This window comes from Dechloromonas denitrificans, assembly GCF_020510685.1.
Classification (GTDB): Bacteria; Pseudomonadota; Gammaproteobacteria; order Burkholderiales; family Rhodocyclaceae; genus Azonexus; species Azonexus denitrificans_A.
This window is the reverse complement of sequence record NZ_CP075185.1, coordinates 1,760,510-1,816,083: the sequence shown is the minus strand read 5'-3', so window position 1 is coordinate 1,816,083 and position 55,574 is coordinate 1,760,510. Positions and strand designations below refer to the sequence as shown.

Here is a 55,574-nt window from a genome sequence, read left to right as displayed (position 1 = left end):
AGCCATCGCGCGACTGCCCTGACGGAGATGAACTTGAAGCACACCCTTGGCGCCCTGCTGCTCGCCGCCCTTGCCGGACTGACCGGTGCCGCGCCCAACACCGACGATTTCGCCAGCGATCCGGCGGTCATCGCTTTTGCCCGTGATCTCGAACAACGCCATGCCTTCAATGCCGACCAATTGTTGTCCCAGTTTGCCCAAGCCCGACCGAATGCCAAGGTGCTGCAACTGATCGCGCCACCGGTATCGCCGCAGCAACGCTCGTGGGAGCGCTACCGCCCGCGCTTTCTCAATGACCGGCGAATCGATGGCGGTGTCCGCTTCTGGCAGGAGAATGAGCTGACTCTGGCGCGCGCCCGGGCACTTTATGGTGTTCCGGAGGAAATCATCGTCGCCATCATCGGCGTCGAAACCGAATATGGTCGCAACACCGGCGGTTTCCGTGTCCTCGAAGCCTTGGCCACGCTCGCTTTCCACTATCCGCGGCGAGCCGAATTTTTCCGTACCGAACTGGAGCAATTTCTGCTGCTGGCCCGCGAGAACAATCTCGAGCCACTCAGCGTCAAAGGCTCGTTCGCTGGTGCCATCGGCATTCCGCAGTTCATGCCGGGTAGTCAGCGACGCTACGCAGTGGATTTTGATGGCGACAATCGCGTCGATCTCGCCGGCAGCACCAATGATGCGATCGGCAGCGTCGCCCACTTTCTCGAACAACATGGCTGGCAGGCCGGCCAACCGATCGCCGTTGCCGCCCGCAGCGCCGGAGAGCCGGAGCGCAGCCTGCTCGAAGCCGGCCTCCAGCCGAGCCTGAAAGTTGCTGACCTGATCGAGAAGGGCATCTTTGCCGCAGTCGATCCGAGCAGCACGGTCGCCTTGATCGACCTTGTCTCGCCGGGCCGGGAAACGGAATACTGGCTCGGCTTCGACAACTTCTATGTGATCACCCGCTACAACCGTTCGAGCTTCTATGCGATGTCGGTTTTCCAGCTGGCGGAACAGATCCGCAGCCGCATGCCGGCTCCCGGGGGAACGTCCTACGGAGCGCGGTAGACATCGACTACCAGATCTTTTACCAGCCCAGCCATTTCAATAGAAACAGCCAGCAACCGGCTACAACAGCGAATCCCGTGAAATATTGCCGCGCTTGATGATCTTGCGCAGACGGTCGAGACCTTCCATCTGGATCTGACGCACCCTTTCGCGAGTCAGACCGAGGTCCGTGGCAATGACATCGAGCGTGGCGACGTCTGCCCCGCTCAAGCCATAGCGCCGCTCGATGACCGAGCGCTGCCGCTCGGAAAGCTGCGCCAGCCAGTCATCCAGCAAGGAACCCACTTCGCTCGACTGGAGCAGGGATTCGGGATCGCCACCAGTCTCGTCGGCAATCACTTCGGCCATCGTGTGATTGGGGTCGATTTCAAGCGGCGCGTCGAGCGAGGCAATGTGCTCGTTCAACGAAAGAATGCGGCGAACCTCTTCCTCACTCTTGTCGAGCAGCATGGCTATGCGTTCGACGGTCGAATCCCGGCGGTCGGCCGACTCGAGATGGCGAATGGCACGCAAGACCAGATTGATTTCCTTGACGACATGGACCGGCAGACGGATGGTCCGCGACTGGTTCATGATGCCGCGCTCGATGCTTTGCCGTATCCACCAAGTGGCATAAGTGGAAAAACGGAAGCCGCGCTCCGGATCGAATTTTTCCAGCGCATGAATCAGACCGAGGTTGCCTTCTTCGATCAGATCGAGCAAAGGAATGCCGCGATTCAGGTAATGCTTGGCAATATTCACCACCAGCCGAAGATTGTGCTCGATCATCTTCTGCCGCGCTGAAAAATCCCCGGCCCTCAGCAGGCGCGAGGTCGCCAGCTCTTCAGCCGGCGTCAGCAGCGGCTTGGCGCCAATCTCGTTCAGGTAAAGCTGGGTGACATCCTCAAGCAACTCAAGTTCGGGAGCGACAGCTTCCGGCTCGGGAACCACGGCAGCTTCGTCCGATCGAGCGTCGAACTCTCCCTCATCGAGATGTTCGTCCAGATCGCTCATCTTTTGGGCAAATATTGCGCTGGATCGACCGGCTTGCCCTGTTTACGTATTTCAAAGTGCAACTTCACCGAATCGGCATCGGTATTGCCCATTTCGGCAATTTTCTGGCCCCGACTTACCTGCTGGCCTTCCTTGACCAGGATTTTGCGGTTATGGGCGTACGCCGAGAGGAATGTCGCGTTGTGTTTGACGATCACCAATTCACCGTAACCACGCAATCCGGCGCCGGCATAAACCACCTTGCCATCGCCGGCAGCCAACACCGGATCGCCAGCCTTGCCGGCAAAATCGAGCCCCTTGTTACCCGCCTCACTGTAGGGCGCCACCAGTTTTCCGGCCGTCGGCCACAACCATGGCACATCATCCGGACCAGCCGCGACTGGCGGCGCGACAGCAGCCGGGTCAGGCTTGGCTTCGACACGGGTTTCTGCCGGCTTGGCGGCGACTTCGCCGGTTGAACTCAGGCGGGCATAGGCCTCGTCGGAATAAGGTTCCTTGCCGACACGCGGCTCACGTTTGATGCTCCCGCCATGGCTAATTACGGGCGACGATGCAGCCGGCTGATCAAGCGACCGGGATTCGATCCCGGCACCGGAATCAATCGGCTTGGCGACCACCGATCCACCATTTTCCACCGGTCCCGGCGGTGCAATGCGCAGAACCTGCCCTTCCCTGATCGACGAAGGATTCACAATATTGTTCCAGGCGGCAATATCCGTGTAAGCCTGCCCGTTATCCAGCGCAATACGATACAAGGTGTCGCCACGCTTGACCGTGTAATAACCGGGCCCGGATGGCTGAGCAGCCGTAGCCGCTCTCGATTGGGCGGTCGAATTACGGTCGACCGCTGGCACCGGTTGTTGCGAAAAACAGCCGGCAAGCAGCAGACTGGGTAAAACAAGGGCTAAAACTCGAATCATTGCGTTCCTGCAAGAAGCGGGACAAACCGGACGGCATCAAGCCGGGTTTCGATGTATCCCTGAGTCGTTCGTTCAATGAAGCTAAGATACTGCTCCGTTGTCCCGACTGGCAAGACCAACCGACCGCCGAGGGCCAACTGCTCAAGCAGCGCCTGTGGCACCTTCGTCCCGGCGGCAGCGACTATGATACTGTCAAACGGCCCAGCTTCGGGCAAGCCGAACTGGCCATCTGCGTGCTTCAGGCGCACATTGAATTGCTGCAAGGCGCGCATGTGTGCCTTTGCCTTCTCGAGCAGCGGACCGAGTCGCTCGACAGCAAAAACCTCATTGGTCAGTTGAGCCAGCACCGCAGCCTGGTAGCCGCAGCCAGCCCCGACCTCCAGTGTCTTGCCCAGTGTCGCACGACCGTTCAGCAAGAGCTCGATCATCCGCGCCACGACATAAGGCTGGGAAATGGTCTGCCCCATACCGAGGGGCAAGGCGGTATCCTCATAAGCCCGGGAAGCCAATGCCTCCTCAATGAAGACATGCCTGGGTACCGCCGCCATGGCGTTCAACACCGCTTCGTTGCGGATACCCTTTTCACGCAGGCGCTCAATCATGCGTGTCCGCGTGCGCTGCGAAGTCATTCCAATACCGTTCAACACGTTGACAATCACTTAATCCAATGGCGAACGGCAGGTAACTGCGCCGTATGTGTCAGGTCAATCTGCAAAGGCGTAATGGAGACGCAGCCCCGCTCCACTGCGTTGAAGTCGGTCCCTGGCCCCGCATCCGCCGCCGCACCGGCTGCGCCGACCCAATACACCGTCTCGCTGCGCGGCGAAACCATTCTGACGACCGGTTCAGCCTTATGACGACGCCCGAGACGAGTAACCTCCATCCCCTTCAATTCGGCATACGGGATATCCGGCACGTTGACATTCAACAAGACGGCTTCCTTCATCGGGTCACGAATAAAACGCTCGACCAATTCTCTGGCAACACGACCTGCCGATTCGAAGTTCTTCCCTTCAAAGCTGGTCAACGAGATCGCAATTGACGGAATGCCCAACAAAAAACCTTCGGTCGCCGCTGCCACCGTACCGGAGTAAATCGTATCGTCGCCCATATTGGCACCGGTGTTTATCCCGGAAACAATAATGTCCGGCAACCGATCGAGCATGCCGGTAACAGCCAAATGAACGCAATCAGTGGGAGTTCCATTCACAAAATGGAAGCCATTGGCCGCTTTTTTCAAAAACAACGGTCGATCCAGTGTCAGCGAATTGCTCGCACCACTGCGATTCTGCTCCGGAGCAACAACCACGATATCACCAAGCCCGGCCAGAGCCTGGGCCAATTCCGCAAGCCCTGGCGCAAAATATCCATCGTCATTACTCAGCAGAATATTCATAATTCAAACAAGCAAGTTATCGAGACTACCGCCATTCGCCACCCAGGCTTCAACCCATTTCGGCTTGCGGCCGCGCCCTGTCCATTCAAGTTCGACATTCTCCGGATGGCGGTATTTGACTTTAACCTTATTGCCAGATGAAACCTTGACCTTGGCATCCTTGCCAATCAAATCCTCAATGGCATAACCGCGTGCTTTGGCAAAGGCACGAACTTCATTAAGAATGTTTATTTTTTCCTGAGCCTCACGACGCTTCAATTCGGCTGGAATTTGTTGCTGCAAATCGCGCAACTGCGAGACGGACAAAGTGGACAGATCCATGACTACCTCGAAAGTTAATAGGGTGCCAACAATTTAATTTGTCTCAGCCTAATTATCAACAATAAAAATTAAAAAGCCGGCAAAAGCCGGTTAATAACTGCTCTCGAAGGATAAAAATCTGAACTCAAGACGCTTTGCCCTTCGGAAATACGAAGCGAGACTTCGCTCGCCCCGTCTTAAAATAACAATCTATTAGTTTGTTTACAAAACAGTTTATTAAGCTTGAACTGCCTTAATTCGAGTCGCAGCATATTACCCTCCCACTCCCACCACCTCAGAGCACCCGTATCCTAATTCAATTGCCTTGCTCGACGCTTCAACCAGAAGATGATTTCATCCAGATCATCATCGTCGCCAAATCGGGAAGCAAAGTCTTCGCAAGCAGACTTGTTAACAAGGATCGTCTCAGTAAGTTTCAGATACTCAGCCAACTCCGTCGGTCGATGCAGCTTCTTCACCGCAACCCTGAAGGCCTGCCGGCAAGGCACGCAATACCAAATATCATAATAAAGATCGACGAGTCCGTGGCAAGGAATAACCAGCAATAGCGCGGAAAGCGATTCAATAAATTCAGGCTCGGGTCGATAAGCGATGAGGTTATTCAACTCACTCCGAACATCAGCAGATTGAATATCCAACCAAGCAGCTATCGCAACGGAGATTTCCAGTCTTGTTTTCTTTCCGTCGAACACGAAGACACCTTGGGACAAATAAGACTTTGCTGAGAATTTTAGAGAGGGCACAAGCTTGAACCACTTCAAAATCGCTTCCAAACCCACTAAAAAGCAAAAAGGCCAATCCGTAGATTGGCCTAACTGCTTTTTCTATAACTATTTCTTGGTCGGGGCGGCGGGATTCGAACTCGCGACCCCTTGCACCCCATGCAAGTGCGCTACCAGGCTGCGCTACGCCCCGACAAGCCGGCTATTATACCTGAAAACCTCAAGATTCAAAGGCGCAACAGCTCGATAATTGAATTCAATTCACCGCGCAGACTACCAGCCATTTTCGATGCATCCGGCCGGTCGACTACAGCAGCCTCAAGAGGACCACCTTCATCCAGCCGATTACGCGCGCCACTGATCGTAAACCCTTGATTATAAAGAAGCTCACGAATTCGACGCACCAATAGCACTTCATGATGCTGGTAATAACGACGGTTACCACGGCGTTTGACCGGCTTAAGCTGGTTGAATTCCTGCTCCCAGTAACGCAAAACGTGCGGCTTGACGCCGCACAACTCGCTGACCTCACCGATGGTGAAGTAGCGCTTGGCGGGGATGGGCGGCAGTTCGTCGCCGGTAAAGGATTTAAGCCGCGGTTCCATCGAATGCGAGCTCGACATCTGACTTCAGCTTCTGACTGGCATGAAAAGTCACCACGCGGCGTGCCGTAATGGGGATTTCCTGGCCGGTTTTTGGGTTACGCCCTGGACGCTGCGGCTTGTCTCGAAGTTGAAAGTTACCGAAACCGGACAGCTTTACGCCATCACCAATTTCCAGAGCATTACGAATTTCTTCGAAAAAAGCCTCGACCATGTCCTTGGCCTCACGCTTGTTGAGACCAACCCTCTCAAACAAGAGATCGGCGAGTTCGGCTTTGGTGAGCGTCATCGTTATTTTTTCCATCAGGCACGCAGTTGAGCACCGAACGCCTGTTCGAGACAGGACACCAGTTGCTGCATAGCAGCATCAACTTCCGAATCTAGCAAAGTGCGTTGAGTATCTTGCATAACTATACGAAACGCAAGACTTTTCTTGTTTTCAGCAACCCCTTTACCGGCATAAATATCGAACAGTTGAACGTCCTTTACCAGCTCGGGTAACTGCTTGTTCAACCCATCCAACAAGGTCTGCAGAGAAAGTCCTTGATCAACCACAATGGCCATATCGCGGATCACTGACGGAAATTTTGACACCTCGCAATAAGCCGGGACCTTGGCTGCCGTAACCGCAGCGAAATCAACCTCAAAGACAACTGGCGCCTGCGGGAGATCGTATTTCTGCCCCCATTCCGGATGCAACTCGCCGATACAGCCGATCACCTGACCGTCAAGCAAAACTGTCGCGGCACGCCCCGGATGCAATGCCGGATGTACGAGCTTCTCAAAACGTAATTGCGCAGGTGCAAGGAGCGCCTCAAGATCGCCTTTCAGGTCATAAAAATCGACCTTGCGCACCCCACTACCCCAGCCATCAGGCAAGGCACCGCCATAGGCCAGACCACCAAGCTTCCATGGCTGGTAAAAACCTTCGACCGGCGAACCCTGGACATCGCGATGGAAGGTACGCCCCGTTTCGAAGAGACGCACCCGACTCTGCTTGCGCTTGAGATTGGTCACCAAGTTTGAAATCAGCCCGCCGATCAGCGTCGAGCGCATCACGGCCATCTGGCTGGCGATCGGATTGGCTAGGCGAATCGGATCGCTATTGGCAGCAAAATCCTTTTCCCAAGCTTCTTCGACGAAAGCGTAATTGACCACCTCCTGATAACCACGATCAACCAACAACTGGCGAATGCGCGCCTGTGGCCGCTGCGCCTCGGGTTGGATCATCATTTCCAGATTGCCGCGCGGCGCCGGGGCTGGAATATTGTCGTAACCATGCAGACGAGCGATTTCCTCGATCAGGTCTTCCTCGATTTGGATATCGAAGCGCCAAGTTGGAGGCGTTACCAGAAAATCCCCACCCTCACGAACAAATGGCAACCCCAGACCCGAGAACAAGGCAGCGATCTGCTCGGCTGTGAAAACCATGCCGATGACCTTCGAAGCACGCGCCGTGCGCAAGCGAACCGGCTGACGAGCCGGCATTTCCGCTCTCGCTTCGACAACAGAACCGGCTGCACCACCGCAGATATCGAGGATCAGGCGGGTTGCACGCTCAATAGCACGGCGCGTACCGCCGAAATCGACCCCGCGTTCGAAGCGATGCGAGGCGTCCGAAGCAAAGCCGTAACGTCGAGCGCGGCCAGCAATGGCTTTCGGAGCAAAATATGCCGACTCGAGGAAAAGCTCGCTGGTTTCCAGCGTGATGCCACTTTCCTCCCCTCCCATGATACCGGCCATAGCCAGCGCCGAAGACTCGTCGGCGATGACCAGTATGTCGCTATCGATATCGATAGTCTGCTCATTGAGCAACAACAGTTTTTCAGCCGGCTGCGCCATGCGGGCACGAACGGTGCCGTTGAGCTTTGTGTTGTCGAAGGCATGCAGCGGCTGGCCGAGTTCAAGCATCACATAGTTGGTCACATCGACCAAGGCCGAAATCGAACGAATACCACTACGCTCGAGACGGCGCTTCATCCATTCCGGGGTCGGCGCCTTGGCATCGACCCCCTTGATGATGCGACCACAATAGAGCGGGCAGGCAGTCGGAGCGTCAAGCACGACGTCACGCCGGTCGGCAATAGTTGCGGCGACTTCGGGTACCTCGACAAATTTGACCTGAGCCCCAGCGATAGCTGCCACCTCGCGCGCCACGCCGCTTAATGAGAGACAGTCGGAACGGTTCGGTGTCAGCTTCAGCGTAAACAACTGGTCATCGAGATCAAGGTATTGGCGGATCGACAGCCCAATCGGCGCATCCCCCGGCAAAACGAGCAGCCCGGAAGCCTCTTCGGCAATACCAAGCTCCTTGGCGGAACAGAGCATGCCGGAAGACTCGATGCCGCGGACCTTGGCGATCTTGATGGTGAAATCGCCAGGCAATTTGGCGCCAGGCAGCGCACAGGGGACACGCAGGCCAACGGCGACATTAGGAGCTCCGCAGACAATGGTCGTCGGTTCGCCGCGGCCGGTGTCGACCTTGCATACGTTCAAACGATCGGCATCCGGATGCTTGACGACTTCCTGCACCAGAGCAACAACGACATCATTGAATTGCGGGGCGACCGGCTCCAGTTCCTCGACTTCGAGGCCGGCCATGGTCAGCAAATGGGAAAGTTCCTCGCTCGACAACTTGGTGTCGACAAGGGTACGCAACCACGATTCGGAGAATTTCATGCGAATTGCCTCAGGAAACGGAGGTCGCCTTCAAAGAACAGGCGCAGGTCATTAACGCCATAACGCAGCATGGTCAGCCGGTCCGGCCCCATGCCGAAGGCGAAACCGGTGTATTTTTCCGGATCGATACCGGCTATGCGCAAAACATCAGGATGCACCATGCCGCAACCGGCAATTTCCAGCCAGCGACCTTCAAGCGGCCCGCTCATGAAGGCGACATCGATCTCGGCGGACGGCTCGGTAAACGGGAAAAAAGACGGACGGAAGCGGACCTTGAGGTCGTCGCTCTCGAAAAAGCTGCGCAGAAAATCGGCGATCACGCCCTTCAGATCGGCAAAGGAAACGCCCTCGCCAACCCACAGGCCTTCAACCTGATGAAACATCGGCGAGTGCGTCGCATCGGAATCGACACGATAGACGCGCCCCGGCGCGATGATGCGAATTTCGGGCATGCTTTCCAAATGACGATACTTGGCGACATGCGCCTGCATGTAGCGCGCCTGGACAGGACTGGTATGAGTGCGCAGCAGTACCTTGTCGGCAACCGTGCCGTCCGGATTCTGCAGGTAAAAAGTATCGTGCATCGAACGCGCCGGGTGATCCTCGGGCGTATTCAAGGCCGTGAAATTAAAAAAGTCCTCCTCGATCTCGGGACCATCGGCCACTTCGAAACCAATGGAGCGAAACAGGGACTCGATGCGTTCCAGCGTCCGCGTCACCGGATGCAAGCCCCCGCGCGCTTCAGCGCGACCAGGCAGGGTAACATCCAACGCCTCTTCAGCCAGACGGGCGTCGAGCGCCGCCTTGCGGATCGCCTCCCGGCGCTCGTTAAGCGCATTTTCAACGGCGGTCTTGGCGACGTTGATCGCAGCACCGGCAGCTTTCTTCTCATCCGGCGGTAACTTGCCCAAGCCCTTGAGAAGTTCGGTGATCTGCCCGCTTTTGCCGAGGAAACGGGCTTTTACCTGTTCCAGTGCATCCGGGTCAGCAATGGCAGCGAACGCCGTCCGGGCTTCGCTAACGATTTGATCGAGATTATCCATAAACGTCCACCAACAAAACCACCAACAAAAAAGGAGGCTTACGCCTCCTTTTTTTAATTACGCTTTCGCTCAGGCGCCGAGCTGTGCCTTGGCCTTATTGGCCAGAGCAGCAAAAGCCGGCTGATCGAAAACAGCCAGATCGGCCAGAACCTTGCGGTCGACTTCGATGTTGGCCTTCTTCAGGCCGTTCATGAAGGTGCTGTACTTCATGCCCAGCTCACGAGCTGCGGCGTTGATACGGGCAATCCACAATGCGCGGAACTGGCGTTTGCGTTGGCGACGGTCACGGTACTGGTATTGACCGGCCTTCATCACCGCCTGTTTGGCAACGCGATAGACGTTCTTGCGACGACCGCGGTAACCCTTGGCCTGAACCAGAATCTTCTTGTGACGGGCGCGAGCTGTTACACCACGTTTAACTCTAGGCATCTTCTATCTCCTTACGCGTAGGGCAACATGGCACGAACGGAAGCTGTATCGCGCTCGTGAACAGCAACTGCACCGCGCAGATGACGTTTGACCTTGGTGGTCTTCTTGGTCAGGATGTGACGCTTGAAAGCTTGGCCGCGCTTGATGCTACCGCCTGCGCGAACCGAAAAGCGCTTTTTAGCACCGCTCTTGGTCTTCATTTTGGGCATTTTCTGCTCCTTAATGACATGCCGTCAGGTGGTTCCCGGCGGGAACACTTTCACTACCCGAAAGCACTTATAAAAACTGGGTATTACGGTTGTTTCTTCTTCGCCGGCGCGATGATCATGATCATCTGACGGCCTTCCATCTTCGGCATCTGCTCGACCTGGCCAACGGCTTCGAGGTCGGTCTTGATCCGTTCCAACTGGCGCATACCAAACTCCTGGTGCGCCATTTCACGCCCCCGGAAGCGCAGGGTCACTTTGACCTTGTCTTCTTCTTCCAGGAAACGCGTCATGTTCCTGAGCTTGATCTGGTAATCGTTTTCGTCAGTACCGGGGCGCAGTTTCACTTCCTTGACCTGCACCTGCTTCTGCTTCAACTTGGCCTCATGAGCGCGCTTTTGCTCTTGGTACTTGAACTTGCCGTAGTCCATGACCCGGCAGACAGGTGGCTTGGCCAGCGGCGCGATCTCAACCAGATCGACCCCTGCTTCTTCAGCCAACTGCAGTGCAGCACGGATGCTCATCACACCCAACTGTTCACCTTCCAAACCCTGGAGACGAATCTCCGGCACCGTGATTTCTTCGTTGAGGCGATGCGCCTTGTTCTGAGCTATGGTAAAACCCCCGAAAACGTCAATAATTAAGCCGTGCCACTACGCGCCGCAACTTCGCCTTGAAGTTGCCCGATCAGTTCATCCACGGACATCTGTCCGAGATCCTGACCACCGCGAGTACGCACGGCCACCAGTCCGTCCGCCTTTTCCTTATCACCCACAACGAGCTGATAAGGCAGCCGGTTCAAGCTATGTTCGCGGATTTTATAGGTAATTTTCTCGTTGCGCAAATCCGCCTCCGCCCGAAAGCCCGCCTGATGTAGCCTTTGCGCCACTTCAGCCGCGTAATCCGCCTGTTTTTCGGAAATATTCAGGACAGCGATCTGCGTCGGCGCCAGCCACAAAGGCAGTGCGCCAGCGAAGTTCTCAATCAGTATCCCGATAAATCGCTCCAACGAACCGAGAATGGCACGGTGCAGCATGACCGGCACCTTACGCTCGTCGTTGCCGTCAACGTATTCGGCACCGAGACGCCCCGGCATCGAGAAGTCGACCTGCATCGTGCCGCACTGCCAAGAGCGACCAATGGCGTCCTTGATGTGAAATTCGATCTTCGGACCATAAAAAGCCCCTTCGCCCGGCAGCTCTGTCCACGCTAGGCCGGACGCGCGCAATCCGCCGCGCAATGCATCTTCGGCCTTATCCCAGACATCATCAGAGCCAACACGACTATCGGGACGCAGCGCCAACTTGACGGCCACATCGTTGAAGCCGAAATCGGCGTAGACTTTTTTAACCAGCGCATTGAAGGCGGTCACCTCGGCTTCGATCTGGTCTTCGGTACAGAAGATGTGACCATCATCCTGCACAAAGCCGCGCACGCGCATCAGACCATGCAGCGCACCGGCCGGCTCGTTACGATGGCAAGAGCCGAATTCGCCATAGCGCAACGGCAGTTCGCGATACGAGCGCAAACCAGCATTGAACACCTGAACGTGCCCCGGACAATTCATCGGCTTGACCGCGTAGTCGCGATTTTCCGAGGCCGTCGTGAACATGTTGTCCTTGTAGTGCTCCCAGTGACCGGACTTTTCCCACAGCGATTTGTCGAGAATCTGCGGACAACGCACTTCCTGATAGCCGTTATTACGATAGACGGCGCGCATGTAGCTTTCGATTTCCTGCCAGATCGCCCAACCCTTCGGGTGCCAGAAAACCAGACCCGGTGCTTCGTCCTGCATATGGAACAAATCAAACTGCTTACCCAGACGACGATGGTCGCGCTTTTCAGCCTCTTCCAGCATGTGCAGGTAGGCGTCGAGATCTTCCTTCTTGGCCCAGGCCGTGCCGTAGATACGCTGCAACTGTTCGTTGCGATGATCGCCACGCCAGTAAGCCCCAGCCACCTTCATCAGCTTGAAGACTTTCAGCTTGGCCGTGGTCGGCACGTGGGGACCACGGCAAAGGTCGATGAAATCACCTTCGCGATACAGCGAAACCTGCTGATCGGCCGGAATGGCACCAATCAGCTCGGCTTTGTACTTTTCACCCTGACCCAGGAAAAACTTTACGGCGTCGTCACGCGCCCAGACCTCGCGGCTAATCGGGATATCCTGCTTGGCCAATTCGGCCATGCGCTTCTCGATGGCCGCCAGATCTTCCGGCGTGAATGGCCGCTTGTAGGCAAAGTCGTAATAAAAGCCGTTTTCGATGGTCGGCCCAATGGTGACCTGCGCCTCCGGAAACAAGGACTTCACCGCATAAGCCAGCAAGTGAGCCGTCGAGTGACGAATGACCTCCAAACCATCAGGATCACGCTCGGTGACAATGGCAAGATCGGCGTCCTGCTCAATCCTGAACGAGGTATCAACCAGCCGACCATCGACCTTGCCGGCCAATGCGGCACGCGCCAGCCCGGCGCCTATACTGGCCGCAACTTCGGCAATGGTAACCGGTTGCGCAAAGGAACGAATGGAACCATCAGGCAGTTTGATATCAGGCATGGCGGATCTCTGGGCAAAAAAAAAGTGCGGGCTGAGCCGCACTTTTTTAGTTCAAACGAAAGCTGACTCGACTAGGATTTCTGAACTGTAGTGCGAGTTCGGAAAATCATCAATTCAGCTCCGTTAGGAATTTGGTAGGCGGTATTGGAATCGAACCAACGACCTCCACGATGTCAACGTGGCGCTCTAACCAACTGAGCTAACCGCCTAAAGAAGGCCGCATTATAGACTCTGGAAGAAAGCTGTCAAGGGATTTTTAGAAAAACTGCTGACGATGACCGCAAACAGGGCATCTACAGATACAAAGCCGAAGGCCGGTGCGTCAGGACAGGCACCGACATACAAAGTAAGATTCGTGCTTGCACGGAGGAAACAAGGATGAGTGATGGATGGATTGCTTTCGGGATCATTGTGATCTTCATGGTTGGAGCAGCGCTTCCGCTGCTGCGCAAAAATCACCCTTCGAATACCCCGCCACCAACGCCGAAGGAAACGCTCCGCGACTGGCGAAACGAAAAATAAAAGGATGAACACAGTGGAATCACGCCTGACCGATATTGAAATCAAAATCAGCTACACCGAAGACATGGTGGATGAACTGAATCGCACCATTTTCCGCCAGCAACAACAGATAGACCGGCTGATCACCGAATTCCGTGCTTTGCGCGAGCAGGTGCAGAGCGCCGCGCCGACCGAGCAACGCAGCCTGCGCGACGACCTGCCGCCACATTACTGAAAGCAGGATCAGCCAATGCCCTCGGTTACCGTTCTTTATCACGCGGACTGCATTGACGGCTTCGGCTCAGCCTATGCGGCGTGGCGGCAATTTGGCGCAAAGGCGAGCTACCGTCCGTTGCATCATGGCGAAGACTGGGACATCGACGCGATTGCTGGTCACAAGGTATTCATCCTCGATTTTTCCTTTGCCCCGGACACCCTCGAAGCGATGGCCGCCACGGCCGAGTCAGTGACTCAAATCGACCACCACGCCTCAGCCCGCCAAGCCTGGGGCGACCGCCTGCCAGACGAAACATCGGGCCTCGTTACCTACCACCACCCGAAGCTGCCACTGACCGTCATTTTCGATCTGCAAAAATCGGGAGCCAGACTCACTTGGGAGCACTTTCACCCGAGCCAGCCAGTACCGCTGGCGCTGCAGCACATCGAGGATCAGGACCTGTGGCGCTTTGCACTACCCGGCACCCGTCCTTTTTGCCGCGCCCTGCGCCTGTTGCCTTTCGATTTTTCGGCCTGGAACGAACTGATTGGTCAAACGCGAACCGCGGAAACAAAACGCTACGGCGAAATGCTGGCCAACGGCCAAGCCATCGAAGTATTTTTTCAGAACGAAATCGAACGACTGGCCAACAGCGACTTGCGCATGCCGGCCCGCTTGCGCGGCGAGCCGGTCGATGCGCTGCAAGCACAGCGCCATGGTCAGACCGTCATCGCTGACGGCGATCTGGTCTGGCTGGCGGCCAACGGTATCGCAATCAACGGCAACGTCCTGTTTGCCTCGGAACTGGGCAATCGACTGGCCGAGCAAAGCACCAGCTTCGGCCTGGTCTGGCAGTTGGCCGCCAATGGCGAAGTCAAAGCCTCGCTACGCTCGAAGGGAAACTTTGATGTGGCGGCAATAGCAGTCCGCTACGGTGGCGGCGGTCACCCGAACGCAGCAGGCTTCCGGATGGCGCACGAAAAGTTCATGCGGGAAGTGCTCGGGCTGAACTGAGCAGAACCAGGCGCCCGACAGACTTAATCCTACGAAGCAGACTAGAACCGGTTTGGTTCCTTGCCTTCATGGATGGCCCAATAAACCAATATGGCCCAACCAAGCAACGGAATGAAATAGAGCAACTGCAGCCATCCACTCTTGTCGATATCGTGCAGTCGTCGCGCCCCTACGGCCAGTCCCGGCAGCATCACCGCCAGTGAAAAAAGTGCAGACAGCTTGTCGCTAACGATACCGGTAGCCACCGTCGCCAAAAACACGAACAGAACCCACCACCAGTATTCCGACCGCGAGGCGCGTCCCGAAAAATCCGCATATTTCGAGAAGCAGGTCTGGATAGATTGGCCGAACGTCATTGGCAACCCCTAGTAGCCGTCACGTACACGATCGAACACTTCGGCTGCCTGATCGAGCAGATAGTCGTTGGTGTTTGTCGCCTTGGCGACTGACCCGAAATATTTTTCGAACTCGGCAGCCGAAATCTCCGCTTCGGCGGCAGTAGGCAACCGGCGCTCCGCATGCCGACGCCGTTCGATACCCCCCCTCGGCGGGCCTGAGTCACGCTGCCGACGATCCGACGGTGTTCTACGCTCGATGCTCATGATTAGCTTTCCATTGGTTATGACCGAAACATAGACCGTGACAGGAAAACTTGCAATATAACCAAGAGGATATTCGCGCAATCCGGATTGCGCAGACAGTGGAAGGCCGGCTTACTGGAGAAGCCTTTTGCTCCCCCGCCGTCGCCTGCCTAGCCGCCCGATTTCACCTTCCGCCAGCCCCTGGCCTCCATGCAGGCGTGCATCTTCCGGACATTCGCATTGGTCACCATGCCATCGGCGCCCGAGTAGGCCTGCAACTTGCAGTATTTTTCGTCAACGTCGTAGTCGCCACCCGGCTTTTCCCAATGCCAGGAAGCACAGCCGGCAGTCAAGCCGGCAAGGAGGATGAGTGCGTATTTCATCGGGCGGATTTTACGATGCAATCGATTGATACATGCTCAACATGACGCATCCAAGCGCCGGAGGGGGCCCGCCGAGCTGATATGGCAGGAAACGGAAGCCAAAAACGAAAAAGGCTTTCATCGCTGAAAGCCTTGTCTGTATTTGATGGTGCCCAGGAAGGGACTCGAACCCCCACACCTTTCGGCGCCAGAACCTAAATCTGGTGCGTCTACCAATTTCGCCACCTGGGCAGGCGGCGCGCATTCTACCACTCTCCGCGCATCCCCCCTATACTTGCCGCCCCATGCCCGTCGACCACTACGAAAACTTTCCGGTTGCCTCCCTGCTCGTGCCGTCCAGACTGCGCCGGCCGATCGAGGTCATCTACCATTTTGCACGCAGCGCCGACGACATTGCCGACGAAGGCGATGCCACACCGGATGAGCGCCTGACCGGCCTGGCCGCCTACCAGGCGGAACTCGACCGGATCGCGGCCGGCAGCACGCCGCAAACGCCACTTTTTGCCGAGCTGGCCGAGGTTGTTCGCCAGCATGCCCTGCCGATCCAGCTGCTGCGCGACCTGCTCGATGCCTTTGCCCAGGATGTGGTCAAGAAGCGCTACGCCGATTACCCGGAACTGCTCGACTACTGCCGTCGTTCGGCCAACCCGGTCGGCCGACTGGTGTTGCACCTGTTCGGCCGCACCGAGCAGGAACATCTGGAGCAGTCGGACTGCATCTGCACGGCGCTGCAACTGATCAATTTCTGGCAGGATGTTGCAGTCGACTGGCAAAAAGACCGGGTTTACATCCCGCAGACTGATTTCCCGCACTTCAGGATCAGCGAGGCCGACATCGCCGCTGGCCGCTGCTCGGACAACTGGGCGGCTCTGATGGATTTTGAAATGGACCGGGCGCTGGCCCTGATGCGGCGCGGCGCCCCGCTCGTGCACGCCCTGCCCGGCCGGCTCGGCTGGGAAATCCGCCTGACCATCCAGGGCGGCCTGCGCATCCTTGAACGCCTGCGTCAGGTGCGCGGCGATGTTTTCGAGCGCCGCCCCAAACTCGGCAAATGGGACTGGCTGGTTCTCGCCGGCCGTTCCCTTACAATGTGACCCCATGAATCCCGACCAATACTGCCAGGAGAAGTGCGCCGCCAGCGGCTCCTCCTTCTATTACAGCTTCCTTTTCCTGCCGGCCGAGCGCCGGCGCGCCATCATGGCCCTCTACGCCTTCTGTCGCGAGGTCGATGACGTGGTCGACGAATGCCACGACGTGTCGCTGGCCTCGACCAAACTGACCTGGTGGCGTCAGGAGATTGAACGAGTTGCCGAAGGCCAGCCGCAGCACCCGGTCGGCCTGGCGTTGAAAGGCGTCAGCGGCCAGTTCAACCTGCCGAAAGAACAGTTGCTGGAAATCATCGACGGCATGGAGATGGACCTGCAACAGTCGCGCTATCTCGACTTCAAGGGACTGTCGCTCTACTGCTACCGGGTGGCCAGTGTCGTCGGCCTGCTCGCCGCCGAAATCTTCGGCTTCCAGGACCGGCAGACGCAGAAATACGCGCACGATCTGGGCATGGCCTTCCAGCTCACCAACATCATTCGCGACATCGGTGAAGATGCCCGGCGTGGCCGCATCTACATCCCAATGGACGAGCTGAAACAGTTCAACGTGCCGGCCGCCGACATTCTGAATGCCAAGTATTCGGACAACTTCACGGCACTGATGAAGTTCCAGACCGAGCGCGCCGAGAAATATTACGCGCAGGCTTTTGCCCAGTTGCCGGCCGTCGACCGCAAGAGCCAGCGCCCCGGGCTGATCATGGCGGCGATCTACCGGACGCTGCTCGATGAGATCAAGCGCGAGAATTTCCAGGTTCTGCACCAGCGCATCGCACTGACGCCGGTCCGCAAAATCTGGATTGCCTGGAAAACCTGGGCTTTCGCGTGAAAGTTGCCGTCATCGGCGGCGGCTGGGCGGGGATCGCCGCCGCCGTTGAACTGACGGCAGCCGGCGCCCAAACCACCCTGTTCGAAGCCGGCCGCGTTCTCGGTGGTCGCGCCCGGACAATCAGCGTCGACGACCGTCGGCTGGATAACGGCCAGCACATCCTGCTCGGCGCCTACAGCCAGACATTGGCCCTGATGCGCCGGCTCGGCGCCGACCCCGCGCAGCTCTTCGACCGCCGTCCGCTACAGATCGTCGACAACACCGGTTTCCGCCTTGCACTACCCAAGCTGCCGGCGCCGCTCAATGTCGCCTGGGGGTTGCTGAGCGCCAATGGCGTCGGTCTAGGCGAAAAGCTGAAGACCGCGTTGTGGATGGATGGCATCAAGCGTCAGGGCTTTCAGCTAGCGGCCGACACCACGGTCGCCAACTGGCTCGACGCCGCCGGCCAGACTGGCCGCTTGCGCCGCCACCTCTGGGAGCCGCTCTGCCTGGCCGCCCTGAACGTTCCGGCCGAACGCGCCTCGGCGCAATTGTTTGCCAACGTGTTGCGCGACAGCCTGGGCAGTTCGCAGCGGGAAGCTACCGACCTGTTGTTGCCACGCGTCGATTTGGGCCGCTTGCTACCGGAACCGGCGGCACACTGGCTGACCGGGCAAGGCGCCGAGCTGCGCATGGGCCGCCGGGTAAGGAAACTCGCCGCCGACGAAAACGGCATCGCCATCGATGGCGAGCACTTCGCGGCGGCCATTCTCGCCACCGCCCCCCAACACGCCACGCAGTTGTGGCCGGCATTGCAACTTGCTTACGCCTACGAGCCGATTGCGACGGTGTATCTCCAGTTCGCGGCAACCACCAGCCAATCTTTTCCGCTACGCAATCTCCTTGGCCAACATGGCCAGTGGGTGGTCGACCGTGGCGACGGCCTGCTCGCCTGCGTATTGAGCGGGCATGGCGAGTGGGAAAAGTTCAGCGATGCGGAACTGGCGGCAACCCTCGAAGCCGAACTCGGTTACGCCGAGAAAGCCATATGGCGCCAGGTCGTCCGGGAAAAACGCGCAACCTTCTCGGCAGCTCCCGGCCTTAGCCGCCCGGGCTGCACCACCGCCCAACCACAGCTTTTTCTGGCCGGCGATTACACCTGGGCCGACTATCCGGCAACGCTCGAAGGTGCGGTGCGCAGCGGCCTGCGCGCCGCCCGCCTGGCTTACACCAGGCGCCCGGAATGAATGCGCAGCGTCCGCCCGCAGCGCGCGGCAATGGCCTCGTCGTGGGTAACCAGAACCAGCGTCGTGCCCTGCCTGGCGTTCAGGTCGAACATCAGGTCGATAATCTGCTGACCGGTCGCCGCGTCGAGATTGCCGGTCGGCTCGTCGGCCAGCACCAGCCGCGGCGCGGGCGCGAACGCCCGGGCCAGCGCCACGCGCTGCTGTTCGCCTCCGGACAGGTACTTCGGGTAGTGCTTCAGACGATGCTCAAGGCCAACCCGCTCCAGCCAGCCACGAGCCGTCGCCAGCGCAGTTTTCTGCCCGGCCAGTTCGAGCGGCAGCATGACGTTTTCCAGCGCATTGAGCGACGGCAGTAACTGAAAGGACTGAAAAACGAACCCCAGCAATTTGCCGCGCTGCCTGGCCCGGTCATCTTCGTCGAGGGCAGCCAGCGATACGCCATCCAGGCGGATTTCGCCGGCGCTCGGCACATCCAGCCCGGCTAGCAAGCCAAGTAGCGTAGACTTGCCGGACCCCGAGGCACCAACGATGGCTACCGTTTCGCCCGGCATCACCGAAAACGAAATATCCTGCAAAATTGTCAGCGGCTCGCCGCCGCTATCAACGGTTTTACCCAGATTAATGACATCAACGACCGGTTTCTCTGCCATGCGGCTTGCTCTCTTCCTGTTTGCCCTGCTCTTTTCCAGCGCCCCGGTTTTTGCCGCCAAGACCATCCTGGTCATGGGCGATTCGCTCTCGGCCGGCTACGGCATTCGCCCGGAGCAGGCCTGGCCGGCGCTGCTGGCCAAGCGGCTGCACGATAAGCGCTTTGATTATAGCGTTGCCAACCTCTCGATTTCCGGCGAAACCTCGGCCGGCGGACGTTCGCGCCTCACGCCGGCGCTGCGCCAGCACAAGCCGGCCATCGTTGTCATTGCCCTTGGCAGCAACGACGGCCTGCGCGGCCTGCCGCTGCCGCAGATGCGCGACAACCTGAACGCCATGATCGATGCGGCACGCGCCAGCGGCGCTAAGGTCTTGCTCGCCGGCATGCGCCTGCCCCCGAACTACGGCCCGTATGCGACGGAATTCTTCGCCAGTTTTGCCGACATCGCCCGCAACAAGAAAACGAGCTTGCTCGAATTTCTGCTCGAACCGGTCGCCACCCAGCCCGAATTCTTTCAAGCCGACACCCTGCATCCGACCGCCGAAGCGCAGCCGCTGATTCTCGATCACCTCTGGCCATCGCTGGCCCCGCTACTGAAATAAGCCGATGAAACAACACCGCCCGACCATTGCCGACCTTGCCGCCTACGATGAAATCATCGATGTCCGCTCGCCCGCCGAATTCGCCGAAGACCATATCCCCGGCGCCATCAACTGCCCGGTGCTCGACGATGCCCAGCGAGCCGAAGTCGGAACCATCTATAAACAGGTTTCACCCTTCGAAGCGAAAAAAATCGGCGCGGCGCTGGTTGCCGAGAACATCGCCCGCCATCTGCGTGAACGCTTCCTCGGCCGTCCGAAGACCTGGAAACCGCTGATCTACTGCTGGCGCGGCGGCGACCGCAGCGGTTCGATGGTGACTATTTTCCGCGCTATCGGCTGGCAAGCCGGGCAACTGGATGGCGGCTACAAGGCTTGGCGGACGCACGTCATGGCTCGCCTGCAGGAACTGCCGCCGCAGTTCCGCTTCAGGGTTGTTTCCGGCCCCACCGGCAGCGCCAAGACCCGCATCCTGCAAGGCATCGAGGAATTAGGCGAGCAGGTGCTCGATCTCGAAACGCTGGCCAGCCACAAGGGATCGGTTCTCGGCGTACTACCCGGGCAGCCGCAGCCGAGCCAGAAAGGCTTCGAAACGATGCTGCTCGGCAAGATGCAGACCTTCACGCCGGACCGCCCGATCTACGTTGAAGCGGAGAGCCGCAAGATCGGCAACCTGCACGTACCGGATGCCCTGATCGAGCGCATCCGCAATGGCGAATGTCTGAACGTGGATGCCAGCCTCGATGCCCGCGTCGACTTCCTGCTCAAGGACTACGACTACTTCCTGACCCTGCCGGAATTCCTGATGAGCCGGCTCGATGCCCTGCGCAGCGTGCAAAGCCGCGAAACCCTGGGGCGCTGGCAGCAACTGATTGATGGCCAGCAGTGGCCGACCCTGGTCCGCGAACTGCTCGAACAGCATTACGACCCTCTGTACCGCCGTTCCCAGAACGCCAACTACAGCGGCATGGCGAAGCTGCAGAATTTCACGACCGATGACCTGACACCGACCGGCATCGCCCGACTGGCCAGCGCCATCGCTCAGTCGCGGACGGCGCAGATGGCCTGACGCATGGCCGGCTTCGGGCTGGCCGTGTAGCCTTCCGCAAAGGCAATTTCGCGCAGACCGGCAGTCGCCGCAAGGGCGCGCAACTCGCCGGGCTGCAGCAGAAAATCCGGATTGGACGGCTTGCCGTAGGCCTCGTTGCCGCGCATGAAGGTTTCGTAAATCAACACCCCGCCGGGCGCCAGCAAGGCAAGCAGTTCAGCCAGACGCGGCCGCCACAGGTAATTGGTGACAACCACCCCGGCGAAACGCTGGCCGGCCAGCGGCCAGTGCTCGCCTTCGAGATCAAGGCAGGCGGTCACGATGCCGGGAATGCCCTGCAGCCGAGAAAGCGCTTCCGCATCACGATCCACCGCAAGAACCGAGCGCCCCCGGGCGGCGAGCAGGCGCGCGTGACGACCGCTGCCACAGGCCAGATCGAGAACCGTCCCGCCTTCCCGAATGTCTTCGATATGACACTTCACCCATGGCGAAGGGGGTATCATTTGGATCATTTCGTTCATGGAACCAGTTATGTCGGGCATCGTCGTCGTAATGGAAAATGGTAAGGGAAGATACCAGCAGGAAGTCATTGCCGGCCAGCATCATCTGCTCGCCGACGAACCGGCAAGCGTCGGTGGCGCCGATGCCGGACCGGCGCCCTTCGACTTGTTGATGGCCGCTCTCGGTAGTTGCACCTCGATGACCTTGCGCATGTATGCCGAGCGCAAAGAACTGCCGGTGCGCAGGATCAGCGTGACCCTGAGCCATGAAAAACTGGAAATCGACGGCAGCCTGCGCGACCGGATCAACCGGACCATCACGCTGGAGGGCGACCTGAGCGCCGAGCAACGCCAGCGGATGCTCGACATCGCCAACAAATGCCCTATTCATCGCGCTCTCAGCCAGCCCTTGCTGATCGCCAGCCAGCTCGCCGGACAGCCTTAACCCTACGATTTTCAAGGCTAATATTTGGCGCTTTATGTTAGAATTGTGCACTGCACAATAACATTGTAATAGAGGCTCGACATGTTGGAACAGCACTATCTAACCTCGCTTTTCGAACCGAAATCGGTTGCTGTGATCGGCGCCTCCGACCGCGAAAACTCGGTCGGCAACATCATTTTCAAGAACATCCTCAGCTCGGGCTACAAGGGCCGACTGTACGCCATCAATCCCAAGCACGAGACGATTCAGGGCCAGCCGGCCTACAAGTCGATCGAGGAAATCGGTGCCCGCGTCGAAATGGCGGTGATTGCCACCCGCCCGCAGACCGTGCCGCAGTTGATCGAGCAATGCGGCCGGAGCGGCGTGCGCAACGTCATCGTCATTTCCGCCGGCTTTTCCGAAGCCGGCCATATCGGCGCCGCGCTCGAGCGCAAGGTGCTGGAAATCGCCCGCTCCTACAACGTGCGCATCCTCGGCCCCAATTGCCTCGGCATCATCCGCCCGGAACTGGGCCTGAACGCGACGTTCACCAAAACGACCGCCGCCCCGGGCAATCTCGCCCTCGTCTCGCAGTCCGGCGCGATGTGTTCGGCCGTACTCGACTGGGCCAAGTCGAATCAGGTGGGCTTCTCGTCGGTCATTTCGATCGGCATGACGGCCGACGTCGATTTCGGCGAAATCCTCGACTACCTGATTTACGACAGCCGTACCCACTACATCCTGATGTACGTCGAAGGCATTCGCAACGCCCGCCGCTTCATGAGCGCCCTGCGTTCCGCCGCGCGCATCAAGCCGATCATTCTGCTCAAGGCCGGCCGCCACGAAGCGGGCGCCATGGCCACCGCGACGCACTCCGGCATGGCCGCTGTCTCCGACACCGTCTTTGATGCCGCCGTGCGGCGGGCCGGCGTCGTCCGCGTCCAGAACGTCGGCCAGCTGTTCTATGCGGCTAAAGCGCTCGCTTCCAAGTTCCGCCCGCTCGGCAACCGTCTGGCCATCATCACCAACGGCGGCGGACCGGGCGCCATGGCGGCCGACCGGGCCGGCGATCTGGGCATCCCGCTGGCCGAGCTGTCGAATGAGACGATGGCCGTACTCAACAAGACGATGCCGACCAGCTGGTCGCACAGCAACCCCATCGACATTGGCGGGGATGCCACGCCGGAGCGCTACCGCGACGCCATCCTGGCCGTCACCCACGATCCGAACGTCGACAGCACGCTGGTGATGCTTTCACCGCAGGCGATGACCGACCCGATGGGCGTCGCCCAGGCGATCATCGAAGTGGCCGACAAACTGAACCGCTCGATCATCTGTTGCTGGATGGGCGAAGAACAGGTCGCCAGTTCGCGCAAGCTGCTCGAAGATGCCGGCATCCCGGCCTTCCGCATGCCGGAAACCGCGATCGAGCTGTTCCACCATATCTCCAAGTACTACCGCAACCAGAAGCTGCTGCTGCAAACGCCGGAACCGACCCGCCAGCACGGCCGGCCGGAAGCCGAAGGGGCCAAGATGCTGATCGAGGCCCTGCTCGCCGAACGGCGCAAGGTGCTCTCCGAGATGGAATCGAAGGCTATCCTGCGCGCCTTCAAGGTGCCGGTCGCCCAGACCATGGTCGCCCGCACGGCAACCGAAGCGCTGCTGCTGGCCGAACAGATCGGTTTCCCGGTGGCGATGAAAGTCGACTCGCCAGAACTCCAGCACAAGTCCGATGCCGGCGGTGTCCGGCTGAATATCGGCAACGCGCCGGCCGTCCGTAATGCCTATCACGACATTATCGAGACCGTGCAGAAGCGCCATCCGAACATCAAGATCAACGGCGTCTCGATCGAACCCTTCCTGTCGCATCCGAATGGTCGCGAGCTGATGATCGGCGTCTTCCGCGACCCCATTTTCGGGCCGGTGATCACCTTTGGTGCCGGTGGCTTCGATGTCGAAATCTTCAGCGACCGCTCGGTTGCCCTGCCGCCGCTCAACAAGTTCCTGGCCAAGGACCTGATCGACTCGACGCGCGCCTCGAAGATTCTCGATCAATTCCACAACATGCCGCCGGTCGACCGCGAGGCGATCAAGGAAGTCCTGCTCTGCATCTCCGAAATGGTCTGCGAACTGCCGTGGATCATGGAAATGGACCTCAACCCGCTGATCGTGGACGAAAACGGCGCAATCGCCGCCGACGCCCGGATCGTCATCGACCATGCGGCCAATGCCAGTGGCGACCGCTACGCCCATATGGCCATCTATCCCTACCCGGTGCATCTGATCCAGGAATGGCAGATGAACGATGGCAAGGTCGTCACCATCCGCCCGATCCGTCCGGAAGATGCCGATCTGGAGCAGGAATTCGTCAAGAACATGTCCGACGAATCACGCTACTACCGCTTCATGGATACGCTGCGCGAACTGACCCAGACCATGCTGGTCCGCTTCACCCAGATCGACTACGACCGCGAAATGGCGCTGGTCGCCACGATGACCAACGATGAAGGCAAGGAAACCCAGATCGGCGTCGCGCGTTATGTCGGCAATCCGGATGGCGAATCGGTCGAGTTTGCGCTGGCCGTCGGCGACAACTTCCAGAAGTCCGGCGTCGGCCGCAAGCTGATGACGGCACTGATCGAGTGCGCCCGGATGAAAGGCTATCGCGCCGTGGTCGGCGACGTCTTGTCGACCAACAGCAAGATGTTCCGCCTGATGACCAGCCTTGGCTTCACCATCCATCCGCACCCGGAAGACACCGCCGTCAAACGCGTCGTCAAGCCGCTGACCGGTACCTGAGCAGGGTTTTCGCCAGGCCCGGCCTGGCGAAGGCAAGAAAAAAGCCGATCAACATGATCGGCTTTTTTATCGGGTTGGAATCCGTTTGGCGATTATTCGCCGAAGAAATTCACGTCGTACGGGTACGGCTTCTGCGCCACCTTGGACTCGGCATTGCGCTGGCTGCTATCGACATCCTGCTTCTTGTCCCACCACAGGGCGCGACCGACTTTCTGATCTTCGACCCAGGCCGGGTTCTTTTCCAGTTGTTCGTTGATCCACTTCGTGTGATCCGACACGTAGCTCGTATTTACGTCACCCATTTGGCTGTTTTCCCAAGGCTAATCAAGACAATGCCGCGATTCTAGCACGTCAGTGGATGACGATGGGCCGGGCGGCATCGGTGCAATAGGCGTCGAGGAAGGCGTCGATACTTTCGTCGTCGCGCTCATTTTCCGGAATCGCTTCCATCGCATGCCGGAAGTGCCAGGCCGAGGCTCCTTGCAGAAAGAGCGTGCGCATATATTCCTTGTCGAGCAACTCGAACCCCTGTTGCGCAGGGTAGGCGAGGACCCAGAAGTGATCGCTGCTGTAGATGACGTTCATCGCACACCTCCAAAAGTAACTGCTTGCAAGTATGTTTACGGCCTGCCCGGGGCTTACTTGAGGCGGCGGCAACTGGCCTAATGCCGGTCGACGGTGTAAGTTACGCGAAGGTGACGCTGCCAACCGGCCATCAGCCGCGCCAAGACGAGCAGCGACCCGACGGAGGGAAGGAGCGCCCGCAGGATCACGGCCACGATTGCAGGGCTGTCATCCATTTTCATTTCATCTGAATTGGCGATCCGCGAAACATTCCTGCCATGCCCCCCAGTGCTCCGTCCCTTGCTGCCCATTTGCCTCTCGAACAACCACCGGGAGCGACGCCGGCCCCACCGGCCATTCCCGATTATCTGCAGGACGTTTACTGGTGGGCTTATCTGCACCCCAACGGCGTCCGCCTCTTTGAGCGCCAGTGGCTGGTCAACCTGATTCTGTGGGGCAATTTCAGTCGCCTGCGTGATGCGGTGCTGGCCGAATTCGGCACCGCGATCAATCAGCGCATCCTGCAGATCGCTTGCGTCTATGGCGACTTCACCCAGCGCATTGCCGCCCGCCTCGGCGCGCAAGGCAGGCTCGACGTCGTCGATGTCGCGCCGATCCAGCTCGCCAACCTGCGCCGCAAACTGCCGCCCGACCCGCGCATCCACCTGCATCAGCAGGACGCCAGCGCCCTGCACTTTGCCGATGCAAGCTTTGACGCAACACTGCTGTTCTTTCTGCTGCACGAGCAACCGGCAGCGGTGCGCCGGGCAACGCTGGCCGAAGCGCTGCGCGTTACCCGGCCGGGCGGCAAGATCGTCATTGTCGATTACCACAAGCCGAGCCCCGGCAACCCGCTGCGTTATCTGATGACCGGCGTATTGAAAGCCCTTGAGCCATTCGCACTGGATCTCTGGGAACAGGAAATCGCGACTTACCTGCCCACCGACTCAGCGCTCGTTGCGCTAGCCAAATCCACGTCGTTTGGCGGGCTGTACCAGAAAGTCGTCATCAGCCTCTGAAGGCGAGACCCTAGCTTTTCGCGGAAAAAGCAGGAAGGCGGCTCGGCTGTCCATCGCGTTCTCCGCTCAGCCGCCCAGGCTCATCAAGCTCGCATTGCCACCAGCCGCCGTCGTATTCACACTGACAACGCGTTCGCTCAACATCCGGAATAACGGGTACCGCTGACGATCGTCCGCCCGATAGACGGCAATCAGCGCCCCCGGCTGACTTGCCAAACGCTGGCGCAAGCCGCTTTCATCGGGCCCCGTTCCAGCCAACAACACCCCCGCGATGCCACGAAAATCGCCGGGCTGGCGCCACCGAATATCCTTGGCGAGTGCAGCCGGCAAACCGGCCAGCAGCTTTCGGCAATAAGCCGTGTCCAGCACGCCAACCGTGTTGCCGGTAGCCTGCACCGCGGCGATCTGGCCGAGCAAGGCTTGTTCCTGATCGGCCAGGCACAACAACACGCCGCGCGGCGCGAAATGCAGCGTGTTCCGCTCCCCGGTCGGGCCGGGCAAGTCAAGCCGGGTGTGGCGCAGCGTCAAGGCGGCGTATTCGGCGCACCGCGAAGCCAACTCGGGATGACCGGCCACCATCAGCCATTCGCTCAGGCAATCGAGCGCCGCATCGCCAACGACGGAACGGCCGCCGATTTCGGCCGGGGCGACCTGCAGACTGCCCGCCAGCCGATGCAGATAGAGCGGCCCGCCGGCCTTCGGCCCGGTACCCGACAAGCCCTCGCCGCCGAAAGGCTGGACGCCGACCACCGCCCCGACCATGTTGCGATTGACGTAGATGTTGCCGACCCTGGACTGGATGCCGATCGACTGCACCGCCGCGTCGATACGGCTATGCACGCCGAGCGTCAGCCCATAGCCGCTGGCATTGATCGCGTCAAGCAGGGCATCGAGTTGCTGGCCGGCAAAACGCAGCACATGGACGACCGGCCCGAAGACTTCGCCGGGCAGATCGGCCAGCGAATCGATCTCGATCAACGTCGGCGACACGAAGCTGCCAGCGAGGCAGTCGGCCGGCAGCGGCAAGTCGAAGACCGGTCGGCCGATACTGCGCATCCGGGCGATGTGGCTGAGCAAGGCCCGCCGTGCCGGATCATCGATAACCGGCCCGATATCGGTGGCCAGATGCAGCGGATTGCCAATCGTGAGCTGCTGCATGGCGGCCTGCAGTTGGCCCATTACGCGCCCGGCGATATCGTGCTGCAGGCACAGGACGCGTAGCGCCGAACAGCGCTGGCCGGCGCTGTCGAAGCCGGAGACCAGGACATCCTGGACGACCTGCTCGGGCAGCGCCGAGGAATCGACGATCATCGCATTCAGGCCGCCGGTCTCGGCAATCAGCCGAACGCCGGGGCGGTTGGCGATGCTCTGGTTGATCAAGCGCGCCACCTCGGTTGACCCGGTAAAGACCACCGAACGGACCCGTTGGTCGGCGGTCAGTATCGCCCCGACCGTTTCGCCCCGGCCAGGCAGAAACTGCAGCACGTCGAGCGGAATGCCCGCCTGATGCAGCAGTTCGATGGCGAAGCCGGCAATCAGCGGCGTCTGCTCGGCCGGCTTGGCGAGAACCGAGCTACCGGCAGCCAGGGCGGCACTGACTTCGCCGACAAAAATGGTCAACGGAAAATTCCACGGGCTGATGCAAACCGCCGGGCCGGGCGGCTCGCCGGCCACCGAAAAATGGCCCGCCAGCAACTGTTGGCCGTAGTAACGACAGAAATCGACGGCCTCGCGCACCTCGGCCAGGGCATTACCCCAGGTTTTGCCGGCTTCGCGGATGGCCAGGCTGATCAAGGGCACGCGATTGGCCTCGAACAGATCGGCGGCGCGCCACAGCGCTGCGGCACGCGCGGCGGGCGGCGTCTGCGCCCAGCGCGGGGCAGCGACCGCGGCATTGGACAAGGCCTGCTCGACGGTTGCCGCATCGGCCTCGATCACGTGACCGACGACATCGTGGCGATCCGCCGGGTTGCGCACCGGCAGATCGGCACACGCCTGGCTGCTGCTTGCGCCAGTGACCAGCGGCGCAGCCGACCAGCGTTTGTCGGCAAGCGCGGCCAGGGCCTTTGCCAGCCCGGCGATGCTTGCTTCATCGGCCAGATCGACGCCGGCCGAATTGACCCGACCGTTCCCATACAGCTCGGCCGGCAGCGGAATCTTCGGGTGACGCGTCGGGCCGGTGCGGCGAACTTGCTGCAACGGGTCTTCGATCAGGTCCTCGATCGACACCGCCGGGTCGACGAGGCGATGGACGAAGGAACTGTTCGCCCCGTTCTCGAGCAACCGGCGCACCAGATAGGGCAACAGCGTCCGGTGACTGCCGACCGGCGCATAGATGCGGCAACGCCGGCCCAGTCCGGCTGGCCCCACCACCATGTCGTACAAGGGTTCGCCCATGCCGTGCAGACATTGGAACTCGTAGTCCTCGACGCCGCGGTCACCAGCCATCAACACGATGCTGGCCAGCGTCTGGGCATTGTGCGTGGCGAATTGCGGATAGACCGCATCCGGCGCAGCGAGCAGGCGGCGGGCGCACACCAGATAGGCCAGGTCGGTATGGGCCTTGCGCGTATAAACCGGGTAATCGGCCAGACCGTCGACTTGGGCACGCTTGATCTCACTGTCCCAATAGGCCCCCTTGACCAGGCGTACCATCAGTCGGCGGCTGCTGCGCCGGGCCAGATCGACCAGCCAGTCAATGACGAAGGGACAGCGTTTCTGATAGGCCTGAACGACGAAGCCGAGGCCAGGCCAGCCGGCCAGCTCGGGATCGGCGGCCAGTTCTTCGAGCAGATCGAGGGAAAGCTCCAGTCGCTCGGCCTCTTCAGCATCGATGTTGAAACCGATGCCATAGTGCCGGGCGAGCAGCATCAAGCCCTTCAGACGCGGCAGCAGTTCGGCCATCACCCGCTGACGCTGACTGCGTCCATAGCGCGGATGCAGCGCCGACAACTTGACCGAAATCCCCGGCCCGGCGTGCACGCCCCGCCCGCCGCTGGCCTGACCGATGGCTTCGATCGCCGTCTGATAGGCGCGGCAGTAATTTTCGGCATCGTCCGCGGTCAGCGCCGCTTCGCCGAGCATGTCGAAGGAATGGGTATAGCCGCGCCGCTCGTTGTCGATACTGCGCTGCAGCGCCGCGGCAATGCTTTCGCCGAGCACGAACTGCTGACCGAGCAGACGCATGGCGAAATTGATGCTTTTCCGGATCAGCGGCTCGCCGCCCCGCCGCAACAAGCGGCTCAGCACCTCGCCCAGTTCGCCATGCGGCTGACTGGCGAGCAACTGGCCGGTGAGCAGCATGCCCCAGGTCGCGGCATTGACGAACAGCGACGAACTGCCGCCCAGGTGCGATCGCCAGTCGCCATGACTTATCTTGTCGCGGATCAGGCGGTCCACCGTCGCACTATCCGGAATACGCAACAACGCTTCTGCCAGACACATCAAGGCGACGCCTTCCTGACTCGACAGCGCGAATTCCTGCATCAGGTGGTCGACCCCGCTCGCCCGGCTGCGCTGCTGGCGCACCGCTTCGACCAGTTGGCGGGCCAGCGCCTGAACGGCCGGCTGATCGCCGGGAATCTTCTCCAGCTCATCGACCAGAGCGGCGACGCAGAGCGCTTCGTCGCGCCGACAGACTTGCCGGATTGCTTCGCGAAGATTCGTTGCCATGATCTTGCCTCGCCGCAGTTTGCCAGACCTCAAGAATATGCCTCGGCCGCGAAAAGGCGGCAAGCTTGCCCGCTCCGCCGCCATCGACTAGCGTGCCGTCATCGCTTCGGTTTATGCTGGCCGCCACGCAGCTAGCTGCGTGATCGAACAATCAAACGGAGAGACAACGTGCCCGCCCTGCTACCCCAACCCGATCCCCAAGGCCTGCTCGAATACTCGGTGGTCTATACCGACCGCGCCCTGAATCACATGTCGCAACGCTTTCAGGGGGTGATGACCGACATCTCGCGGATCCTGAAAAAAGTCTATAACGCCAGGTCGGCGGTGATCGTGCCCGGCAGCGGCACTTTCGGCATGGAGGCGGTGGCCCGCCAGTTCGCGACTGGCAAGAAAGTCCTGGTCATCCGCAACGGCTGGTTCAGCTTCCGCTGGACGCAAATTTTCGAGGTCGGCCAGATTCCCTCGGAGAGCATCGTCCTCAAAGCCCGCCAGATCTCCACGGGCGCCCAGGCCCCCTTCGCTCCGATGCCGATCGAGGAAGTGGTCGCCGCCATCCACGCCCACAAGCCGGACGTCGTCTTTGCCCCGCATGTCGAAACCGCCTCCGGCATGATCTTGCCCGACGACTATCTGCGCGCCGTCGGTGCCGCCGTGCAGGCGGTGGATGGCCTGTTCGTACTCGATTGCGTGGCCTCCGGCACGATCTGGGTCGATATGGCGGCCAACCATGTCGATCTGCTGATCAGCGCCCCGCAAAAAGGCTGGAGCGCCCCACCTTGCGCGGCACTGATCGCGCTCGGCGAACGCGCCCGGGCGCACATCGACGCGACGACCAGCAGCAGTTTTGCCTGCGACTTGAAAAAGTGGCTGTCGATCATGGAGGCCTTCGAGAACGGCAGCCACGCTTACCACGCAACCATGCCGACCGATGCCTTGGCGACCTTGCGCGACATCATGCTGGAAACCGAAGCCTACGGTTTCGCCAAGGTCTGCCAGGAACAATGGGAACTCGGCCGCCGCATCCGCCAGCTGCTCGTCGCCAAGGGCTTCCCCAGCGTCGCCGCCGAAGGCTTCCAAGCCCCTGGCGTGGTGGTCAGCTACACCACCGATCCGGACATCCAGTCGGGCAAGAAATTCCTCGCCGCCGGCCTGCAGACGGCCGCCGGCGTTCCGTTGCAATGCGACGAGCCGGACACTTTCCGGACCTTCCGGGTCGGCCTGTTCGGTCTGGACAAACTGCATAACCCGGAGCGCACCGTGAACAATTTCGCCGAGGCGCTGGCGACCGTGCCCAGCCAAGCCTGAACCGGCGAAAAGACGGGCGGCAAAGCGGCGCCGCCCGATTCGATGTCCGTGCTGGTCTTCCTGGCGCATCGGCCTATACTGAAACGACGCCGCATTTGTCGACGCACCAAGGAGCAAGATCATGGGCAAGACCAAACACAGCACCAAGGAAGTGAAGAAACAGCCGGCGTTGACCCCGAAGGAAAAGAAAGCAGTCAAGCAGGTCAAGAAACACGCCAGCGAAGCCGTTCATCCGCTGATTACCCGCTAACCCTGCTCTCCCCGTCGCCACCCCGCACCAGCGGGCATGGCGATGCGTCATCATTGCTTGGTCAGCGTCATCAGGATGTCGGCGTACCAGGCGCAGTTCAGGCCAAGCGCCTCGTCGAGCTTGAGGTCGCGCGTACCGACATCGAGGCGTGACGAATGGATGCCGAGCAGCATCCACGGCAGATCGCCATGGACGTTCGGATCGCTGCCGGGAACGCGCATGACGACCGGCGCCCCGCTGGTTCCCCGGTGCGTTCGCGCATCGGTCAGGAAATAGCCCTCGCCCTGGAAACGCAAGCCGAATGACGAGGCCAGCACGGCATGTCGAACGACCGGCATATGGTGCAGCGTGTCGTGAAAGCCGAGCGGAAAACCGACGACCAGCAAGGACGAACCGATCTCGACCTGATCGTTCGGACCGATCAGATGCTGCGGCGTGAAAGCCCGGTAAACGGCGGTCGGCGGCAACGCCGAGCGTTCGATCTCGATCACCGCCACATCGATCTCGCCGGACGTGTCGAGTCCCTGGCGCCAAATGCCTTTGCCGTTGCGATACAGCGGAATCGAGAAACCGATCGACTTGGCCATATTGTCGGGGTCGATATGCAGCTCGACCTCGATGCGGTCGGGAAAATGCTTGCTCGGCTTGTCATACATCACGTGGCGGCTGGTCACCACAAACAGGCGTCCATCACGCTCGAAGAACAGGCCACTAGCGTTGGTGAGCAGTCGTTGTCGCTCGAACGTGCAGACACGCGCGGCAGAGAGCAGTAGGGGTTCGATCATCGGAAGGCAACCGGAAAAAGTGGAAGGGTTTCCTCCTGAGCGTTACTCAAGCGGCCCTGACACACTACAGCAAAAGCCCGGCGGATGTCGGTACGCGACAACACACTCGTTGGCCAGACGATCGGCCTATGCCGGCTTTAACCATTTTTTCTCGCCGGCCGGGACGGCAAACGGCAACCAGTTCTCGGGTGGTGGCAGCGGGCAGGTGGCGAAGGGCGTAAAAGCGCAGGGCGGGTTGTAGGCGCGATTGAAATCGAGGGTGATTTGGCCGCTGGTCGCCACCGGCACCTTTAGAAAGCGCCCGGCCCCGTAGGTTTCCCGGCCACTGCTGCGATCGCGAAAGACAAAGAACACCTCCTGGTCACTAACCGCCATCGGCAACAAGCTGACCATCTGGCCGGCCAGCTCGAAAACGGCGCGATGTGCCACGCTGACCGTTTTCAGCTCGCCGCTGACGTTCGGCACCTCCATGGTCAGCGGCGGATCGATCGCCTGCCATGTCGCGACGATCTGCCAGCGATGGTCGAACGGAAAATAGTCGAGCCCAGCGAAAGGCGTTTTGGCGGCCCAGTTGCGGTCCCTGAGGCGCACGGCCAACTGACCATCACGATCGACGACGAAAAAAGACAGATTTTCAAAGTCGACTATTGTCGGCGCGCCATGCCGATCGGTCGCCAACGCCACTTCCGGGCCATCAGCAGGCTGCCAGACGATACGCCCGTCCGCCCAGGACAAATCGCCGAGCAGTTCGGGGCCGTGGGGCAAGACAACCGTTGCCGTCGCCGCGCTGCCGACCGGATTGCGGCCCGGCTGTAGCCAGAACAAGCCGACCAGCCCAAGCCAACTGCCCGGCGAGCTCAACTCGGCATGGCGCTCGCTTTGCCAACGTTTCAGGTCATCCGACATTTTTTAGATTCCGATAGGGTTGATTCGAACGATAATCCGCTATTCATGCACGAGGTGATTCACCTGCACGTTTTTTTCGAGGAAATTGCGAATGAAAAAACTTCTTCTGGCTGCGCTTTTTGCCGCTTCGCCGCTATTTGCCCACGCCGTCGATATCAATGTCGATATCGGCAGTGTTCGTGTCCAGACCCCAGGCGCCACCATCACCTTCGGCAGCCGCAACGACCGCGGCTATTACTGGGACGGCTACGACTGGCGCGATCAAGACTACTGGCGACAGCATAACGGCCCACGCGGTGAAAAGTACTACACCGGCCGGGGCAACAAGGGTGTCCCCCATCAGGGTGGCGGTCACTGCCCGCCGGGCCAGGCCAAGAAGGGCAACTGCTAAGCTCTTTCGGCCAAAGAAATGGCGGAACCCGGCGGTTCCGCCATTTTCATTTCAACGCCAGGCGATCAAGCCTTGCTGAAACGCATGATGCCGTTTTCGCAGGCAACGCGTATCGTGTCCTTGGCGGCAAACTTCCCTTCGAGGATGGCCTTGGCCAGCGGATTCTCGATCTGCTGCTGGATCGCCCGCTTCAACGGCCGCGCCCCGAACACCGGGTCGAAGCCAGCCTGGGCCAGTTCGACCAGCGCGCTGTCGTCGACGACAATGCCTATGTCGAGCTGAGCCAGCCGCTTTTCGAGATAACCAAGCTGGATCTTCGCGATGCCGGCGATGTGCTTTTCGTCGAGGGCATGGAAGACCACCACTTCATCGATCCGGTTGATGAATTCCGGCCGGAAGTAGCTCTTGACCTCGCCCATCACCGACATCTTGATCACCCCGTAGTCGTCGCCGGCCATCTGCTGGATCATCTGGCTACCGAGGTTGGAGGTCATGACGATCACCGTGTTCTTGAAATCCACGGTACGCCCCTGGCCGTCGGTCATCCGGCCGTCGTCCAGGACCTGCAGCAGCACGTTGAAGACATCCGGGTGCGCCTTTTCGACCTCGTCGAGCAGAATCACGCTGTACGGCTTGCGGCGCACCGCTTCGGTCAGGTAACCGCCCTCTTCGTAGCCGACGTAGCCCGGCGGCGCGCCGATCAGGCGGGCGACCGAGTGCTTCTCCATGAACTCGCTCATGTCGATGCGGATCAGGTGATCCTCGGCATCGAACATGAACTCGGCCAGCGCCTTGCACAGTTCGGTCTTGCCGACGCCGGTCGGGCCGAGGAAGAGGAAGGAGCCATACGGCCGGTTCGGATCGGACAGACCGGCCCGTGAGCGACGAATGGCGTCGCCGACCAGCCGGACAGCCTCGTCCTGGCCGACCACCCGCTTGTGCAGCCGTTCTTCCATATGCAGCAGTTTTTCGCGTTCGCCCTGCATCATCTTGCTGACCGGGATGCCGGTAGCGCGGGAGACGACCTCAGCGATTTCCTCGGCCCCGACCTGGGTGCGCAGCAGCTTGTTCTTTTTTTGCTCGCCGTCGCCGGCCTTCTCGGCCGCCTTTAACTGGGCTTCGAGCTGCGGCAGCTTGCCGTATTGCAGTTCGGCCACCTTGTCGAGTTTGCCTTCGCGCTGCAGTTTGGCGAGATCGGCCTTGAGCTTGTCGATTTCTTCCTTGATATGGGCGGAACCCTGAACCTGGGCCTTTTCGGCCTTCCAGACTTCTTCCAGATCGGAATAATCCTTCGATAGCTTGGCGATTTCGTCCTCGATCAGCCCGAAACGCTTCTTCGACGCTTCGTCCTTTTCCTTCTTGACCGCTTCGCGCTCGATCTTCAGCTGGATGATGCGACGGTCGAGCTTGTCCATCGATTCCGGCTTGGAGTCGATTTCCATCTTGATCTTGGCGGCGGCTTCGTCGATCAGGTCGATCGCCTTGTCCGGCAGGAAACGGTCGGTGATGTAGCGATGGCTCAACTCGGCGGCCGCGACGATGGCCGGGTCGGTGATATCGACGCCGTGGTGCAGTTCGTACTTCTCCTGCAGACCGCGCAGGATGGCAATGGTGCTTTCGACGCTCGGCTCCTCGACCAGCACTTTCTGGAAACGGCGTTCGAGCGCCGCATCCTTCTCGATGTACTTGCGGTATTCATTGAGCGTCGTCGCGCCGATGCAGTGCAGTTCGCCGCGCGCCAGAGCCGGCTTCAGCATGTTGCCGGCGTCGATGGCGCCCTCGGCCTTGCCGGCCCCGACCATGGTATGCAATTCGTCGATGAACAGGATGATCCGGCCTTCGTCTTGCGAGACTTCCTTGAGCACCGCCTTCAGGCGTTCCTCGAATTCGCCGCGGTACTTGGCGCCGGCCAGCAGGCCGGCCATGTCGAGGACCAGAACCTTCTTGCCCTTCAGGGTTTCCGGTACTTCATCATTGATGATGCGCTGGGCCAGACCTTCGACGATCGCCGTCTTGCCGACCCCCGGCTCGCCGATCAGCACCGGGTTGTTCTTGGTCCGCCGTTGCAGGATCTGGATGGCCCGGCGGATCTCGTCGTCGCGGCCGATTACCGGGTCGAGCTTGCCTTGGGCGGCGCGCTCGGTCAGGTCGATGCAGTATTTCTTCAAGGCTTCGCGCTGTCCTTCGGCTTCCTGCGAATCGACGCCCTGCCCGCCGCGGACGGCCATGATCGCCGCCTCCAGCGCTTTGCGACTGACGCCGTGCTGCTTAGCCAGGCGACCGGTTTCGTTCTTGTCTTCACACAGGGCGAGCAGGAACATTTCGCTGGCGATGAACTCGTCGCCGCGCTTTTGCGCTTCCTTGTCGGTCAGATTGAGCAGATTGGTCAGATCGCGGCCGATCGACACCTCGCCACCATGGCCGGAAACCTGCGGCAGACGCTTCAGCGCACCTTCCAGATCGTTGCGCAAGGCCGGGACATTGACGCCGGCGCGGGCCAGCAACGAGGTCGTGCCGCCATCGTCCTGATTGATCAGGGCGAGCAGCAGATGCTGCGGTTCAATGAACTGCTGGTCGCCGCCGATGGCCAGACTCTGGGCATCGGACAACGCCTGCTGGAATTTGGTAGTTAATTTATCGAGTCGCATCTGACTGTCCTCCTGGGCAAATTTTGATACCCGGTAGATGAGGACGGATCGGAAATTTTCAACCGCGACCGGATGTCGATTCAAACACTCGAAACAGCTTGTGGAAAAAATAGTATTCTTGAAAAGTGGCAAGAGCTATAAATATCCACTTTAGCGATACTGCATTTCTGGGGGCAAGACAATGAATACCGAAGGATTTACCTTGCGCGGCAAACTTGTCGCCATGACGACGGCAACAATCGTGGCACTGATCGTGCTGTTTGCCGTTCTCCTGATCAACGGCAAGAGCCAGATGCTGGGCGACCGCAAGGACAAGGTCCGCAATCTCGTCGAGGTTGCCCAAACGACGGTCGGCCACTTCGAGAAAGAAGCACGCGAAGGTCGAATCAGCGTCGAAGATGCGAAAAAAGCCGCCCTGGATGCCGTCAGGGCGATGCGCTACGACAAGAACGAGTACTTCTGGATCAACGACATGAATGACCTGATGGTCATGCATCCGATCAAGCCGGACCTCGACGGCAAAAAACTGGATCAATTGAAAGACAAGAACGGAAAATTCTTCTTTCTGGAATTCAATGCGATGGTCAAGTCGCAAGGCTCGGGCTTCGTGGACTATCTCTGGCCCAAACCGGGTTCCGACGAAGGCGTCCCGAAGATTTCCTTCGTATCCGGCTTCCAGCCATGGGGCTGGGTAATCGGCTCGGGCATCTATATCGATGACGTCGATGCCAAGTTCCGCACCGATGCCATCACCTTGTTGCTCTGGGGGCTGGGCATCGGCGGCTTCATCTCGATTTCCCTGCTGCTGCTGTCGCGCAATATCATCAAGACGCTGGGTGGCGACCCGGTTGTCGCATCCAGCATCACCCAACGCATCGCCAGCGGCGATCTGGCGACTCCGATCAATTGTGAACCAGGCGACACCACCAGCCTGCTGGCCAATATCAGTACGATGCAAGACACGCTGCGCAGCATGATTGGCACCATCACCGGCAACGCCGAGCAGGTGGCCAGCGCTGCCAGCCAGTTGCTGCATGCCTCCGAGTCGGTGGCCGACCGGGCCCGCCAGCAAAGTGATGCAGCCTCCTCGATGGCCGCCTCGGTCGAGGAAATGTCGGTCAGCATCGATCAGGTGCGGGACAACGCGCAGGAAGCCCACAGCATTTCGCAGGAATCCGGCACCATTTCCCAGCAAGGCGCCGGCATCATTCATGGCGCGGCGACCGAAATGCGCAAGATTTCCGAAGCGGTTCAGTCCTCCTCGGAAATCGTTGAAGATCTTGGCCGCCAGTCCGACCAGATCACCTCGATCGTCAATACCATCAAGGAAATTGCCGACCAGACCAACCTGCTGGCCCTGAATGCGGCCATCGAAGCGGCCCGGGCCGGCGAACAGGGGCGTGGCTTCGCAGTGGTTGCCGACGAAGTGCGCAAACTGGCCGAGCGAACCAGCCTGTCGACTACCGAAATTGCCACGATGGTCTCCAAGATCCAGAGCGGCACCCGCAGCGCGGTGGCCAGCATGCAGGCCGGCGTCGTCCAGGTCAGCAATGGCGTCGAGTTGGCGAACCAGGCCGGCGATTCGATCAATCGCATCCGTGATGGAGCCGAACAGGTAACGCGCGTGGTCAACGGAATTTCCGACTCGATCCGCGAGCAAAGTACGGCGGGCAGCGATATTGCCCAAAAGCTGGAAACCATCGCCCAGATGTCGGAAGAAAGCGCTGTCGCCGTCAAGCACACGGCCGAAGCCGCCCGCCACCTGCAATCGCTCTCGGTATCGCTGCACCAGGCCGTCGCCCAGTTCAAAACCTGATTCTGGCCTCTGCGCCTGCCGGGGGGCACGTCCGGACCGGATCCGGACGTGCCCCCCGGCTGTTTTCGGCGCCGCCAGGGATAGTCTGACCCGGCCTTGCCTTGGCTCGAGCCAGCGTCATAAAACCTGCGCGGACTCAGCCGCCTTGCTGCAAAATAAGCAATCGATGGACAATAACGCCACCCGAGCGGTGCCAATCGATTGTCGCACCCCGTACCGATAACCAGAGGCTAGCCAAGGGAGCCCGAACATGGACACGCTGTCCTGCCCAACTGTTTATGCAGACATCCATAACGCGGGCACTGGCCCGACTTCAATCTGCCGTGGTGGCGTAAAAAGAGCACGGTAATGGCGACGGCATCACGCTCGCACAAGTCTCTCGCGGCCGACGACAATCACTTCCCGATTGTCGGCATCGGCGCCTCGGCCGGCGGCCTGGAAGCGCTAACCCTCTTTATTGGCCAGATCCGGGGTGACAGCGACATGGCCTATGTCATCGTCCAGCATCTCGATCCGAACCACAAAGGCATGCTGCCCGAGTTGTTGCAGCGCCTGACGAGCATACCGGTCACCCAGGCGAAAAACCGGATGACGGTCAAGCCGAATCACATCTATGTGATCCCGCCCAACAAGGATCTGTCGATCCTGCACGGTACGCTCTACCTCCTTGACCCGGCGGAAAGACACGGGCTGCGGTTGCCAATCGATTTTTTCTTGCGGACACTGGCCATCGACCGGCAGGAAAACGCCGTCGGCGTCATTCTCTCCGGCATGGGCTCCGATGGCATGCTCGGCCTGCGCGCCATCAAGGAAAACTCCGGCCTGACCCTGGTTCAGGACCCCGGCTCAGCCAAGTTCAAGGGCATGCCGCAGAGCGCCGTCGATGCCGGCGTGGCCGACCTCGTTGCACCAGCCGAAGAGCTGCCTGAGCGGATCGCCGTTTATTTCCGCCATGCCCTGCGGGGTACGCCGATCGACCCGGAATCGACCAGCGAGTCGCGAGTCCAGAGCGCCCTGGAGAAAATTGTCATCCTGCTGCGCGAACGTACCGGCAATGACTTTGCCCTCTACAAGAAAAATACCCTCTACCGCCGCATCGAGCGCCGCATGGCGCTGCACCAGATCGACACGATCGCGAACTATGTCCGCTACCTACGGGAGACCCCGGACGAGATCGATCTGCTGCTGAATGAACTGCTGATCGGCGTGACCAGCTTCTTTCGCGACCCGGCGGTCTGGGACTACCTGAAAACCGTCGCCCTGCCCGAACTGCTGGCCAAGCATCCGGCCGGCATGGCCTTGCGCGCCTGGATCCCGGCCTGCTCCACCGGCGAAGAAGCCTACACGCTGGCGATCGTCTTCAAGGAAGTCCTCGCCGAGCTTAAGGCCCCGGTGCGTTACTCGCTGCAAATATTTGCCACCGACCTCGATAGCAATGCCATCGAGCAGGCGCGGATTGGCCTCTATCCCGCCAACATCGTCGCCGATGTCGGGCCGGAGCGCCTGGCGCGCTATTTCGTCGAGGCCGGCAAGAGTTTTCAGGTCACCCAGGAAATACGCGAAATGGTGATTTTTGCGACGCAAAACATCATCATGGACCCGCCATTCACCAAGCTCGACATCCTCAGTTGCCGCAATCTGCTGATCTACCTCGGGCCGGAACTGCAAAAGAAACTCATCCCGCTATTTCACTACGCCCTGAACCACGGCGGCATCATGGTGCTCGGCAGCGCCGAAAGCATCGGCAGCCACCAGGCCCTGTTCTCGCCGCTCGAGAGCCGGGCGCGGATTTACCGGCGCCTCAACGAACAGCCGGCCAAGGTCGACTTTCCGACCAAATATCACGTGACGACACCGAAGCTCGTCGCGGATGCCCGGCCAACCTCCCCGGCCAGCAACGAGCAGCTCGTCCATGAACAGCTGCGCCTGCATTACACGCCGGCGGCGGTTCTCACCAACGCCGATGGCGAGGTTCTCTACATCAGCGGACGCACCGGCAAGTACCTTGAACCGGCGGTCGGCAAGGCCAACCTGAATATTCACGCGATGACCCGCGAAGGGCTGCGCCATGTTTTGCCCGGCGCCATCCGGCAGGCCTTGCAACAGCCGGCGGCGGTCAATCTGGATGGCTTGAAGGTGGACTGCAACGGGCTGATCCAGACCGTCAATGTCACGGTACAGGCGATCGAGCGGCCCTGGGAAAAACGGGACCGGGTAATGATCGTCTTTACCGACGTCCCCTCGCCCACCGAAAGCAGTGCCGACGGCCGCACGGTAGCGGACGAGAAATCCACCGCTGTCGACGAAAACGCACTGGTGGTCGAATTGCAACATACCCGCAGCGAACTGCAGAGCATGTGCGAAGAATCGCAGAGCGCACAGGAGGAGCTCAAGTCGACCAACGAGGAACTCCAGTCGACCAATGAAGAGCTGCAATCGACCAACGAGGAACTGACGACCTCGAAAGAGGAAATGCAGGCATTGAACGAAGAACTGCACAGCGTCAACGCCGAACTGGAAGCCAAGATGAAAAGCATGTCGTCGGTGATCGGCGACATGCAGAACTTGATCAACAGTACGGAAATCGCCACCGTATTCCTCGATACGGAAATGCGGATACGCAGCTTCACGCCTTATGCCACACGGCTTTTCAAGCTATTGCCGCTCGATGTCGGGCGGCCGCTGTCGAATATCGTCACCGAGCTCGATTATCCGCAACTGCAGGAAGATGCGAAGGAAGTCCTGCGCACGCTGGTCTTTTCCGACAAAGCCATTGCCGCCCAGGGCGGGCATTGGTTCAAGGTTCGCATCATGCCGTACCGTAGCCTCGACAACATCATCAGCGGCGTAGTCATCACCTTCATCGACATCAGCGAGGCCAAGTCGCTGGAAGCGGCATTTGACAAGATCGCGCAGGCTCTGGAAGACGGCCTGGCGGCCAGCGGCAGCGCCCCTGATCAGCTTGCCGGACTGGAGAAAATCCTCACTGAGGCACGCTGGCTGGTGGAACAAAGCAAAGCGAAGCACCCTCAAAAAGCCAACATCGCCCAACCGGCATTGCCCGCTACCGGCCAGCCGCGCCGGGCGAAGAGGACCAGTGCTGCGAGCCAGGACCGCGGGGGGTGAAGGAGGACCCAATGCCATGAAAAAAAATCCGGACATTGCCGCAAGGTCGCTGGCGCTGCGCCGTCTGGCAGAAGAGCGCGCGACAAAGGATGAGCAAGAAACAGACGGCACAAGCAACGTTTCGGCGCTGCTGCACGAACTACGCGTGCATAAAATCGAACTGGAAATGCAGAACGAGGCATTGCGCGAAAGCTACCATCAAGCCGAAGCTGCCCTGGCGCGGTACACCGACCTCTACGATTTCGCACCAATCGGCTATGTGACACTGAGCCGCGACGGCAAGATTCAACAGATCAATCTGGCCGGCGCCCGCCTGCTCGGCCTGGGCCGTTCGAAACTGGTCAACAAGAGTTTCGCGCTGTTCATCGACGAAGCCAGTCGGCCGACTTTCGCCGGATTCCTCAACGCCGTGTGGGCCAGCCCGACCAAACAAGTCAGCGAGATCACCATACCGTCGCTGGAAGAGCAGCCGGCCCGGGTCATACAGGTCAAAGCCATTCGCGATGAAACGGGGCAGGAGTATCGCCTCCTGCTGATTGACATCACCACCACCAAGCAAACCGAAACCTCGCTGAAACAGGCCATGGCCGACGCCGAGCGGGCCAATTGCGCCAAATCGCGCTTCCTCGCCGCCGCCAGTCACGATCTGCGGCAGCCGCTGGCCGGCCTGGCGCTCTACATTGCGGCACTCGAACACAAACTGGGCGCGAGCGATCAGCAACTGGTCAGCGGCATGAAGAATTGCGCCGCGACACTAAGCGAAATGCTCTCGCACCTGCTCGACCTGTCGAAACTCGAAGCCGGCGTGGTTGTCCCGAAACCTTGCGATTTCGAACTCGACGCGCTGCTCAAGCGGGTGGTTTCATCTTACGGCCCGGAAGCCCGGAGCAAAGGACTCAAATTGCGCCATACCCGCTTCGGCCTGACCGGGCGCACCGATCCTGTGCTGTTCCAGCGCATTGTCGGAAATCTGGTCGATAACGCCATCCGCTACACCGCGCACGGCGGCGTCCTGATCGGCTGCAAGCGGCGCCAGGGAAAAATGTGGCTTGAGGTCTGGGATACCGGCATAGGCATTCCGGCCGACAAGACCGGCGAGATTTTTGAGGAATTCAAGCAGCTCGACAACCGCGAGCGTAACAGCACCAAAGGGAGCGGCCTGGGGCTGGCGATCGTCACCAAGATGGCGAGCTTGCTGGGGCTGCAAATCAACCTCTGTTCGCGCCTCGGCAAAGGCTCCGTATTCGCCGTCGAGTTGCCGCTGGGCGAAGCAGCCAAGCCGATGCCCCCGGTGCAAGAGCCGCATATTCCCTTGATAATCGGCGTGGTCGACGACAATGCCGAGCTGGTCAAGGCACTGACCTACGCCTTGGCCGAAATCGGCCACCAGGTCGTTTCAGCGCCCTCCGGCGCCGAACTATTGGCCCGCCTCGGCGGGAATCCGCCGAACCTGATCATTTCCGACTATCGGCTCGCCGGGAACGAAGACGGTTTCAACGTCATCGCGACGCTACGCAAGAATTTCGGCAGCCAGTTGCCGGCGCTGATCATCACCGGCGATACCGATCCGCAAGTGATTCGCCGCATGGCCAGGAAACAGATCGTCGTTCTGCACAAACCGCTCAGCCTCGATGTCCTGCGGACGCGGATTGCCGAACTGACCAGGGCCGTAGCGTAGGCGCCGGAGCGCCGTCAGTTGGCCAGCGGCGGGTTCTGCCAGCGCGCGGCGGCGCTGTCGTCGCTCTCGCGGGCATCGACCCAGTGCGCGCCATCCGGCGTGACTTCGCGCTTCCAGAACGGGGCGCGGGTCTTCAGGTAGTCCATGATGAATTCGCAGGCGGCGAAGGCTTCGCCACGGTGCGCGCTGGTCACGGCGACCAGGACGATCTGGTCGCAGGGCTTGAGCGGACCGACGCGGTGGATGACCAGCGCGTCGTAGAGCGCCCAGCGGCCTCGTGCTTCGACGACGATTTCCTCGAGCGCCTTCTCGGTCATGCCCGGGTAGTGCTCCAGGGTCATTTCCGAAACGCCGGCCCCGGCGTTGATGTCGCGCACCAGTCCGACAAAGCTGGCCAGCGCGCCGACCCGGGCGTCGCCGGCGCGCAGCGCGGCAAGCTCGGCACCGAGGTCGAAATCGGCTTCCTGGACCCGGACAGTCATGGTCAGATCACCTCGCGCGCCTCGACGAAGCGCAGATTGGGATATTTCTCTTTGACCATGTTCAGGTAGACATTGTTCGGCGCCAGATAGACCGGATCGTCGGCGCCATCAAGGGCGACGTTGGCGCTGTAACGTTCCGACAGCTGACGCAGTTCGAGCGGGTCGCCGTGGATCCAGCGCGCCGTCGAACAGTTGTAGCTCTCGAAAATAACCTGGACGCCGTATTCGTGTTCCAGCCGGCTGGCCACCACGTCGAACTGCAGCGTGCCGACCGCGCCGAGAATCAGGTCGTTGCCGGACATCGGCCGGAACAACTGGGTCGCGCCCTCCTCGGCCAGTTGCTGCAGGCCTTTCTGCAACTGCTTGATCTTCAGCGGGTTGGCGATGCGCGCCAGGCGGAAGTGTTCCGGCGCAAAGGACGGAATGCCGGTGAAGCGCAGGTCTTCGCCTTCGGTGAAGGTTTCGCCGAGGCGGATGGTGCCGTGGTTCGGGATGCCGATGATGTCGCCCGGCCAGGCTTCGTCGGTGGTCGAGCGGTCGCGGGCCATGAAGGTGATGGCGTTGTTGACCGAGAGGAACTTGCCGCCGGCCCCCTGCTTGATTTTCATGCCGCGCTCGAAGCGGCCCGAGCAGACGCGCAGGAAAGCGATGCGGTCGCGGTGCTTGGGGTCCATGTTGGCCTGGATCTTGAACACGAAACCGGAAAATTTCGGCTCGTTCGGTTCGACGCTGCGCGACACCGCCGGCCGGGCGATCGGCGCCGGCGACAGATCGACGACGGCGTCGAGCAGGCTCTGCACGCCGAAGTTGTTGACCGCCGAACCGAAAAACACCGGCGACTGCTTGCCCGACAGATAAGCGTCAGCATCGAAGGCATGCGAAGCGCCGCGCACCAGTTCGATGTCGGTACGCAATTCGTCGGCCTGCGAACCGATCAGTTCGTCGAGACGCGGATTGTCGAGGCCCTGGATGATCTCGGCCGTGCCCTTTTCGGCCTGCGGGTCGAAGAAGCTGATGGCGTCGTCGTAGAGGTGATAGACGCCGCGAAAACGCTTGCCCATGCCGATCGGCCAGGTCATCGGGGCGCACTGGATGCCGAGCACCGACTCGATTTCGTCGAGCAGGTCGATCGGCTCCTTGCCTTCGCGGTCGAGCTTGTTGATGAAGGTCAGGATCGGCGTGTCGCGCATGCGGCAGACGTTGAGCAGCTTGATCGTCTGCGCTTCGACGCCATTCACCGAGTCGATGACCATGGTTGCCGAGTCGACGGCGGTCAACGTCCGGTAGGTGTCTTCCGAGAAGTCCTCATGGCCCGGCGTGTCGAGCAGGTTGATCATGCATTCGCGGTACGGGAACTGCATGACCGACGAGGTCACCGAGATACCGCGCTGCTTCTCCAGCTCCATCCAGTCCGAAGTCGCGTGGCGCGAAGCCTTGCGGGCACGGACTTCGCCGGCCACCTGGATGGCGCCGCCGAACCACAGCAGTTTTTCGGTCAGCGTGGTTTTACCGGCATCGGGGTGGGAAATGATGGCGAAGGTACGGCGGCGGAAGATTTCCTGGTCGAGCTGGGTCACGGTAGGCTGGGCGAAAACGGAAAGGTCGCAATTATACCGTCGCCACCCCGGCTGACGGCGCCCGGCCCGCGAAGCAACCGTAGATCTCAGGCGCCCGGCAACACCTGGCGGTAGAGCGCCCGGCTGGCAAAGGCCAGCCACGGCAGGGTCAAGGACAGCACCGGCAGCAGCAGGATGCTGCCGATGATGACGCAGGCCAGCACAGCGGCCCACAACATGGCGAGCGGAAAATTGGCGAAAACGATCCGCACGCTGAGCGCCACCGCCTCGACCAGACCGGCCCGACGCTCGCAGAGTAAGGGCACCGAGAATGCCGAAACGCAGAACAGCATCAACGCCACGACGAAACCCGACACCGCCGCCCATTTGACGAACCGCAACAGGTTATCGGCGAACGGCACGAGGTCAGTCAGCCATACTGGGGCCTGGCCGAGCATATAGGCATAAAGAATGGTCGCATCGGTGACGAAGATCATGAACAACAGGCCGCAGACCAGGGCCAGCACCCAGAGCGCGGCCGGTGCCGTGCTGAATCCGGCGAGCACGGCCGCCGGCCGCACTTGGCCATCGCCTTCGAAAGCTTGGGCAACGCCGAAGAATCCAGCCAGGATGACCGGCCCGAGCAGCATGAAGGCCCCTGCGGCAACGATCACGAAGGGCAGCAAGCCCTGGGCCAGCAGACCACCGATGATCACCGCCCCGGCCAGCACAAACACCAGCGAAAAGGTGACAGCGACGGCCCGCGTCGCCATGGTCATCCGCCAGCCGACGGCAAGGGCGTGACGCAGGCTGTAAAGAGTGAGCGGTTGGGGATGCAGCGCCATGGCAACAGTCGTTCGAGTCGAATCGGCCCAGACTAGCGTTAGGCCGCCGGCCGCGCCCTAACGCAGATCAAAACGGCGCCGGCCGGGCGGCAAAAAATGGTGTCGTACCGCGGATTAGGACGTTATCCTGCACAGCATGTCGGACGCCATCGTTCAAACTTCGCCGCAACGCCAACCTCAAGACCGGCCAGTTCTGTCCTGGGCCGGCTGGCTGGCGCTGTTCTGGCTGCTGCTGATGCACGGTGCCCAGGCCCAGGTTCATCCGCTCGAGACCTTGCCGACCGAACCGCTCGGGCGCTGGATGAACATCCTGATCGAAAGCGGCCCGCCGTTGAGCATCAAGGAGGCCCTTCAGCAACAACGCCAGGGCGCCTTTCAGCCGGGCGACAGCGACGTCGCCAAGTTCGGCATTGCCGCCAAGCCGGTCTGGCTGCATCTTGCCGTCGGCAACAATCAAGCACTCCCGGCCAAGCGCCGGCTGGAGATCGAGATTTCCTGGCTCGACCGGATCGAGCTCTATCAGGTGCACGGCAACCAGCTGGTAGCCCAATCGATCGCCGGCGATGCCAACACCGCGCACCGCTCGCCGCTCGCCGGACTCGGCTATGTTTTCGATCTCACCTTGCCGCCCGGGCGCAGCGATATTTTTCTCCGGGTAGCGACGCCCGATCCGCTGGTCGTCCCCGTCCGGCTGCTCGATACGGCCCAGGCAGAAGCCTTGCAGCTCCAGTACGACTACGGCTACGGCGTGCTTTACGGCTTCCTGCTCGCCCTGATCGCCTACAACGCGATGCTCTTCATCGGTCTGCGCGAACGCAGCTATCTCGACTACACGCTTTATCTCGGCTCCTTCGTACTGCTCCACCTGGGTTACACCGGCCATGCCTACGTCTGGCTATGGCCCCAGCAAACCGCCTTCCAGCAATACGCCATCCCGCTGCTGATGGTGATCTTCAGTTGTTTCGGCCTGCGCTTCGCCAGCGGCTTCCTGAATCTGCGCCAGCACGCCCCGGTCGCTCGTCGGCTGGTGCATTGGCAGGTCACGCTCGGGCTGATCCTGATTTTCTCGACGGTCGCCATGCAACGCCAGCAGGACACCGTGCTCGTCGCCTTTCTGTTCGTTTTGCTGTTTTCGGTGGTCATGGTCTGGCTCGGGATCATCACCATCCGACATGGACGGATTGCCGGCCGCTACTTTCTTGCCGCGGCGCTGACCACGATGCTCGGCACCTCGGTCACCGCCCTGGCGGTCTGGCACGGCCTGCCCTATACCTCGATCTCCTTCCATGCCGCCGGCTGGGGGGTCGTCATCGAAGGCATTCTGCTCGCCCTTGCCCTCGCCTACCGGATGCGCCAGCACCAGCAGGCCCGCCAGCAAGCCGAGCAATTGGCCAGCACCGACCCGCTGACCGGCCTGCTCAACCGCCGCGCTTTCTTCGAGCATGCCGGGCCGGTCTGGAGTACGGCCTTGCGCAGCAACCGCCACTTGTCGGTGCTGATGGCCGACATCGACCATTTCAAGGAAATCAACGACGGCTATGGTCATGCGATGGGCGACAAGGTGCTCGCCGAAATCTCCCGGCTGCTCGCCGCCGCCTGCCGCAGCGGCGACATCGCCGCTCGCTGGGGAGGCGAGGAATTCGTTCTGCTGCTGCCGGAAACCGATGCTGCCCAGGCTTGCCAGCTGGCCGAGCGGCTGCGCGGCGAAATCGAATGCTTGAAATTCGGCTCAGCCGGTCAAGGATTCAGGCTGTCGGCCAGCTTCGGCATCGCCCAACTCGGCGATCACGAATCGCTCGACAAACTGATCCACGATGCCGACGCCTGGCTGTACCGGGCCAAGCAGACCGGGCGCAACCGCGTCGCCAGCAACTGGCAACCGAGCCACGCCTGATTGCCCGGCAGCCAGGCCAGTCAGCCGGCCGGAAAGTTCAGCAGCACTCCTCTTCGACCTGCGTCAGCAAAGCCAGCGCGGCTTCGTCAGCGCACTCCTCGAAAAACTCGCGAATCTGGTTGATATGGGAATGGACGAGAAACAGATCGTCCGGCACCGGCCCGCTCCGCGGCTGGCGCTTGGTCATGAAATAAGTCCAGAACGGCTGGGCCTGGCCGGCCGCCTGCATGTTGCGTTCGATGCAGGCCATGACCCGGCGGGCGTTGCCGTCGCAGTCCAGTCCGTCAAAGCTGATGTAACGGTCTGTCTTCCGCTGGCAACCGCAGTCCGCTGGTAAAGTCCGATTCGCTTCCATGATCTATCCTTGAATGAAACATGGCCGGACTTTAGCGACCGGCGCCGGCCATGTCCGTCGGCTGGCCGACACTAGCGGGACAGTGCACGGCCAGCGCGGCCAGCGAACGGACGCGCAACGCCCGCCGGCCCTGGCGCTCCAGGATGCCTTCGCGCTCCCATTGATTGATCAGCGAAGACACCGTCTGCCGGGTCGTCCCGAGCAGGCTGGCGATATCCTCCATGCCGAGATCGAGCGGAATCAGCCAGCCGTCATCGGTGATCTGGCCACGCCGATTGGCCAGGCCGAGCAGGAAGCGGGCGAGGCGCGCCGGCACTTCGCGGAAGGCGAGATCCTCGATCAGGTTGACGGCATTCGCCAGCAGGCGGCCGAGCACCCGCATCATGACCGGCGTGACCGAGGGATCGACCGCCAAGCGGCGGGCGAAGGCGGCGGTTGGCATCACCCAGAGCGTCGTCGGCAGAACCGCCTCGACATAGGTCGGCGTATGGGTGGTGTAGATATCGCCCGGTTCGAGATAGCTCAGGCTGAGTTCGCGACTCTCGCCGGCCAGATAGACCCGCAAGCGTCCGCTGCCGACGACGAAAACCTGATCCCGCCCGCCCGAGGGCGTCGAGAACAGGCAGCCTTTGGCCAGTTCGCGGGCTTCAAAACCGGCCAGCAAGCCATCCGGTATCGGCGGCATGCTGGCCAGCCTCGGCTCGGCGGCAGGCGGGATGTGGTGTGCGTTCTCCATACCTGCTGGCAAGCAAGAGCAAGACCACACCAAACCGCTTGACAATCAATGACTTGGCAAACAAGCGCACGTCGGCTTTACGACAATTTACGGCCCGCCGACTGGCCGACCGCTCAGATAGCGACCAGCGTCTGCCGCCCGTACCATTCCTCGCCGGCCGGCAGCGTGATCGGGTGCTGGGCAATCGCCGCCTCGACACAGAGCATGTGGCGCCAGCCGTCGGCAGGCATGTCGCTCATCCCGGCGCACAGTTCGACCCACGGATTCCACACCACCACGTCGGGAAAGCCTTGCGCCTGGATGGCCAGGCTGAGATTCGCGGCGCGTAGAATTTGCGGCTTGTTGACGTCGTGGTAGACGCGATCGACGACATCCTCGACGAGCAGTTCGGCCGCGCTGTCGAAGACCATCCGGTCGCCATTCGCCGCGTCGCGGTAGGCATGGCCGGAAAGCCCCTCGAGCGCAGCATCCTCGACCTGAACCAGGCGCAGATAGGAATGCAATGCGCCGGTGAAGCTGAACGGCACGCCACCGGTGTTGGTCACGCAGAACTCGACGTCGATGCGATCGGCTTCGAGCATCAGCGTGATTTCCGCCTGGAAGGGATGCGGCCAGAGGGCGCGCGTCGCTTCGTCATCGGCGATTTCCAGCGTGATCAGGGCGAAATCGTCGCCGCAACGTTCGGTGCTCACCGACCATGGGCGAGTCCGGACAAAGCCATGCTTGGGCAAATTGCCCAAATTGGAAAACTGCGGAAAACAGACCGGGATGCCGCCACGGATGGCGACGCTGCCGTCGAATACGGCCTGGTCGGAAAGGAAGAGATGTTCCCGGCCATCCGGCGTCACCCAGGACAGAACCTGCGCGCCGAGCTTGCTGATGATCGCGCTTGAGCCGCGCGGGCCATTCAGACGAAAGGCTTCGATGCCGTGAAATTCAATTGCTTCAATGGAAGGTTTCATTTTTTTCCGGTGCCTTGGGCACCACGTAGAGGTGGGGGCGGAGATGCAGGAACTCGACCTGGCTGCCGAGCAAGGTCACGCTGCCGGCACTGCGATCGTTGCCGGTATCGCTGTATTCGAAGGCATAGACGCGACGCAGCTTGAGCTGACCGTCGTCGTCGCGGGCCAGGCTGAATGAACGCCCGACGACCGTTTCGTCGAGGAACTGCAAGCCCTCGTCGGCGCAGGCCTGCTGCACAGCACGAACGCCGACTTCCCGCGCCTTGAGGGTGTCGAGCCAGAGCCAGATGCCGCCCGCCAGCAGGGCGAGAGCCAGTAATTCGTAGATATCCATGGCGCAAGTATACGTAAGAGCGCGATTTCACCGCAGAATTTGCATGAATATGCGGGATAATGCGAATGTCACTTCATTATCCCCGTCGATGGACTCCCCGCTGCAACTGATCCGCGATTTGCTCCCCTTCAGTCAACCGCATGCCGACAGCAAGGCGACAGCGGATTTCCGGACGCAATTGCTGACGACCAGCGGCCTCTCGCCACTCGAGCTGGTCAGAAAACTGGGGAGCGCGGTCTTGCCGTCGATCAGCCGCCAGGCCGATCCGCAGTTGCGCTTCAGCCAACTGGAAGAAATGCGGCAGGAAGCCGAACGCGCCTTGCCGAGCCTGGAGCAGGAAATCGGGCAAGCCGTCCTGCCGCTGCCCAGGGCCGCAACCAGCGCCGCGATCAACGCCGACAACCTGCTCAAGGGCATGGCCCAGGCCTACGCCGGCATTGCCCACGATATCCTCGAACACCATCACGGCGCGGGTCTCAACCAGCTGCTCCACCGGGCGATTCAGCGGGCGCTGGCACTGCTTTCCCGCCGGCAGTTGCTGGCTTACCGGGCCTATACCGCGCCGTCCGCCGCCTCCTGGCAGATGCTGCACGCCCTCTACCGGATGGCCTGCGACCCGCTGGCCAAGCCGCTCAACGGGGAAACGGCACCGATCGAGCATGAATATCTCGGCGCCCTGCTCTTCGCCTATCTCGAACCGGCCAAGCTGCCCCGCCCGCAGCTCGACCTGATTCACGCCTGCACCTGGCAACTGGCAGCCTACGCAGTGGTGGCCGAGGCATCGCCGGAAATCGTCAACAGCCGGCGCGCCGAGTCCTGCTTCCTGGTTTGCCCCGACACCGGCTGCCCGGGCCAGCCGCTGAGCCGACTGTCTTCCGACCTGCCGGAGAGCGGCTGCCTGATCATTGACTGCACCCAGGTGCTGGCGGCGCTTGACCGCAATCTCGCCCGCCAGCCCGGCAAGGCAGTCCAGCCCGACCTCGAGATCAGCCCGCTGCTCTTGCACAGCCTGCGCGTTGCCGTTGGCGGCCGCAATGCCCGCCGCTTCAGCCGCAGCAAGTTCAAGCCGCGGGCCGACCTGGTCGGCGGACTCGACGAGGTGATCGCCTTCCTCGACGGCAACGCCTTCTCGCGCCGCGCCCTGGACGCCGATTGCCGCCATGACGGCAAGACCTTCAAGACCAGCGAATGGTCGCTGATCGACGAAAGCCCGGACGGCTTCCTTATCCGCTTCGTCAATGGCGAAAAATGCCGGATCGGCGCCGGCGCCGTCGTCGCGCTGCAACCGCGCGAATCGAGCCGGATTCACGTCTGCCTGGTGCGCCGGGTAAGCGCCAGCAATACCCGGCTCGAACTCGGTCTGCAACTGCTCTCGCCGCAGGTCAGCATCGTCGAACTGCCGAGCGAAAAGGCGGCCAGCCTGCGCGCCATTTTCCTGCACAGCCTGCCAGCCTATGGCAAGTTTTCCGGCCTGATCGCACCGCCCGGCCGGCTCGTCGCCAGGCAACGGGTCACCTTCAATACTGCCGGCCGGACTCTTCATCGACAAATCGGGAAATGCATAGAAGCCAACGAAGGGCTAGAATTCGTAGCCCTCGACCCGCTTCCGGATTAATTCCCGCTCAATGCTCAGCTACCGCCATGCCTTTCACGCCGGCAATCATGCCGACGTGCTGAAACACATCATCCTGATCCAGATCGCCGAATACATGGGCGAAAAGCCCGCCCCGTTCTGGATTATCGACACCCATGCGGGTGCCGGGCGCTACGCACTGGAGTCGGCCCACGCCACCAAGCTGGCCGAATACAAGGATGGCGTCGGCCGCCTGTGGGGCCAGAAGGGTCTGCCGCCAGCGGCCGTGGTCTATCTCGAGTTCGTCAAGATGCTCAACCCGGACGACCAGCTGCGCTACTACCCGGGCTCGCCGTGGCTGGCCAGCCAGTTGATGCGGGAAAGCGACCGGCTGCGGCTCTATGAACTGCACAGCACCGACGTCAAGCTGCTGCAGGAATGTTTCAAGTCCGCCGGGCGCGAGGTGGCGATCACCGCGGGCGACGGTTTCGCCGGGCTGAAGGCCATCCTGCCGCCACCGCCCCGCCGGGCGCTGGTCCTGATCGACCCTTCCTACGAAACCCGGGACGATTACAGCAATGTCGTCAAAGGCCTGCAGGAAGCCCTGAAACGCTTCCCGACCGGAACTTACGCGGTGTGGTACCCGATGCTCTCCAAGCTCGAATCGCGCAAGTTGCCGGCCAAGCTGAAAGGCCTGGGTGCCGAGAACTGGCTGCACGTCTCGCTGGAAGTCAGCGCGCCGTCGAAAGACGGCTACGGCATGAACGGCAGCGGCATGTTCATCATCAACCCGCCGTGGACGCTGGAAAAGAAAATGCACGAAACCCTGCCCAAGCTGACCGCCCTGCTGGCCCAGGGCGAGGGCGCGAAATACACGGTGGAAAGCGAGTCGAGCTGAAGGCTCGCCACCCTGGCCAGCCGCGGTGCTTACAGGAACATGCCGCCCGAGGCTTCGATCCGCTGGGCATTGACCCAGCGGTTATCGTCGGAAAGCAGCGAGGCGACCACATCGCCGATGTCATCCGGCAAACCGACCCGCCCCAGTGCTGTCTGCGAAGCGATGAAAGCGTTCATTTGCGCATTGTCGCGCACCGCGCCACCGCCAAAATCGGTCTCGATCGCCCCCGGAGCAAGAACATTGACGGTAATGCCGCGCGGCCCGAGCTCCTTGGCGAGATAGCGGGTCAGCACTTCGATCGCGCCTTTCATCGCGGCATAGGCGGCAAAGCCCGGTAGCGCGAAGCGGGTCAGCCCGGTCGACACGTTGAGAATGCGCCCGCCGTCGGCCATCAAGGGCACCAGCGCCTGGGTGAGAAAGAAGACGCCCTTGAACTGGATATTGACCAGTTGGTCGAATTGTTCCTCGCTGGTTTCGGCGAAGCTGGCATGGATGCCGATACCGGCATTGTTGAGCAGGTAATCGAAGCATTCGCGCTGCCATTCCCGCCGCAAGACCTCGCGCACCTCGGCGGCAAAGGCCGCAAAGGACCGGCTGAGGCCGACATCGAGCGGCAGTGCCACAGCCCGGGCACCCAGCTTTTCGATTTCGCCGACCACCGCTTCCGCCTCAGCCCGACCGGTACGATAGGTCAGGATGACATCGACGCCCCGGGCGGCGAGCTTCAAGGCGGCATTGCGGCCGAGACCCCGGCTGCCGCCGGTAACGATGGCGATTTTGCGCGGCATGTTGTGCTCCTGTTCTTCATTGATTGGCGGGTTTGCCAGCTGCGTTGAATAGCAGCGGGATGAATGCAGTCTATTGAACGATGAAATGAAGATAAACAAGCACTAACCGATTAGACTGTTCGCCATTAATGAACAGTTGGTACAAGTTTCATGAACCAGATCGAAGCAATGCAGATATACGTCCGGGTGGCCGAGCTGGCCAGTTTCACCCAGGCGGCCCAGCGCCTGGGCTTGCCGAAAGCGAGCATTTCAACCGCCGTTCAACGGCTGGAAAACCTGCTCGGCACGCGCTTGCTGCATCGGACGACGCGGCGGGTGCAAATGACTCAGGATGGTCTGGCGTTTTACGAACGGTGCACGGATCTGCTGGCCGACATGGAAGAGGTTCAGGGCATGTTCCGCGCCAACCCAGCCGAACTGGCCGGCCGGTTGCGCGTCGACATGCCGCTGATCATGGCGCGCGATCTGGTGATGCCGCAATTGCCCGCCTTCATGGCGGCCCATCCCCAGCTGGCCGTGGAGCTGAGCAGCACCGACCGTCTGGTCGATCCGGTGCGCGAGGCTTTCGACTGCGTGGTCCGCGTCGGGACGGTCAGCGACTCCAGCCTGATTGCCCGCGGCCTTGGCTATTACCGGATGATCAACTGCGTCAGCCCGGCCTACGTTACGCACTTCGGAACCCCGCAAAGCCTCGACGAACTGACCGGGCATCGGCTGGTACATTATGTCCCGACGCTGGGGGCAAAAAGCCCGGGCTTCGAGTACCTCGATACGAAAAATGGCAATCAAACCCGTTTCCTGGCGATGCCGGGCGCCTTGACCGTCAACAATTCCGAGGCCTACCAGGCCGCCTGCTTGGCCGGCCTGGGCCTGATCCAGGCGCCCGAGGCATCCTTGCGGCCCTTGATCGACGCCGGCCGGCTGGTCGAGGTCCTGCCGACGTATCGCGCCCGCCCCATGCCGGTCTCGCTCCTTTACGCCAACCGGCGCCACCTGCCCCGCCGCACCCGGCTGTTCATGGCTTGGCTGGCCGAACTGCTACATCCCCGGCTGGTCGGCCCGGATGGCGAATCGCCGGCGACCTGGAACGCGTTGCCGGACACGGCATGAGCCGGGCCATCCCGCCTAGCCCAGTTCGGAATACTTGGCCCGCGAACCGCGGGCCTTGTCGACCGGGTATTTCGCGGCGTTCTTGACGAGCTTGGCACGTGCCGCGGCGGCCAGGTCGATGCCCGCCGTATCGGCGATCAGCAGCAGGTAAAGCAGGATGTCGGCGCACTCGTCGCGCAAGGCTTCGGCGGCCAGCGGCTCGCCCGGCAGCGCCTCGACTTCGGCGTCGCTTTTCCACTGGGTCAGTTCGAGCAATTCGGCCGCTTCGAGGTTGAGCGAGGTAATCAGGTTGCGCAGCGAATGGAACTGCCGCCAATCGCGCGCATCGCGGAATTCCCGCAGTGCGGCGGTCAAGGTTTCGAAATCGTCCATCTTCAACCCCGGTAAATGTAGTGCGGCGATGATGCCAGCACGAACGGCGCGGGACAACGCCGCTAGAATGCCGATTACTTCGATCACAGCCTGCCCACGATGAAACGCATCTCGCTCAACACCCAGATCCTGATCGGCTGTACTGCCGGCATTGCCGCCGGACTGGCGCTGCACGCGCAAGGCCAGACAGCGCTGGTGCTGGATACCCTTTACGGCGCGAAACTGGTTGGCAATCTTTTTCTCGATCTGCTGCGCATGGTGCTGGTGCCGCTGGTCTTTTCGTCCATCGTGATTGGCGTTGCCAACCTGCGGGCACACGACCAGATGCACCGCGTCTGGATCACCACCCTGGTCTTTTTCTTCATCACCATGGCGCTAGCCATCGTCATCGGCTTCGGGGCGGCGCATATTTTCCGGCCCGGCGAGGGACTGCATCTCGAGATGTTCGCCGAGGCGACGAAAAACTATCAGGCGCGGCAGATGCCATTGCCCGACTACATCGCCCAGTTCATGCGCGGCCTGTTCCAGAATCCGTTCAAGGCGCTGGCCCAGGGCGACATCCTGGCCATCGTGATGATTGCCCTGTTTCTCGGCATCGCGCTGGTCATCGGCGGCGAGCGTTACCGCAACTTGCGCCAGTTGATCGAGGAATTGCAGGAGCTCTGCCTGATGATCGTCGGCTGGATCATGCACCTCGCCCCGCTCGGCCTCGCCGCCC

Annotated in this window: 58 protein-coding genes and 3 tRNA genes (2 of these 61 running past the window's edge); 24 read left to right on the top strand and 37 right to left on the bottom strand. The window is 60.8% G+C overall.

The window, feature by feature from the left end; genetic code table 11:
• Together KI611_RS08815 and mltB are read left to right on the top strand one after the other, a co-directional pair.
• Positions 1-22, top strand: the end of a protein-coding gene (locus KI611_RS08815) for a DUF3488 and DUF4129 domain-containing transglutaminase family protein (protein WP_226419446.1). Its footprint begins 1,916 nt before the window's first position; only the last 22 of its 1,938 coding nucleotides appear in the window; its start codon lies off the left edge, out of view; its stop codon occupies positions 20-22.
• Positions 23-27: 5 nt separating this feature from the next.
• Complete coding sequence (gene mltB, locus KI611_RS08810; RefSeq protein ID WP_226419445.1) at positions 28-1,050, top strand: lytic murein transglycosylase B; 1,023 nt, start codon at positions 28-30, stop codon at positions 1,048-1,050.
• A gap of 60 nt (positions 1,051-1,110) precedes the next feature.
• On the opposite strand, the gene rpoS is transcribed toward mltB, so the two are convergent.
• The 16 genes from rpoS to KI611_RS08730 all read right to left on the bottom strand — a co-directional run bounded on the left by rpoS (position 1,111) and on the right by KI611_RS08730 (position 13,127).
• Positions 1,111-2,043 carry an RNA polymerase sigma factor RpoS gene (gene rpoS / locus KI611_RS08805; RefSeq protein WP_226419444.1) on the bottom strand — a complete coding sequence of 311 codons (933 nt, stop codon included), beginning with the start codon at positions 2,041-2,043 and terminating at the stop codon, positions 1,111-1,113.
• Positions 2,040-2,963: a peptidoglycan DD-metalloendopeptidase family protein gene (locus tag KI611_RS08800; protein WP_226419443.1), complete on the bottom strand. Its 924-nt coding sequence runs from the start codon at positions 2,961-2,963 to the stop codon at positions 2,040-2,042. Before KI611_RS08800 ends, rpoS begins: the two co-directional genes overlap by 4 nt.
• Positions 2,960-3,592, bottom strand: a complete 633-nt coding sequence (locus KI611_RS08795) for a protein-L-isoaspartate(D-aspartate) O-methyltransferase (RefSeq protein WP_226419890.1) — start codon at positions 3,590-3,592, stop codon at positions 2,960-2,962. Before KI611_RS08795 ends, KI611_RS08800 begins: the two co-directional genes overlap by 4 nt.
• Positions 3,593-3,618: 26 nt before the next feature.
• Positions 3,619-4,359 carry a 5'/3'-nucleotidase SurE gene (gene surE / locus KI611_RS08790; protein ID WP_226419442.1) on the bottom strand — a complete coding sequence of 247 codons (741 nt, stop codon included), beginning with the start codon at positions 4,357-4,359 and terminating at the stop codon, positions 3,619-3,621.
• A gap of 3 nt (positions 4,360-4,362) precedes the next feature.
• Positions 4,363-4,680: an H-NS family nucleoid-associated regulatory protein gene (locus KI611_RS08785; RefSeq protein ID WP_226419441.1), complete on the bottom strand. Its 318-nt coding sequence runs from the start codon at positions 4,678-4,680 to the stop codon at positions 4,363-4,365.
• 290 nt (positions 4,681-4,970) lie between these two features.
• On the bottom strand, positions 4,971-5,372 hold the full coding sequence (locus KI611_RS08780; RefSeq protein ID WP_226419440.1) for a hypothetical protein: 402 nt from the start codon (positions 5,370-5,372) through the stop codon (positions 4,971-4,973).
• A gap of 146 nt (positions 5,373-5,518) precedes the next feature.
• Positions 5,519-5,595, bottom strand: a tRNA-Pro gene (locus tag KI611_RS08775).
• Between the two features lie 34 nt (positions 5,596-5,629).
• Positions 5,630-6,007: a MerR family transcriptional regulator gene (locus tag KI611_RS08770; RefSeq protein WP_226419439.1), complete on the bottom strand. Its 378-nt coding sequence runs from the start codon at positions 6,005-6,007 to the stop codon at positions 5,630-5,632.
• The gene (locus KI611_RS08765) at positions 5,991-6,299 is read right to left on the bottom strand and encodes an integration host factor subunit alpha (protein WP_226419889.1); all 309 of its coding nucleotides are present in this window, start codon (positions 6,297-6,299) and stop codon (positions 5,991-5,993) included. Before KI611_RS08765 ends, KI611_RS08770 begins: the two co-directional genes overlap by 17 nt.
• A gap of 8 nt (positions 6,300-6,307) precedes the next feature.
• Complete coding sequence (gene pheT, locus KI611_RS08760; protein WP_226419438.1) at positions 6,308-8,683, bottom strand: phenylalanine--tRNA ligase subunit beta; 2,376 nt, start codon at positions 8,681-8,683, stop codon at positions 6,308-6,310.
• On the bottom strand, positions 8,680-9,726 hold the full coding sequence (gene pheS / locus KI611_RS08755) for a phenylalanine--tRNA ligase subunit alpha (protein WP_226419437.1): 1,047 nt from the start codon (positions 9,724-9,726) through the stop codon (positions 8,680-8,682). Before pheS ends, pheT begins: the two co-directional genes overlap by 4 nt.
• Positions 9,727-9,795: 69 nt before the next feature.
• A complete protein-coding gene (gene rplT / locus KI611_RS08750; protein ID WP_226419436.1) occupies positions 9,796-10,155 on the bottom strand; it encodes a 50S ribosomal protein L20 in 360 nt (119 codons plus the stop codon).
• 11 nt (positions 10,156-10,166) lie between these two features.
• Positions 10,167-10,364 carry a 50S ribosomal protein L35 gene (gene rpmI, locus KI611_RS08745; RefSeq protein ID WP_226419435.1) on the bottom strand — a complete coding sequence of 66 codons (198 nt, stop codon included), beginning with the start codon at positions 10,362-10,364 and terminating at the stop codon, positions 10,167-10,169.
• A gap of 83 nt (positions 10,365-10,447) precedes the next feature.
• Positions 10,448-10,975: a translation initiation factor IF-3 gene (gene infC / locus KI611_RS08740; protein WP_226419888.1), complete on the bottom strand. Its 528-nt coding sequence runs from the start codon at positions 10,973-10,975 to the stop codon at positions 10,448-10,450.
• 26 nt (positions 10,976-11,001) lie between these two features.
• Positions 11,002-12,918 carry a threonine--tRNA ligase gene (gene thrS / locus KI611_RS08735; protein WP_226419434.1) on the bottom strand — a complete coding sequence of 639 codons (1,917 nt, stop codon included), beginning with the start codon at positions 12,916-12,918 and terminating at the stop codon, positions 11,002-11,004.
• Positions 12,919-13,050: 132 nt separating this feature from the next.
• A tRNA-Val gene (locus KI611_RS08730) sits at positions 13,051-13,127 on the bottom strand.
• Between the two features lie 169 nt (positions 13,128-13,296).
• Here KI611_RS08730 and KI611_RS08725 point away from each other — a divergent pair.
• Genes KI611_RS08725 through KI611_RS08715 form a run of 3 tightly spaced genes read left to right on the top strand, consistent with a single transcriptional unit; the run spans position 13,297 to position 14,650 of the window.
• Positions 13,297-13,440, top strand: coding sequence for a hypothetical protein (locus KI611_RS08725; RefSeq protein ID WP_226419433.1), 144 nt, complete (start codon positions 13,297-13,299; stop codon positions 13,438-13,440).
• 13 nt (positions 13,441-13,453) lie between these two features.
• The gene (locus tag KI611_RS08720; protein ID WP_226419432.1) at positions 13,454-13,654 is read left to right on the top strand and encodes a SlyX family protein; all 201 of its coding nucleotides are present in this window, start codon (positions 13,454-13,456) and stop codon (positions 13,652-13,654) included.
• A gap of 15 nt (positions 13,655-13,669) precedes the next feature.
• The gene (locus KI611_RS08715; protein ID WP_226419431.1) at positions 13,670-14,650 is read left to right on the top strand and encodes a DHHA1 domain-containing protein; all 981 of its coding nucleotides are present in this window, start codon (positions 13,670-13,672) and stop codon (positions 14,648-14,650) included.
• Between the two features lie 41 nt (positions 14,651-14,691).
• Here KI611_RS08715 and KI611_RS08710 read toward each other — a convergent pair whose 3' ends face one another.
• From KI611_RS08710 to KI611_RS08695, 4 genes are all read right to left on the bottom strand, one after another.
• Positions 14,692-15,006 (bottom strand): DUF805 domain-containing protein, encoded by a 315-nt coding sequence (locus tag KI611_RS08710; RefSeq protein ID WP_226419430.1) that lies wholly within the window; start codon positions 15,004-15,006, stop codon positions 14,692-14,694.
• 9 nt (positions 15,007-15,015) lie between these two features.
• Positions 15,016-15,252: a hypothetical protein gene (locus tag KI611_RS08705; protein ID WP_226419429.1), complete on the bottom strand. Its 237-nt coding sequence runs from the start codon at positions 15,250-15,252 to the stop codon at positions 15,016-15,018.
• A gap of 149 nt (positions 15,253-15,401) precedes the next feature.
• The gene (locus tag KI611_RS08700) at positions 15,402-15,614 is read right to left on the bottom strand and encodes a hypothetical protein (protein ID WP_226419428.1); all 213 of its coding nucleotides are present in this window, start codon (positions 15,612-15,614) and stop codon (positions 15,402-15,404) included.
• Between the two features lie 146 nt (positions 15,615-15,760).
• Positions 15,761-15,845: transfer RNA gene (locus KI611_RS08695), tRNA-Leu, on the bottom strand.
• A gap of 53 nt (positions 15,846-15,898) precedes the next feature.
• On the opposite strand from KI611_RS08695, the gene hpnC reads away from it, so the two are divergent.
• Genes hpnC through hpnE form a run of 3 tightly spaced genes read left to right on the top strand, consistent with a single transcriptional unit; the run spans position 15,899 to position 18,772 of the window.
• A complete protein-coding gene (hpnC, locus tag KI611_RS08690; RefSeq protein ID WP_226419427.1) occupies positions 15,899-16,708 on the top strand; it encodes a squalene synthase HpnC in 810 nt (269 codons plus the stop codon).
• A gap of 4 nt (positions 16,709-16,712) precedes the next feature.
• On the top strand, positions 16,713-17,546 hold the full coding sequence (gene hpnD, locus KI611_RS08685; RefSeq protein WP_226419426.1) for a presqualene diphosphate synthase HpnD: 834 nt from the start codon (positions 16,713-16,715) through the stop codon (positions 17,544-17,546).
• A complete protein-coding gene (gene hpnE, locus KI611_RS08680; RefSeq protein ID WP_226419425.1) occupies positions 17,543-18,772 on the top strand; it encodes a hydroxysqualene dehydroxylase HpnE in 1,230 nt (409 codons plus the stop codon). The genes hpnD and hpnE overlap by 4 nt, the downstream gene beginning before the upstream one ends.
• Here hpnE and KI611_RS08675 read toward each other — a convergent pair.
• A complete protein-coding gene (locus KI611_RS08675; protein WP_226419424.1) occupies positions 18,751-19,422 on the bottom strand; it encodes an ABC transporter ATP-binding protein in 672 nt (223 codons plus the stop codon). The two genes, hpnE and KI611_RS08675, sit on opposite strands and share 22 nt — an antisense overlap.
• On the opposite strand from KI611_RS08675, the gene KI611_RS08670 reads away from it, so the two are divergent.
• A complete protein-coding gene (locus KI611_RS08670) occupies positions 19,421-20,023 on the top strand; it encodes an arylesterase (RefSeq protein WP_226419423.1) in 603 nt (200 codons plus the stop codon). The two genes, KI611_RS08675 and KI611_RS08670, sit on opposite strands and share 2 nt — an antisense overlap.
• Positions 20,024-20,027: 4 nt before the next feature.
• Positions 20,028-21,089, top strand: a complete 1,062-nt coding sequence (gene mnmH, locus KI611_RS08665; RefSeq protein WP_226419422.1) for a tRNA 2-selenouridine(34) synthase MnmH — start codon at positions 20,028-20,030, stop codon at positions 21,087-21,089.
• On the opposite strand, the gene KI611_RS08660 is transcribed toward mnmH, so the two are convergent.
• The gene (locus tag KI611_RS08660; RefSeq protein WP_226419421.1) at positions 21,062-21,571 is read right to left on the bottom strand and encodes a class I SAM-dependent methyltransferase; all 510 of its coding nucleotides are present in this window, start codon (positions 21,569-21,571) and stop codon (positions 21,062-21,064) included. The genes mnmH and KI611_RS08660 overlap by 28 nt on opposite strands.
• Before the next feature lie 16 nt (positions 21,572-21,587).
• Here KI611_RS08660 and KI611_RS08655 point away from each other — a divergent pair, with 16 nt between their 5' ends.
• Positions 21,588-22,013, top strand: a complete 426-nt coding sequence (locus tag KI611_RS08655) for an OsmC family protein (RefSeq protein ID WP_226419420.1) — start codon at positions 21,588-21,590, stop codon at positions 22,011-22,013.
• Positions 22,014-22,094: 81 nt separating this feature from the next.
• On the top strand, positions 22,095-24,791 hold the full coding sequence (locus KI611_RS08650; protein ID WP_226419419.1) for a bifunctional acetate--CoA ligase family protein/GNAT family N-acetyltransferase: 2,697 nt from the start codon (positions 22,095-22,097) through the stop codon (positions 24,789-24,791).
• Between the two features lie 92 nt (positions 24,792-24,883).
• Here the strand turns inward: KI611_RS08650 and KI611_RS08645 are convergent, their stop codons facing one another.
• Positions 24,884-25,093, bottom strand: a complete 210-nt coding sequence (locus KI611_RS08645) for a DUF3460 family protein (protein WP_226419418.1) — start codon at positions 25,091-25,093, stop codon at positions 24,884-24,886.
• Positions 25,094-25,142: 49 nt separating this feature from the next.
• A complete protein-coding gene (locus KI611_RS08640; RefSeq protein ID WP_226419417.1) occupies positions 25,143-25,376 on the bottom strand; it encodes a DUF3567 family protein in 234 nt (77 codons plus the stop codon).
• A gap of 257 nt (positions 25,377-25,633) precedes the next feature.
• Between KI611_RS08640 and rquA the strand changes: the two genes are divergently transcribed.
• The gene (rquA, locus tag KI611_RS08635) at positions 25,634-26,374 is read left to right on the top strand and encodes a rhodoquinone biosynthesis methyltransferase RquA (protein ID WP_226419416.1); all 741 of its coding nucleotides are present in this window, start codon (positions 25,634-25,636) and stop codon (positions 26,372-26,374) included.
• A 66-nt stretch (positions 26,375-26,440) separates the two neighbouring features.
• Here the strand turns inward: rquA and putA are convergent, their stop codons facing one another.
• The gene (gene putA / locus KI611_RS08630) at positions 26,441-30,046 is read right to left on the bottom strand and encodes a bifunctional proline dehydrogenase/L-glutamate gamma-semialdehyde dehydrogenase PutA (protein WP_226419415.1); all 3,606 of its coding nucleotides are present in this window, start codon (positions 30,044-30,046) and stop codon (positions 26,441-26,443) included.
• Between the two features lie 168 nt (positions 30,047-30,214).
• On the opposite strand from putA, the gene KI611_RS08625 reads away from it, so the two are divergent.
• Both KI611_RS08625 and KI611_RS22100 read left to right on the top strand, forming a co-directional pair.
• Positions 30,215-31,351: an alanine--glyoxylate aminotransferase family protein gene (locus KI611_RS08625; RefSeq protein ID WP_226419414.1), complete on the top strand. Its 1,137-nt coding sequence runs from the start codon at positions 30,215-30,217 to the stop codon at positions 31,349-31,351.
• Between the two features lie 121 nt (positions 31,352-31,472).
• Positions 31,473-31,601 (top strand): hypothetical protein, encoded by a 129-nt coding sequence (locus KI611_RS22100; protein ID WP_264180043.1) that lies wholly within the window; start codon positions 31,473-31,475, stop codon positions 31,599-31,601.
• Between the two features lie 50 nt (positions 31,602-31,651).
• Here KI611_RS22100 and KI611_RS08620 read toward each other — a convergent pair whose 3' ends face one another.
• Positions 31,652-32,386, bottom strand: a complete 735-nt coding sequence (locus KI611_RS08620; protein ID WP_226419413.1) for a S1 family peptidase — start codon at positions 32,384-32,386, stop codon at positions 31,652-31,654.
• A 126-nt stretch (positions 32,387-32,512) separates the two neighbouring features.
• Positions 32,513-33,292, bottom strand: coding sequence for a DUF1684 domain-containing protein (locus tag KI611_RS08615; protein ID WP_226419412.1), 780 nt, complete (start codon positions 33,290-33,292; stop codon positions 32,513-32,515).
• A 91-nt stretch (positions 33,293-33,383) separates the two neighbouring features.
• Here KI611_RS08615 and KI611_RS08610 point away from each other — a divergent pair, with 91 nt between their 5' ends.
• Positions 33,384-33,683 (top strand): DUF2502 domain-containing protein, encoded by a 300-nt coding sequence (locus tag KI611_RS08610; RefSeq protein WP_226419411.1) that lies wholly within the window; start codon positions 33,384-33,386, stop codon positions 33,681-33,683.
• Between the two features lie 65 nt (positions 33,684-33,748).
• Here KI611_RS08610 and clpB read toward each other — a convergent pair whose 3' ends face one another.
• Positions 33,749-36,331, bottom strand: a complete 2,583-nt coding sequence (clpB, locus tag KI611_RS08605; protein WP_226419410.1) for an ATP-dependent chaperone ClpB — start codon at positions 36,329-36,331, stop codon at positions 33,749-33,751.
• 181 nt (positions 36,332-36,512) lie between these two features.
• Here clpB and KI611_RS08600 point away from each other — a divergent pair, with 181 nt between their 5' ends.
• The 3 genes from KI611_RS08600 to KI611_RS08590 all read left to right on the top strand — a co-directional run bounded on the left by KI611_RS08600 (position 36,513) and on the right by KI611_RS08590 (position 42,951).
• Positions 36,513-38,147 (top strand): methyl-accepting chemotaxis protein, encoded by a 1,635-nt coding sequence (locus tag KI611_RS08600; protein ID WP_319002333.1) that lies wholly within the window; start codon positions 36,513-36,515, stop codon positions 38,145-38,147.
• Between the two features lie 348 nt (positions 38,148-38,495).
• Positions 38,496-41,273 (top strand): chemotaxis protein CheB, encoded by a 2,778-nt coding sequence (locus KI611_RS08595; protein ID WP_226419409.1) that lies wholly within the window; start codon positions 38,496-38,498, stop codon positions 41,271-41,273.
• A gap of 16 nt (positions 41,274-41,289) precedes the next feature.
• On the top strand, positions 41,290-42,951 hold the full coding sequence (locus tag KI611_RS08590; RefSeq protein ID WP_226419408.1) for an ATP-binding protein: 1,662 nt from the start codon (positions 41,290-41,292) through the stop codon (positions 42,949-42,951).
• Between the two features lie 14 nt (positions 42,952-42,965).
• Here KI611_RS08590 and moaE read toward each other — a convergent pair whose 3' ends face one another.
• The 3 genes from moaE to KI611_RS08575 all read right to left on the bottom strand — a co-directional run bounded on the left by moaE (position 42,966) and on the right by KI611_RS08575 (position 45,834).
• Positions 42,966-43,433 (bottom strand): molybdopterin synthase catalytic subunit MoaE, encoded by a 468-nt coding sequence (gene moaE / locus KI611_RS08585; protein ID WP_226419407.1) that lies wholly within the window; start codon positions 43,431-43,433, stop codon positions 42,966-42,968.
• Between the two features lie 2 nt (positions 43,434-43,435).
• Entirely contained in the window at positions 43,436-45,010 is a 1,575-nt protein-coding gene (locus tag KI611_RS08580) for a peptide chain release factor 3 (protein WP_226419406.1), read from the bottom strand.
• An 86-nt stretch (positions 45,011-45,096) separates the two neighbouring features.
• Positions 45,097-45,834, bottom strand: a complete 738-nt coding sequence (locus KI611_RS08575) for a DUF2189 domain-containing protein (RefSeq protein ID WP_226419405.1) — start codon at positions 45,832-45,834, stop codon at positions 45,097-45,099.
• Positions 45,835-45,970: 136 nt separating this feature from the next.
• Here KI611_RS08575 and KI611_RS08570 point away from each other — a divergent pair, with 136 nt between their 5' ends.
• Positions 45,971-47,728, top strand: coding sequence for a diguanylate cyclase (locus tag KI611_RS08570; protein WP_226419404.1), 1,758 nt, complete (start codon positions 45,971-45,973; stop codon positions 47,726-47,728).
• Between the two features lie 37 nt (positions 47,729-47,765).
• Here the strand turns inward: KI611_RS08570 and cowN are convergent, their stop codons facing one another.
• The 4 genes from cowN to KI611_RS08550 form a co-directional block, all read right to left on the bottom strand.
• Positions 47,766-48,083, bottom strand: a complete 318-nt coding sequence (gene cowN / locus KI611_RS08565; RefSeq protein ID WP_226419403.1) for a N(2)-fixation sustaining protein CowN — start codon at positions 48,081-48,083, stop codon at positions 47,766-47,768.
• Positions 48,084-48,114: 31 nt separating this feature from the next.
• Positions 48,115-48,768, bottom strand: coding sequence for a Crp/Fnr family transcriptional regulator (locus KI611_RS08560; RefSeq protein ID WP_226419402.1), 654 nt, complete (start codon positions 48,766-48,768; stop codon positions 48,115-48,117).
• A gap of 164 nt (positions 48,769-48,932) precedes the next feature.
• The gene (locus tag KI611_RS08555) at positions 48,933-49,781 is read right to left on the bottom strand and encodes a D-hexose-6-phosphate mutarotase (protein ID WP_226419401.1); all 849 of its coding nucleotides are present in this window, start codon (positions 49,779-49,781) and stop codon (positions 48,933-48,935) included.
• Positions 49,765-50,115, bottom strand: coding sequence for a DUF3301 domain-containing protein (locus tag KI611_RS08550; protein ID WP_226419400.1), 351 nt, complete (start codon positions 50,113-50,115; stop codon positions 49,765-49,767). Before KI611_RS08550 ends, KI611_RS08555 begins: the two co-directional genes overlap by 17 nt.
• A gap of 43 nt (positions 50,116-50,158) precedes the next feature.
• Here KI611_RS08550 and KI611_RS08545 point away from each other — a divergent pair, with 43 nt between their 5' ends.
• Entirely contained in the window at positions 50,159-51,730 is a 1,572-nt protein-coding gene (locus tag KI611_RS08545) for a hypothetical protein (RefSeq protein WP_226419399.1), read from the top strand.
• A 10-nt stretch (positions 51,731-51,740) separates the two neighbouring features.
• Positions 51,741-52,586, top strand: a complete 846-nt coding sequence (locus KI611_RS08540) for a 23S rRNA (adenine(2030)-N(6))-methyltransferase RlmJ (RefSeq protein WP_226419398.1) — start codon at positions 51,741-51,743, stop codon at positions 52,584-52,586.
• 29 nt (positions 52,587-52,615) lie between these two features.
• Here KI611_RS08540 and KI611_RS08535 read toward each other — a convergent pair whose 3' ends face one another.
• Complete coding sequence (locus KI611_RS08535; protein WP_226419397.1) at positions 52,616-53,374, bottom strand: SDR family NAD(P)-dependent oxidoreductase; 759 nt, start codon at positions 53,372-53,374, stop codon at positions 52,616-52,618.
• Between the two features lie 150 nt (positions 53,375-53,524).
• On the opposite strand from KI611_RS08535, the gene KI611_RS08530 reads away from it, so the two are divergent.
• The gene (locus tag KI611_RS08530; RefSeq protein WP_226419396.1) at positions 53,525-54,484 is read left to right on the top strand and encodes a LysR family transcriptional regulator; all 960 of its coding nucleotides are present in this window, start codon (positions 53,525-53,527) and stop codon (positions 54,482-54,484) included.
• A gap of 15 nt (positions 54,485-54,499) precedes the next feature.
• Here the strand turns inward: KI611_RS08530 and KI611_RS08525 are convergent, their stop codons facing one another.
• Complete coding sequence (locus KI611_RS08525) at positions 54,500-54,856, bottom strand: nucleotide pyrophosphohydrolase (protein ID WP_226419395.1); 357 nt, start codon at positions 54,854-54,856, stop codon at positions 54,500-54,502.
• 99 nt (positions 54,857-54,955) lie between these two features.
• Between KI611_RS08525 and KI611_RS08520 the strand changes: the two genes are divergently transcribed.
• On the top strand, positions 54,956-55,574 hold the 5' portion of the coding sequence (locus tag KI611_RS08520) for a dicarboxylate/amino acid:cation symporter (protein WP_226419394.1). The gene runs 617 nt beyond the window's last position; 619 of the gene's 1,236 nt are visible here — the first part of the coding sequence; its start codon is at positions 54,956-54,958; its stop codon lies beyond the right edge, outside the window.

Bases quoted from the DNA above. Each gene is read 5' to 3' on its own strand.
- KI611_RS08555 (WP_226419401.1), bottom strand. From the start codon at position 49,781: ATGAAACCTTCCATTGAAGCAATTGAATTTCACGGCATCGAAGCCTTT.
- thrS (WP_226419434.1), bottom strand. From the start codon at position 12,918: ATGCCTGATATCAAACTGCCTGATGGTTCCATTCGTTCCTTTGCGCAA.
- KI611_RS08715 (WP_226419431.1), top strand. From the start codon at position 13,670: ATGCCCTCGGTTACCGTTCTTTATCACGCGGACTGCATTGACGGCTTC.
- KI611_RS08535 (WP_226419397.1), bottom strand. From the start codon at position 53,374: ATGCCGCGCAAAATCGCCATCGTTACCGGCGGCAGCCGGGGTCTCGGC.
- KI611_RS08675 (WP_226419424.1), bottom strand. From the start codon at position 19,422: ATGGCAGAGAAACCGGTCGTTGATGTCATTAATCTGGGTAAAACCGTT.
- cowN (WP_226419403.1), bottom strand. From the start codon at position 48,083: ATGGAAGCGAATCGGACTTTACCAGCGGACTGCGGTTGCCAGCGGAAG.
- moaE (WP_226419407.1), bottom strand. From the start codon at position 43,433: ATGACTGTCCGGGTCCAGGAAGCCGATTTCGACCTCGGTGCCGAGCTT.
- KI611_RS08595 (WP_226419409.1), top strand. From the start codon at position 38,496: ATGGCGACGGCATCACGCTCGCACAAGTCTCTCGCGGCCGACGACAAT.
- hpnD (WP_226419426.1), top strand. From the start codon at position 16,713: ATGAATCCCGACCAATACTGCCAGGAGAAGTGCGCCGCCAGCGGCTCC.
- KI611_RS22100 (WP_264180043.1), top strand. From the start codon at position 31,473: ATGGGCAAGACCAAACACAGCACCAAGGAAGTGAAGAAACAGCCGGCG.
- KI611_RS08570 (WP_226419404.1), top strand. From the start codon at position 45,971: ATGTCGGACGCCATCGTTCAAACTTCGCCGCAACGCCAACCTCAAGAC.
- KI611_RS08600 (WP_319002333.1), top strand. From the start codon at position 36,513: ATGAATACCGAAGGATTTACCTTGCGCGGCAAACTTGTCGCCATGACG.
- clpB (WP_226419410.1), bottom strand. From the start codon at position 36,331: ATGCGACTCGATAAATTAACTACCAAATTCCAGCAGGCGTTGTCCGAT.
- KI611_RS08800 (WP_226419443.1), bottom strand. From the start codon at position 2,963: ATGATTCGAGTTTTAGCCCTTGTTTTACCCAGTCTGCTGCTTGCCGGC.
- KI611_RS08725 (WP_226419433.1), top strand. From the start codon at position 13,297: ATGAGTGATGGATGGATTGCTTTCGGGATCATTGTGATCTTCATGGTT.
- KI611_RS08655 (WP_226419420.1), top strand. From the start codon at position 21,588: ATGGAACCAGTTATGTCGGGCATCGTCGTCGTAATGGAAAATGGTAAG.
- KI611_RS08650 (WP_226419419.1), top strand. From the start codon at position 22,095: ATGTTGGAACAGCACTATCTAACCTCGCTTTTCGAACCGAAATCGGTT.
- KI611_RS08590 (WP_226419408.1), top strand. From the start codon at position 41,290: ATGAAAAAAAATCCGGACATTGCCGCAAGGTCGCTGGCGCTGCGCCGT.
- KI611_RS08545 (WP_226419399.1), top strand. From the start codon at position 50,159: ATGAATATGCGGGATAATGCGAATGTCACTTCATTATCCCCGTCGATG.
- KI611_RS08700 (WP_226419428.1), bottom strand. From the start codon at position 15,614: ATGAAATACGCACTCATCCTCCTTGCCGGCTTGACTGCCGGCTGTGCT.
- KI611_RS08710 (WP_226419430.1), bottom strand. From the start codon at position 15,006: ATGACGTTCGGCCAATCTATCCAGACCTGCTTCTCGAAATATGCGGAT.
- pheS (WP_226419437.1), bottom strand. From the start codon at position 9,726: ATGGATAATCTCGATCAAATCGTTAGCGAAGCCCGGACGGCGTTCGCT.
- rpmI (WP_226419435.1), bottom strand. From the start codon at position 10,364: ATGCCCAAAATGAAGACCAAGAGCGGTGCTAAAAAGCGCTTTTCGGTT.
- KI611_RS08660 (WP_226419421.1), bottom strand. From the start codon at position 21,571: ATGATACCCCCTTCGCCATGGGTGAAGTGTCATATCGAAGACATTCGG.
- KI611_RS08530 (WP_226419396.1), top strand. From the start codon at position 53,525: ATGAACCAGATCGAAGCAATGCAGATATACGTCCGGGTGGCCGAGCTG.
- pheT (WP_226419438.1), bottom strand. From the start codon at position 8,683: ATGAAATTCTCCGAATCGTGGTTGCGTACCCTTGTCGACACCAAGTTG.
- KI611_RS08620 (WP_226419413.1), bottom strand. From the start codon at position 32,386: ATGATCGAACCCCTACTGCTCTCTGCCGCGCGTGTCTGCACGTTCGAG.
- KI611_RS08645 (WP_226419418.1), bottom strand. From the start codon at position 25,093: ATGGGTGACGTAAATACGAGCTACGTGTCGGATCACACGAAGTGGATC.
- KI611_RS08615 (WP_226419412.1), bottom strand. From the start codon at position 33,292: ATGTCGGATGACCTGAAACGTTGGCAAAGCGAGCGCCATGCCGAGTTG.
- KI611_RS08770 (WP_226419439.1), bottom strand. From the start codon at position 6,007: ATGGAACCGCGGCTTAAATCCTTTACCGGCGACGAACTGCCGCCCATC.
- KI611_RS08575 (WP_226419405.1), bottom strand. From the start codon at position 45,834: ATGGCGCTGCATCCCCAACCGCTCACTCTTTACAGCCTGCGTCACGCC.
- KI611_RS08670 (WP_226419423.1), top strand. From the start codon at position 19,421: ATGCGGCTTGCTCTCTTCCTGTTTGCCCTGCTCTTTTCCAGCGCCCCG.
- hpnC (WP_226419427.1), top strand. From the start codon at position 15,899: ATGCCCGTCGACCACTACGAAAACTTTCCGGTTGCCTCCCTGCTCGTG.
- mltB (WP_226419445.1), top strand. From the start codon at position 28: ATGAACTTGAAGCACACCCTTGGCGCCCTGCTGCTCGCCGCCCTTGCC.
- KI611_RS08795 (WP_226419890.1), bottom strand. From the start codon at position 3,592: ATGACTTCGCAGCGCACGCGGACACGCATGATTGAGCGCCTGCGTGAA.
- putA (WP_226419415.1), bottom strand. From the start codon at position 30,046: ATGGCAACGAATCTTCGCGAAGCAATCCGGCAAGTCTGTCGGCGCGAC.
- KI611_RS08705 (WP_226419429.1), bottom strand. From the start codon at position 15,252: ATGAGCATCGAGCGTAGAACACCGTCGGATCGTCGGCAGCGTGACTCA.
- KI611_RS08550 (WP_226419400.1), bottom strand. From the start codon at position 50,115: ATGGATATCTACGAATTACTGGCTCTCGCCCTGCTGGCGGGCGGCATC.
- rpoS (WP_226419444.1), bottom strand. From the start codon at position 2,043: ATGAGCGATCTGGACGAACATCTCGATGAGGGAGAGTTCGACGCTCGA.
- KI611_RS08560 (WP_226419402.1), bottom strand. From the start codon at position 48,768: ATGCCGCCGATACCGGATGGCTTGCTGGCCGGTTTTGAAGCCCGCGAA.
- mnmH (WP_226419422.1), top strand. From the start codon at position 20,028: ATGAAACAACACCGCCCGACCATTGCCGACCTTGCCGCCTACGATGAA.
- rquA (WP_226419416.1), top strand. From the start codon at position 25,634: ATGCCCCCCAGTGCTCCGTCCCTTGCTGCCCATTTGCCTCTCGAACAA.
- KI611_RS08525 (WP_226419395.1), bottom strand. From the start codon at position 54,856: ATGGACGATTTCGAAACCTTGACCGCCGCACTGCGGGAATTCCGCGAT.
- surE (WP_226419442.1), bottom strand. From the start codon at position 4,359: ATGAATATTCTGCTGAGTAATGACGATGGATATTTTGCGCCAGGGCTT.
- KI611_RS08610 (WP_226419411.1), top strand. From the start codon at position 33,384: ATGAAAAAACTTCTTCTGGCTGCGCTTTTTGCCGCTTCGCCGCTATTT.
- KI611_RS08785 (WP_226419441.1), bottom strand. From the start codon at position 4,680: ATGGATCTGTCCACTTTGTCCGTCTCGCAGTTGCGCGATTTGCAGCAA.
- KI611_RS08640 (WP_226419417.1), bottom strand. From the start codon at position 25,376: ATGAACGTCATCTACAGCAGCGATCACTTCTGGGTCCTCGCCTACCCT.
- KI611_RS08540 (WP_226419398.1), top strand. From the start codon at position 51,741: ATGCTCAGCTACCGCCATGCCTTTCACGCCGGCAATCATGCCGACGTG.
- rplT (WP_226419436.1), bottom strand. From the start codon at position 10,155: ATGCCTAGAGTTAAACGTGGTGTAACAGCTCGCGCCCGTCACAAGAAG.